Origin of the sequence: Vibrio sp. SBT000027 (assembly GCF_963894355.1) — a bacterium.
Lineage (GTDB): Bacteria > Pseudomonadota > Gammaproteobacteria > Enterobacterales > Vibrionaceae > Vibrio > Vibrio splendidus.
This window is the reverse complement of the sequence record NZ_CAWQGD010000001.1, coordinates 807,402-865,072: the sequence shown is the minus strand read 5'-3', so window position 1 is coordinate 865,072 and position 57,671 is coordinate 807,402. Positions and strand designations below refer to the sequence as shown.

Annotated in this window: 48 protein-coding genes and 1 riboswitch (1 of these 49 only partly in view); of the genes, 15 read left to right on the top strand and 33 right to left on the bottom strand. The window is 44.0% G+C overall.

Going from position 1 to position 57,671, the window contains the following annotated elements; genetic code table 11:
* The first annotated feature begins 71 nt into the window (after positions 1-71).
* Positions 72-2,366 (top strand): putative bifunctional diguanylate cyclase/phosphodiesterase, encoded by a 2,295-nt coding sequence (locus AACU28_RS03675; RefSeq protein ID WP_108093141.1) that lies wholly within the window; start codon positions 72-74, stop codon positions 2,364-2,366.
* A 90-nt stretch (positions 2,367-2,456) separates the two neighbouring features.
* On the opposite strand, the gene AACU28_RS03670 is transcribed toward AACU28_RS03675, so the two are convergent.
* Together AACU28_RS03670 and AACU28_RS03665 are read right to left on the bottom strand one after the other, a co-directional pair.
* Positions 2,457-3,827, bottom strand: coding sequence for a glycoside hydrolase family 18 protein (locus AACU28_RS03670; protein ID WP_121602368.1), 1,371 nt, complete (start codon positions 3,825-3,827; stop codon positions 2,457-2,459).
* Between the two features lie 172 nt (positions 3,828-3,999).
* Positions 4,000-5,004, bottom strand: coding sequence for a sugar-binding transcriptional regulator (locus AACU28_RS03665; protein WP_061025363.1), 1,005 nt, complete (start codon positions 5,002-5,004; stop codon positions 4,000-4,002).
* Between the two features lie 459 nt (positions 5,005-5,463).
* Here AACU28_RS03665 and tal point away from each other — a divergent pair, with 459 nt between their 5' ends.
* A complete protein-coding gene (gene tal / locus AACU28_RS03660) occupies positions 5,464-6,414 on the top strand; it encodes a transaldolase (RefSeq protein ID WP_029224345.1) in 951 nt (316 codons plus the stop codon).
* 90 nt (positions 6,415-6,504) lie between these two features.
* Positions 6,505-8,496: a transketolase gene (tkt, locus tag AACU28_RS03655; RefSeq protein WP_121602367.1), complete on the top strand. Its 1,992-nt coding sequence runs from the start codon at positions 6,505-6,507 to the stop codon at positions 8,494-8,496.
* A gap of 183 nt (positions 8,497-8,679) precedes the next feature.
* Here tkt and AACU28_RS03650 read toward each other — a convergent pair whose 3' ends face one another.
* Both AACU28_RS03650 and AACU28_RS03645 read right to left on the bottom strand, forming a co-directional pair.
* Positions 8,680-10,242, bottom strand: coding sequence for a methyl-accepting chemotaxis protein (locus AACU28_RS03650; RefSeq protein WP_121602366.1), 1,563 nt, complete (start codon positions 10,240-10,242; stop codon positions 8,680-8,682).
* A gap of 172 nt (positions 10,243-10,414) precedes the next feature.
* Positions 10,415-10,882, bottom strand: coding sequence for an Lrp/AsnC family transcriptional regulator (locus AACU28_RS03645; protein ID WP_017086398.1), 468 nt, complete (start codon positions 10,880-10,882; stop codon positions 10,415-10,417).
* A gap of 153 nt (positions 10,883-11,035) precedes the next feature.
* Between AACU28_RS03645 and AACU28_RS03640 the strand changes: the two genes are divergently transcribed.
* The 3 genes from AACU28_RS03640 (at position 11,036) to AACU28_RS03630 (ending at position 15,651) form a co-directional block, all read left to right on the top strand.
* Positions 11,036-12,001 carry a hypothetical protein gene (locus AACU28_RS03640; RefSeq protein ID WP_019350636.1) on the top strand — a complete coding sequence of 322 codons (966 nt, stop codon included), beginning with the start codon at positions 11,036-11,038 and terminating at the stop codon, positions 11,999-12,001.
* Between the two features lie 502 nt (positions 12,002-12,503).
* Positions 12,504-12,839 carry a hypothetical protein gene (locus AACU28_RS03635; RefSeq protein ID WP_029405926.1) on the top strand — a complete coding sequence of 112 codons (336 nt, stop codon included), beginning with the start codon at positions 12,504-12,506 and terminating at the stop codon, positions 12,837-12,839.
* 55 nt (positions 12,840-12,894) lie between these two features.
* Positions 12,895-15,651, top strand: coding sequence for an immune inhibitor A domain-containing protein (locus AACU28_RS03630; RefSeq protein WP_121602365.1), 2,757 nt, complete (start codon positions 12,895-12,897; stop codon positions 15,649-15,651).
* A gap of 281 nt (positions 15,652-15,932) precedes the next feature.
* On the opposite strand, the gene AACU28_RS03625 is transcribed toward AACU28_RS03630, so the two are convergent.
* On the bottom strand, positions 15,933-17,108 hold the full coding sequence (locus AACU28_RS03625; protein WP_054545657.1) for an MFS transporter: 1,176 nt from the start codon (positions 17,106-17,108) through the stop codon (positions 15,933-15,935).
* A 300-nt stretch (positions 17,109-17,408) separates the two neighbouring features.
* Here AACU28_RS03625 and AACU28_RS03620 point away from each other — a divergent pair, with 300 nt between their 5' ends.
* On the top strand, positions 17,409-18,299 hold the full coding sequence (locus AACU28_RS03620; protein WP_017082005.1) for a LysR family transcriptional regulator: 891 nt from the start codon (positions 17,409-17,411) through the stop codon (positions 18,297-18,299).
* Positions 18,300-18,439: 140 nt separating this feature from the next.
* On the opposite strand, the gene AACU28_RS03615 is transcribed toward AACU28_RS03620, so the two are convergent.
* From AACU28_RS03615 to AACU28_RS03590, 6 genes are all read right to left on the bottom strand, one after another.
* Positions 18,440-23,362 (bottom strand): ATP-binding protein, encoded by a 4,923-nt coding sequence (locus AACU28_RS03615; protein ID WP_121602364.1) that lies wholly within the window; start codon positions 23,360-23,362, stop codon positions 18,440-18,442.
* Positions 23,355-24,380, bottom strand: coding sequence for an HD-GYP domain-containing protein (locus AACU28_RS03610; protein ID WP_004731591.1), 1,026 nt, complete (start codon positions 24,378-24,380; stop codon positions 23,355-23,357). The genes AACU28_RS03615 and AACU28_RS03610 overlap by 8 nt, the downstream gene beginning before the upstream one ends.
* 297 nt (positions 24,381-24,677) lie before the next feature.
* Positions 24,678-25,442, bottom strand: coding sequence for an iron ABC transporter ATP-binding protein (locus AACU28_RS03605; protein WP_102557138.1), 765 nt, complete (start codon positions 25,440-25,442; stop codon positions 24,678-24,680).
* A gap of 12 nt (positions 25,443-25,454) precedes the next feature.
* Positions 25,455-26,405, bottom strand: coding sequence for an iron chelate uptake ABC transporter family permease subunit (locus AACU28_RS03600; RefSeq protein ID WP_121602363.1), 951 nt, complete (start codon positions 26,403-26,405; stop codon positions 25,455-25,457).
* Positions 26,398-27,351 (bottom strand): ABC transporter permease, encoded by a 954-nt coding sequence (locus AACU28_RS03595; protein ID WP_017094729.1) that lies wholly within the window; start codon positions 27,349-27,351, stop codon positions 26,398-26,400. The genes AACU28_RS03600 and AACU28_RS03595 overlap by 8 nt, the downstream gene beginning before the upstream one ends.
* Positions 27,352-27,450: 99 nt before the next feature.
* Complete coding sequence (locus tag AACU28_RS03590) at positions 27,451-28,383, bottom strand: siderophore ABC transporter substrate-binding protein (RefSeq protein WP_004731599.1); 933 nt, start codon at positions 28,381-28,383, stop codon at positions 27,451-27,453.
* Between the two features lie 950 nt (positions 28,384-29,333).
* On the opposite strand from AACU28_RS03590, the gene AACU28_RS03585 reads away from it, so the two are divergent.
* The gene (locus AACU28_RS03585) at positions 29,334-29,543 is read left to right on the top strand and encodes a hypothetical protein (protein WP_004731601.1); all 210 of its coding nucleotides are present in this window, start codon (positions 29,334-29,336) and stop codon (positions 29,541-29,543) included.
* A gap of 231 nt (positions 29,544-29,774) precedes the next feature.
* Here AACU28_RS03585 and AACU28_RS03580 read toward each other — a convergent pair whose 3' ends face one another.
* Positions 29,775-30,368: a hypothetical protein gene (locus AACU28_RS03580; RefSeq protein ID WP_121602362.1), complete on the bottom strand. Its 594-nt coding sequence runs from the start codon at positions 30,366-30,368 to the stop codon at positions 29,775-29,777.
* 266 nt (positions 30,369-30,634) lie between these two features.
* Between AACU28_RS03580 and AACU28_RS03575 the strand changes: the two genes are divergently transcribed.
* Positions 30,635-30,796: a hypothetical protein gene (locus AACU28_RS03575; RefSeq protein WP_181257344.1), complete on the top strand. Its 162-nt coding sequence runs from the start codon at positions 30,635-30,637 to the stop codon at positions 30,794-30,796.
* A gap of 258 nt (positions 30,797-31,054) precedes the next feature.
* A complete protein-coding gene (locus AACU28_RS03570; protein WP_029222428.1) occupies positions 31,055-31,594 on the top strand; it encodes a DUF3332 domain-containing protein in 540 nt (179 codons plus the stop codon).
* Positions 31,595-31,739: 145 nt separating this feature from the next.
* On the opposite strand, the gene AACU28_RS03565 is transcribed toward AACU28_RS03570, so the two are convergent.
* The 4 genes from AACU28_RS03565 to AACU28_RS03550 are packed head-to-tail and all read right to left on the bottom strand — an operon-like array spanning position 31,740 to position 35,653.
* Positions 31,740-32,399 carry a potassium channel family protein gene (locus AACU28_RS03565; RefSeq protein WP_004731606.1) on the bottom strand — a complete coding sequence of 220 codons (660 nt, stop codon included), beginning with the start codon at positions 32,397-32,399 and terminating at the stop codon, positions 31,740-31,742.
* Positions 32,400-33,500, bottom strand: coding sequence for an AI-2E family transporter (locus tag AACU28_RS03560; protein ID WP_004731609.1), 1,101 nt, complete (start codon positions 33,498-33,500; stop codon positions 32,400-32,402).
* Positions 33,501-33,522: 22 nt separating this feature from the next.
* Positions 33,523-34,542, bottom strand: coding sequence for a DUF2955 domain-containing protein (locus AACU28_RS03555; protein ID WP_102458464.1), 1,020 nt, complete (start codon positions 34,540-34,542; stop codon positions 33,523-33,525).
* The gene (locus AACU28_RS03550) at positions 34,532-35,653 is read right to left on the bottom strand and encodes an HlyD family secretion protein (protein WP_102534991.1); all 1,122 of its coding nucleotides are present in this window, start codon (positions 35,651-35,653) and stop codon (positions 34,532-34,534) included. The genes AACU28_RS03555 and AACU28_RS03550 overlap by 11 nt, the downstream gene beginning before the upstream one ends.
* Positions 35,654-35,812: 159 nt before the next feature.
* On the opposite strand from AACU28_RS03550, the gene AACU28_RS03545 reads away from it, so the two are divergent.
* Complete coding sequence (locus AACU28_RS03545) at positions 35,813-36,808, top strand: AraC family transcriptional regulator (protein ID WP_004731614.1); 996 nt, start codon at positions 35,813-35,815, stop codon at positions 36,806-36,808.
* A gap of 37 nt (positions 36,809-36,845) precedes the next feature.
* Here AACU28_RS03545 and AACU28_RS03540 read toward each other — a convergent pair whose 3' ends face one another.
* The gene (locus tag AACU28_RS03540; protein ID WP_121602361.1) at positions 36,846-37,907 is read right to left on the bottom strand and encodes a sensor domain-containing diguanylate cyclase; all 1,062 of its coding nucleotides are present in this window, start codon (positions 37,905-37,907) and stop codon (positions 36,846-36,848) included.
* Positions 37,908-38,025: 118 nt separating this feature from the next.
* Positions 38,026-39,030: a Solitary outer membrane autotransporter beta-barrel domain gene (locus AACU28_RS03535; protein ID WP_121602360.1), complete on the bottom strand. Its 1,005-nt coding sequence runs from the start codon at positions 39,028-39,030 to the stop codon at positions 38,026-38,028.
* Positions 39,031-39,373: 343 nt separating this feature from the next.
* Between AACU28_RS03535 and AACU28_RS03530 the strand changes: the two genes are divergently transcribed.
* The gene (locus AACU28_RS03530; protein ID WP_017086381.1) at positions 39,374-39,841 is read left to right on the top strand and encodes a hypothetical protein; all 468 of its coding nucleotides are present in this window, start codon (positions 39,374-39,376) and stop codon (positions 39,839-39,841) included.
* A 94-nt stretch (positions 39,842-39,935) separates the two neighbouring features.
* Here AACU28_RS03530 and AACU28_RS03525 read toward each other — a convergent pair whose 3' ends face one another.
* From AACU28_RS03525 to AACU28_RS03505, 5 genes are all read right to left on the bottom strand, one after another.
* On the bottom strand, positions 39,936-41,135 hold the full coding sequence (locus AACU28_RS03525) for a carbohydrate porin (RefSeq protein ID WP_121602776.1): 1,200 nt from the start codon (positions 41,133-41,135) through the stop codon (positions 39,936-39,938).
* A gap of 115 nt (positions 41,136-41,250) precedes the next feature.
* Positions 41,251-41,910: a DUF3299 domain-containing protein gene (locus tag AACU28_RS03520; RefSeq protein WP_121602359.1), complete on the bottom strand. Its 660-nt coding sequence runs from the start codon at positions 41,908-41,910 to the stop codon at positions 41,251-41,253.
* Positions 41,911-41,991: 81 nt separating this feature from the next.
* A complete protein-coding gene (locus AACU28_RS03515; protein WP_050619673.1) occupies positions 41,992-43,371 on the bottom strand; it encodes a metal-dependent hydrolase family protein in 1,380 nt (459 codons plus the stop codon).
* A gap of 357 nt (positions 43,372-43,728) precedes the next feature.
* Complete coding sequence (locus AACU28_RS03510; RefSeq protein ID WP_121602358.1) at positions 43,729-44,709, bottom strand: helix-turn-helix domain-containing protein; 981 nt, start codon at positions 44,707-44,709, stop codon at positions 43,729-43,731.
* Positions 44,710-44,889: 180 nt separating this feature from the next.
* Positions 44,890-45,318 carry a PACE efflux transporter gene (locus tag AACU28_RS03505; RefSeq protein WP_102458761.1) on the bottom strand — a complete coding sequence of 143 codons (429 nt, stop codon included), beginning with the start codon at positions 45,316-45,318 and terminating at the stop codon, positions 44,890-44,892.
* Positions 45,319-45,455: 137 nt separating this feature from the next.
* On the opposite strand from AACU28_RS03505, the gene AACU28_RS03500 reads away from it, so the two are divergent.
* Together AACU28_RS03500 and AACU28_RS03495 are read left to right on the top strand one after the other, a co-directional pair.
* Complete coding sequence (locus AACU28_RS03500) at positions 45,456-46,358, top strand: LysR family transcriptional regulator (RefSeq protein WP_121602357.1); 903 nt, start codon at positions 45,456-45,458, stop codon at positions 46,356-46,358.
* 419 nt (positions 46,359-46,777) lie between these two features.
* Positions 46,778-47,122, top strand: a complete 345-nt coding sequence (locus AACU28_RS03495) for a hypothetical protein (protein ID WP_009844840.1) — start codon at positions 46,778-46,780, stop codon at positions 47,120-47,122.
* Positions 47,123-47,250: 128 nt separating this feature from the next.
* On the opposite strand, the gene thiE is transcribed toward AACU28_RS03495, so the two are convergent.
* Positions 47,251-47,868: a thiamine phosphate synthase gene (gene thiE / locus AACU28_RS03490; protein WP_121602356.1), complete on the bottom strand. Its 618-nt coding sequence runs from the start codon at positions 47,866-47,868 to the stop codon at positions 47,251-47,253.
* 262 nt (positions 47,869-48,130) lie between these two features.
* Between thiE and AACU28_RS03485 the strand changes: the two genes are divergently transcribed.
* On the top strand, positions 48,131-50,074 hold the full coding sequence (locus AACU28_RS03485; RefSeq protein WP_121602355.1) for a methyl-accepting chemotaxis protein: 1,944 nt from the start codon (positions 48,131-48,133) through the stop codon (positions 50,072-50,074).
* Positions 50,075-50,209: 135 nt separating this feature from the next.
* On the opposite strand, the gene thiM is transcribed toward AACU28_RS03485, so the two are convergent.
* The 9 genes from thiM to AACU28_RS03440 form a co-directional block, all read right to left on the bottom strand.
* On the bottom strand, positions 50,210-50,995 hold the full coding sequence (gene thiM, locus AACU28_RS03480) for a hydroxyethylthiazole kinase (protein ID WP_121602354.1): 786 nt from the start codon (positions 50,993-50,995) through the stop codon (positions 50,210-50,212).
* Positions 50,996-51,023: 28 nt separating this feature from the next.
* A complete protein-coding gene (tenA, locus tag AACU28_RS03475) occupies positions 51,024-51,704 on the bottom strand; it encodes a thiaminase II (RefSeq protein ID WP_102488766.1) in 681 nt (226 codons plus the stop codon).
* 8 nt (positions 51,705-51,712) lie between these two features.
* Positions 51,713-52,669, bottom strand: a complete 957-nt coding sequence (locus tag AACU28_RS03470) for an ABC transporter substrate-binding protein (RefSeq protein WP_121602353.1) — start codon at positions 52,667-52,669, stop codon at positions 51,713-51,715.
* Between the two features lie 120 nt (positions 52,670-52,789).
* Positions 52,790-53,605, bottom strand: coding sequence for an ABC transporter permease (locus AACU28_RS03465; RefSeq protein ID WP_076677165.1), 816 nt, complete (start codon positions 53,603-53,605; stop codon positions 52,790-52,792).
* On the bottom strand, positions 53,598-54,356 hold the full coding sequence (locus AACU28_RS03460; protein WP_121602352.1) for an ABC transporter ATP-binding protein: 759 nt from the start codon (positions 54,354-54,356) through the stop codon (positions 53,598-53,600). The genes AACU28_RS03465 and AACU28_RS03460 overlap by 8 nt, the downstream gene beginning before the upstream one ends.
* On the bottom strand, positions 54,346-55,254 hold the full coding sequence (gene thiD / locus AACU28_RS03455; protein ID WP_121602351.1) for a bifunctional hydroxymethylpyrimidine kinase/phosphomethylpyrimidine kinase: 909 nt from the start codon (positions 55,252-55,254) through the stop codon (positions 54,346-54,348). The genes AACU28_RS03460 and thiD overlap by 11 nt, the downstream gene beginning before the upstream one ends.
* Before the next feature lie 97 nt (positions 55,255-55,351).
* Positions 55,352-55,463: riboswitch (TPP riboswitch) on the bottom strand.
* Positions 55,464-55,561: 98 nt separating this feature from the next.
* On the bottom strand, positions 55,562-56,479 hold the full coding sequence (locus AACU28_RS03450; RefSeq protein WP_121602350.1) for a DMT family transporter: 918 nt from the start codon (positions 56,477-56,479) through the stop codon (positions 55,562-55,564).
* Between the two features lie 85 nt (positions 56,480-56,564).
* Positions 56,565-57,293 (bottom strand): helix-turn-helix domain-containing protein, encoded by a 729-nt coding sequence (locus AACU28_RS03445; RefSeq protein WP_029224337.1) that lies wholly within the window; start codon positions 57,291-57,293, stop codon positions 56,565-56,567.
* Between the two features lie 173 nt (positions 57,294-57,466).
* Positions 57,467-57,671, bottom strand: the final stretch of a protein-coding gene (locus tag AACU28_RS03440; protein ID WP_121602349.1) for a DUF4382 domain-containing protein. The gene runs 824 nt beyond the window's last position; the window shows 205 of its 1,029 coding nt (coding positions 825-1,029); its start codon lies off the right edge, out of view; the stop codon is at positions 57,467-57,469.

Here is a 57,671-nt window from a genome sequence, read left to right as displayed (position 1 = left end):
TGAATCACGCTGACAATCCACTAGTTTGTCACTTGCTCTCTGTTTAAGTAGCAATTAACAAAAGGCATCTCATGGCTCTATTTAAGAAAAATATCTGGTCGCTGTATGTTCTGATCGTACTGCTTACCCTGATACTTTTCGCTGTGTTGGGCGTAAGCAAGTGGCAAGCAAACAGAGATGACTTCACGGAGCAACAGCACATTCAGGTAGAACTTTTTTCTAGCTCTGTTAGCTCGCTGATGACCAGCCAAGAAGCACTACTTGAAGTTGTAGGGCACCAGTTAGCCCAACAATCTGATTTTACTCGCACGGCTTCTATCCAGATTCGACCAATATTAGATAAGCTACTTGATACACACCCCGCGATAGCCGCATTTGGGTTACTTAATCCTGAAGGTGATTACCTTGCAATTAGCTCAAACCTACAGCTGTCCGATCAGCATAATTTGCTTAACGACTCATACACCAGAGATTCATTTCTCGAGGCCATGTCTAGCGAAAAAATGGTGTTGGGACGTACCTATTTCCAGGACTCACTTAACAGCCTAGTAATTCCACTAAGAAAGTCGATTTCAATCGATGGCAAGCATGTCGATGCGGTCATGACTGCGGGTTTGCGTTTGGACAGTACGATCGTATTTGAAAGCAACGCACACGCAGGTAGCTACAACACGTTAACTTTGCTTAGAACAGACAACTATCGTCAGTTCTTTTCTAGCGACATCGAATCTCTTGACGCCTATTTGGAACCTGTTGCTAACGACCTGATGAAGCGCATTACCAAAAACTTTTTAGAACAAGTAAATGTCAGCGTCAAAGAAGCAAAAACCGGTAAAGACACGTACTCTTTCAGTATCAGTGACGACACATACCACTCGCTCGTTAGCGCTAAATACATTCCAGACTACAAGCTTTGGGTGGTCGGCCGTACAGACCTATCGCACGTCGATGGCATATTCGTAAAAGAGTTTGGCATTCTTTTTGTTGCCTTTATTTTTCTTCAATTTGGCTTCTACTTTTTAGTAAAATCGATTGCCAAGAACGAACAACGTACTCGAAGCCAACTCATCTACCAAGCGAATCATGACCCGTTAACCTCTCTACCCAACCGTTTATACATGCGTAGAAACATTAGTAAATGGATTGAAGATGAGTCAGAGCCGTTCTCACTATTGTTTATCGATATCGATAACTTCAAGTGCGTCAACGATACCCACGGGCACGACTTCGGTGACAAGGTACTCAAGCAAATCGCTTTACGTTTGATGAGATTCCGCTCTCGAGTCAGCCTATTGGTGCGCGAATCCAGTGATGAGTTTTTATTCTTAACGCCTTTATCGAATGAAGTTGAAATTAAGCGACTCGCCAAGCGAATTATTGAAGTGCTGTCTCAACCTTATGAAGTCGAAAGCGCGCAGTTCTTGTTAGGTTGTAGCATCGGCGTAGCGCGTTTTCCTGAACACGGAAAAGATTTAGATAGCCTGTTACGCTCTGCCGACATTTCGATGTACAAAGCGAAGCAGCAGCAAAACTCGTACAGTATTTTTACAACGGAGATGCAAGACGCCCACCTCTACAAAATGAAAGTAGAACAAAGGCTACGTATCGCAATCGAGAAACAAACTCTGTTCATGGTCTTCCAACCACTGGTCCGTGCTAATGAAAGTATTCACGGTGTAGAAGCACTCGTTCGCTGGATTGACGACGAGCTGGGTTTCGTTCCACCAGATGTCTTTATACCTGTGGCTGAAAACACTGGCTTAATGCAAAAGCTCGGCACTTTTATTATTGAGTCCAGCATTATGCAGATCGCTCATTTGCACCGAACAACGGAACAAAAGATCGGGCTTTCGATCAACATATCTGTTCGACAGTTTTCTCACCGATCTTTCTCTGAGCATTTATTCACAACGCTGGAGAAGTATCAACTCTCTGCAAGTTGTCTAACATTAGAGATCACTGAAAGCCTGTTCATTGAAGACGTAGACATAGTAAAACCTATTTTTGAGGCCTTACACGAAAAGAATATTAAAATATCTTTAGATGACTTCGGTACAGGCTATTCATCACTAAGCATGTTGAAAGCACTCCCTATCGATGAACTAAAAATCGATAAGAGCTTTATTGAGAACATTGCTGTCGATCAGCAGTCACTCACCATGGTGCAAAACATCATCGCAATCGGTAAGAACTTCGGCATGGTGGTATTGGCAGAAGGCGTAGAATCAAACGAGCACTTCGCGATTCTAAAGGCATGTGGATGTGACTTAATGCAAGGCTACTACTTCTCTCGCCCTATTCCTTATGATGAGCTGGCTACTCACCTAAACCAACAGGTGACCGAGTACGCGGAATGTTCTATTTAAAAACGTGAGTAAATAGACGAGCAAGATAAGGTAGGTGGATAAATACCTACCTTATATTTGGGGTGTCTTTTGATGGGTTATTTATTCATTTCACTCTTTATTCATTTCATTATGCATAACATCGATCAACTGCCCGGAAGGGTCTCCTGATAATTCCCAAGTGAAAATACCACCTAGGTCAGACTTCTTCGCCCATTTTGCTTTTGCTTTAATGGAACGCTGATCTTCAAAAGATATGAATACTTTTTTATCTGGGTTCCACAAATAAGGTGCTTGAGCTTGTTCATCGTACTTGTACTCATAACCTTGTTTGCTGCTGTAGTTATTCATAAGATCCCAGAACATGAAGTAACCATTTTCACCAGTACCAAACTGCGCTCCTTGTTCAGAAACTAGATCACCTTTAGGCAGCTCTCCAGCAAAGTCTTTTGTCCCTTGCCAGCCTCGGCCATAGAATGCTGCTCCGATCACGAGCTTCTCGCTAGGAATACCTTGCTCAATCATTTGATTAATGAAGACATCAGCTCCCATTCCCCACCAACTGCGCTCTGTGGCATGTAAGTTGGTTGTGTGACCAGTCTGAGTTCCCCAACCTCCGAGGAAGTCATACGTCATCGCAAACATGTTCGTCAAATATGGGCTAGCTGCGTTCCAATCAATTTGGGCTGCCTTAGCACCCACACCAACAGCCGTTGAAAGCTCGTAATCTCTTTGAGTCGTCTTTGATAGAGCGTCCAAGTCACTTCTAATTGTTTTTACTAGAAGTGTAAATGCTTCACGCTCTAGCGCTTTTTGCTCATCCGTTAGTTTAGTCTCTGGGCTCCAAGGCGAAGTGGTTAAACCGCCGCCTCCTGGGTATTCCCAATCAAGATCAATACCATCAAAGAAGTCATATTTTTGAATCAACTCAACAGCCGTTTTTGAAAAGTGCGCAATGGCTTTAGGATCTTTCGCCATCGCATGGAAAGGTTCAGACATCGTCCATCCACCAAATGATGGCAATATTTTGATATTTTTATTGCCGGCCTTCAGTTGAGCTAACTGGGCAAAGTGACCTTTATAGGCGACATCAACATTCACGTCTCCGAAATCGACTTCTAACGCAGCTTCTTTATCCACAATGATCGCGGTATATGGTTCTTTGTCCGCACATTGCTGCTTAATTTGTTTTTGGACAGGCTCACCAGCACCGCTATGAGGACCACACATGCTTAAGAAGGCGTAAATAATATGTGAGAGCTTGTTTGCCGGTATGTCGTCAACGGTATAAGGGTTGTCTTTATTCAGATATTGCCAATCTGCAAAATACCCAGCGACGACTTTATCATCAGCATGTGCAGTAGGCGTGAGTATACAAGTAGCGGCTATTAAGCTAAGCGCACTGATAGAATTAAATTTAAAGATAGAACTTGATTGGTCACTGTTACTAGAAATGGCTTGTGTGATAAATGACAGTTTCATAATTATCTCCTTTAGTGTGGCTTAACATTAAAGAGTGATAATTCTTTCAACCGCTGAACAAATTCACTATTCGAGTCATATCTAATAGTTATCCCCTTTATTGCACTGGTTTCATTAGGGGGAATTACCATCATTGCTCAAATAGTGAATTCAACGAAGCATGAGTATCTTACTATTTACTGCCGTTTGGTTTATTCACGCTAAGTTGTTCATCTAAGTTAAGTACCGTTAAAGCATTACTTACACTAGTCGCAATCACGTCAACTACGCCAGTTCTTAACGCACCTAATAAAGCTAATGGCTTACTGTTCTCGGCAGCGATGGCGATTACATCAGCGATAGGGCGGAACTCTTCCAAGGCTAAACCAATCACACGGTCACTCATGACTGTATTTGCAGCTTTTCCGTGAACGTCGAAAAAGTCATAGCCAGCAAAGTCACCGACGACACCTTGTAGTAAACGAGACTGTACTACCTCACCCGCGGTAAACCAGCCTAAATCGACCATATAGCTGTTCTCACTCATATCACCGATACCCACTAATGCGACATCCGCTTTACGAGCTAGATCGAGTGTTTGCTTAACAGTACTGTTTTCCATGAACGCGGATTTTTGTGCTTTGTTTTCAGCATAAGCAGGCGCGTACAAGGTTTCAGAAGATCCGCCGTACTTTTTCGCTAGTTGTCTGCATATATGGTCGGCGTTAAACATACCGCCTCTTGGGTGAATGCCGCCGATACCACATACGAATTTACAATCACGTGGGGTAATTACGCCAGTATGGTGAGCAACAGACGATACGTTTCGACCTTGTCCTACTGTCACCACCATGCCGTTTTTCAGTGTACTGGTAAGATAGTTAGACACCAAACCAGCTACCTGTAACCGCTGCTTCTCTTCATTCGGTTGGTCTAGTGCAACCAATGCACGCTTAACACCAAATCGTTCGATCAAACGTTGTTCGATCTTCGCGCTGAATACTGGGTGGTATTTCACGGTGATCTCGACAATCCCTTCATCGCGGGCTTGCTTGAGCATTCGACCAACCTTTGCACGAGAGATAGAGAACTTTTTAGAAATCTCTTCTTGTGTAGCGCCTTCTTGATAGTAAGCAACGGCTACTTCAGTGAGGAGATCAGTGTTTTCTTCGGAAACATCTTGGATATTCTTACTCATATACCAGTCAACCAATATTTAACAATTATTTTACCTGCTGTACTTCCTAATATAGGAGAGCTCAGTAAGGGATACACAAGCTTACACCCTGAACATATGTAACAACAAGGAACATTTGCTCAGCATCATAACCATAGTTTCGTTGTTGATTAATTCACCTCACTTTGTTCGTTAAACGTTTGCTTGCATACCCCATGATTACTAGAGCGAAATATATTTGACTGAAGTCACCATACGGCACTATTTACCGTTGACTTTGGGGCTAGATCGGATAAATATGGCTACATCATTTACTCATCGAGCGAACAAATGTTCTGTGCAAATGTTCGTTCGGAGAAAAATTTAAATTAATGTAAGTTAGGCTCACTGGTACAACCATGAGGAACTTCATTAGTTCGCTTGCAAATGCCCACACCTCTCCCATTAAAGGGGTGTTCTGCGATACATAGGATGATCAAAATGAGCAATAAATTAGAGCAACTTCGTAAACTAACAACTGTTGTAGCTGACACTGGCGATATCGAAGCTATCAGCAAGTACACTCCGGAAGATGCAACAACTAACCCATCTCTAATTCTTAAAGCCGCTCAAATTGCTGAGTACGCACCTCTAATCGATGCTTCTATCGAATACGCTAAAGCGCAAAGCGCTGATAAAGCACAACAAGTTCAAGACACTTGTGACATGCTTAACGTGAACATCGGTAAAGAAATCCTTAACGTTGTACCTGGCCGTATCTCTACTGAAGTAGATGCTCGTCTTTCTTACGACATGGAAGGCAGCGTTGCTAAAGCTCGTCAACTTATCAAAATGTACAACGACGCTGGCATCACTAACGACCGCATCCTTATCAAGCTGGCTTCTACTTGGGAAGGCATCCGTGCTGCTGAAATCCTAGAGAAAGAAGGCATCAACTGTAACCTAACGCTTCTATTCTCTTTCGCTCAAGCTCGTGCTTGTGCTGAAGCGGGTGTATTCCTTATCTCTCCTTTCGTTGGTCGCATCATGGACTGGTACAAAGCGAAAGAAGGTCGTGATTTCGAAGCTTCAGAAGATCCAGGCGTAATCTCTGTTTCAGACATCTACAACTACTACAAAGAGCACGGTTACAAGACTGTTGTTATGGGCGCAAGCTTCCGTAACATCGGCGAGATCCTTGAACTTGCTGGCTGTGACCGTCTAACTATCGCTCCTCAACTTCTAGCTGATCTAGAAGCAGCTGAAGGCGAAGTAGTAGAGAAGCTAATCGACTCTAACGGTACTAAAGAGCGTCCTGCTGCAATGACTCACGCTGAGTTCCTATGGGATCACAACCAAGACCCAATGGCTGTAGAGAAGCTAGCTGAAGGCATCCGCAACTTCGCCGTAGACCAAGGCAAACTAGAAGACATGATCGCAGCTAAGCTGTAATCACTACCGAATAAATAAGAGGAACGAATTTCGTTCCTCTTTTACATCTACCCACGAATTTTTAATTTCGAATCAATTTTGGAAGCAATTATGAACCGCAAACATCTAGCTAACGCGATCCGTGCTCTAAGCATGGACGGCGTACAACAAGCAAACTCTGGTCACCCTGGCGCGCCTATGGGCATGGCTGACATCGCTGAAGTACTTTGGCGCTCTCACCTAAACCACAACCCGTCAAACCCAGAGTGGGCTGACCGCGACCGTTTTATCCTGTCTAACGGCCACGGCTCAATGCTGATTTACTCTCTGCTTCATCTAGCAGGTTACGAGCTTTCAATTGAAGACCTTAAGAACTTCCGTCAACTGCACTCTAAGACTCCAGGTCACCCAGAGTACGGCTACGCACCAGGTATCGAAACAACGACTGGTCCTCTAGGTCAAGGCATCACCAACGCTGTTGGTATGGCGATGGCTGAAAAAGCGCTTGCGGCACAGTTCAACAAAGAAGGCCACGACATCGTAGACCACTACACTTATGCATTCATGGGTGATGGCTGTCTGATGGAAGGTATTTCTCACGAAGCATGTTCTCTAGCGGGTACGCTAGGTCTTGGTAAGCTGGTTGCTTTCTGGGATGACAACGGCATCTCTATCGATGGCGAAGTGGAAGGTTGGTTCTCTGACGATACTCCTAAGCGTTTTGAAGCTTACGGCTGGCACGTAATCCCAGCAGTTGATGGTCACGATGCTGACGCTATCAACGCGGCTATCGAAGCAGCTAAAGCGGATCCTCGTCCGACTCTAATCTGTACTAAAACTATCATCGGTTTTGGTTCTCCAAACAAAGCAGGTACGCACGACTGTCACGGTGCACCATTAGGCGCTGATGAAATCGCAGCAACTCGTAAGCAACTAGGTTGGGAGCACGGTCCTTTTGAAATTCCGTCGGAAGTTTACTCAGAGTGGGATGCGAAAGAAGCAGGCGCAGCTAAGGAAGCAGCGTGGAACGAGAAACTTGCAGCTTATGAAGCAGCATACCCTGAGCTGGCAGCTGAATTCAAACGCCGCGTAAACGGTGATCTTCCTGCTGAATGGGAAGAGAAAGCATCGGCAATCATCGCTGATCTTCAAGCTAACCCAGCAAACATCGCATCACGTAAAGCATCTCAAAATGCACTAGAAGCGTTCGGTGCTATGCTACCTGAATTCATGGGCGGCTCTGCTGACCTTGCGCCTTCTAACCTGACTATGTGGTCTGGTTCTAAGTCTCTTGAAGCAAATGACTTCTCTGGTAACTACATCCACTACGGTGTACGTGAATTCGGTATGACGGCTATCATGAACGGTATCGCTCTGCACGGTGGTTTCGTACCATACGGCGCAACGTTCCTAATGTTCATGGAATACGCTCGTAACGCTATGCGTATGGCTGCTCTTATGAAAACTCAGAACATCCAAGTTTACACGCACGATTCTATCGGCCTAGGCGAAGATGGTCCTACTCACCAACCAGTTGAGCAGATCGCTTCTCTACGTCTGACTCCAAACATGAGCACATGGCGTCCATGTGACCAAGTTGAGTCTGCTGTTGCTTGGAAACTGGCAATCGAGCGTAAAGATGGTCCTTCTGCACTTATCTTCTCTCGTCAAAACCTTGCACAACAAGATCGTGACGCTGAGCAAGTAGCAAACATCGCTAAGGGTGGTTACATCCTGAAAGATTGCGCTGGCAAGCCAGAGCTAATCATCATTGCAACGGGTTCTGAAGTTGAGCTAGCGGTTAGCGCTGCTGCTGAACTAACCGCTGAAGGTAAAGCGGTACGCGTAGTATCTATGCCTGCAACTGATGCATTCGACAAGCAAGACGCTGAATACCGTGAGTCTGTACTTCCGTCAGACGTTACAGCACGTATCGCAGTAGAAGCTGGCATCGCTGACTTCTGGTACAAGTACGTTGGCTTCGGTGGCAAGATCATCGGCATGACAACGTTCGGCGAATCTGCACCAGCAGGCGAGCTATTCAAGATGTTCGGTTTCACTACTGAAAACGTAGTAAACACAGCGAAAGAGATTCTTGCTTAGTCTGCTAATCCGTTAGCTGATTTCTAAGCACATAATAGAAAGCCCTACTCTTTTGAGTAGGGCTTTTTTGTATCTGTTGCCTGTTAATCTGTTATCTTTTCTTTTGGCTCACAAAAAAGCTCTGCTAGCTTCGCAAGGCTCTTTCTTGTTTCTTAATTTCTCATTCGGGTTTGAATTTGGCAGCTATTTCTCTTCGAAGCGCTTCGCCAAGTGATAGAACTCATTCACTTGCTCTTTTAGCTCAGTGGAGTGGTCTTTCACGGAATGCGTTGCCACTAAGTTTTGCTCTGCAGTAGACGCGATAGACTGCATATGCAGGTTTACATCACTCGATAGCTGACGCTGTTTATGCGCGGAGCTTTCAACCGACTGCATTAAATCGTTCATCGATTGCATTAAAGTTTCGACTTCAGATAAGCGATCTGCACTCACCTTCGCAACATCGCCACACGCGTCCGTTTGCTCTCGGTTCGCCAGAATATCCTTTTGCCAGCCTTCAATCGTCGCTAGCATGGTGTCGATACTCTCTTTGATCTGAACCGTCGCCTTTGACGTACGACCCGATAGCGCACGTACTTCGTCGGCAACAACGGCAAAGCCTCGTCCTTGCTCGCCCGCTCTAGCCGCTTCAATTGCTGCATTTAGTGCCAACAAATTGGTTTGTTCGGCGATTCCACCAATCTCTTCCATTATCTTGCTTACGCTCTGCGCTTGATCGCTCAATTGGTAAGTTGTTTGAGTCGCCTTTTCAGCCTGTGAAGCTAAGCTTTCTAAATTTCGATGGGTTTGATTAATGCTCTCTTTAGCACCAGCACAGGTTTGCAAAGTTACATCAACAATCTGGTGCGCTTCTTCTGTACGAGAAGAGACCTCATTCGCGGTGACTTCAACCTCTTCAGTCGCCTCTCGCACTTGAAGAATGTCTTTTGTTTGTTGGTCTAAGGCTTCTGATACTTCAAATGACGTGGCATTCAGGTTGTCCGCCAAATCCTGTAGTGGCTTGGCTGAGTCTGTCATGCGACCTAACACGGTGCGGATTCTTGCAGACAATAGTTTTAAGTGAAAGTCGGCAACAGAGAACTGACTATTACCTGAATAGACAAGGCGACTGACACTATCGAATTTAGATTGCAGCTTTTTTAACTGCAATGGAGTATCAATAAGCTCTTGTCGGAAAAGCAATGCTAATGCGGAAACAGGAAGTAAGCTCAACAACCATTGCGATACGTGCCCTACTTCGATTAGGTTTGAAATCAAAGGGGCTGCTAAAGAACCTAGTAACACTGCGTAACGAACACTGTCACTGATCTGTAACGACCATTGACGACCCGACTTCTCAGCCTTCAATAAGCTTTGGTAAGCCTTATCCGCTACTTGTACCCATTCGTTTTTAGGCTTAACACGAACCGATTGGTAGCCACTCACCTTCCCGCCATCATAAATAGGGGTAACGTAAGCATCAACCCAGTAGTAACCACCAGATTGGGTTTTATTTTTTACGATACCGCGCCATGCTTTACCCTGCTTTAGGTTAACCCACATATCAGCAAAAGCCGCTTTCGGCATATCATTATGCCTCACGATATTGTGGTGTTGCCCTAGCAATTCTTGTTGGCTGTATTCTGCGATGCGACAAAAAGCATCATTACTGTAAGTAATCACACCTTTAAGGTCGGTAGTCGAGACAAGTTGTTCGTTTTCGCTTAGAAGCGTTTCACGAGATTGAGAAGATGAACTGACAGTCATTTGTATTAACTTTTGTTAATTATTGTTTTAGGCGAGGAATATATACAATTATTAAAGTTATGACAAAATGTGAACGTCACATTTTATGTAAATGCCTGCTATTTATACAAAAATACGCCCGACACCTCACAAAGCTCAAAGCTTCACGCCTTTTCTCTTCTCAAATTAGCGGTCATGACTCATCTAAGTTAACTGCAGTGGTAAATTTCACGGTTCTCATAGAAACAGAGGTATGGAACTTGCGAATGTTTAAGTCTTTGCGCAGTACTCGTTCAACAAAATCTTCGTAGGCTTGAATGTCTTTGACCGTCACAATCAACATGAAGTCAAAACTGCCCGATATCTGATAGCACTGCGTGACCTCTGACGCCTTAGAAATAGAATGGCGAAAGATTTGATAAATATCCCCTCGGTCTCGTTCCATTTCTACGGACACAACCAAAGTCATCTTACTGCCTGTAAGCTCTGGGTTGATAATAGACACATCACTCACAATCACGCCTTCCTCTCTCAATCGTTTCACTCGCTTTAAGCAAGCCGGAGGCGATAACCCAACCATCTCAGCCAATGTGAGGTTTGGGATTCGGTTATTCTTCTGCAGTTCAACGAGAATATTTCTATCTATACGATCAATTTCCATAATTTCTCAAAACTCTAATTTCATGACTAATAATTTCGAATACTACGACAAATAAAAAATTTGAGTCGAATATTGATGTAGATTTTGAAATAACCATCACAATAATCAAGGTAAGATCTTCTCATTCCAAACAATCGAACCATGGTCGTAACTATGAAATCAATCTATCAATTTTTTAAAGAACTCCTCAGAGAGATTTTCGATGTCACCTCGACTCTTTTCCGAATCATGATTCCAATCATCATCGTGATAAAGGTCGTTGAAGAACTTGGCGGCGTCGTGATTCTTAGCGAATGGCTAAGCCCAATAATGGAAAGCGTCGGATTACCGAAAGAAATGGGCTTGGTATGGGCAACCACCATACTCACTAACATCTATGCGGGGCTGATTATTCTTATTAATTCCGATGCTCCCTTAACGGTTGCTCAAGCCTCGGTTTTAGGCAGCATGATGCTACTAGCGCATTCATTACCGATTGAGGGTGCAATAGCTAAAAAGGCGGGTGTGAGTTGGCTGGCTACGCTATCAGTGAGGGTCGGTGGTAGCTTGGTGCTGGCATGGTTACTCAATCTCAGTTATCAATACGGGGATTTGCTCAACTACCCAGCAACCGTGCTTTGGCAGCCTGAAGTATCTGGAGACTCGAGCTATCTTGGATGGGCTATTGAGCAGCTAAAGAGCTTTGCCGTTATCTTCATCGTGATTTCAGCACTTTTACTGCTACTCAAGATTTTAAAGATTCTAGGCGTTGAAAAGCTCATGGCAATATTGTTAAGACCATTCTTGAGACTGCTAGGAATTAGCAAGGACGCAACCAACTTAACGATCATCGGAATCACGCTTGGTCTTTCGTTTGGCGGCGGCTTATTGATCAATGAAGCTAAAAAGGGACATATCTCGGCGAGGGATGTTTTCACCGCAATCATGCTGCTCAATCTACTCCACAGTTTGATTGAAGATACACTTTTGATCATGTTAATTGGGGCTGATTTTTACACCATATTTTGGGGAAGGTTAGTATTCTCAGTGCTGGTTATCGCCTTAATATCCAACGTCATTAAGCGCATGAATCCACGTACTTGTGAACGTTATTTTTATCGTGATGTCTCTCAGTCATAAGTAAATCGCCAACGAGAATAAAAGGAAAAGAGCTCAAATACGGGCTCTTTTTTACGACTTGGTGCTCCTATCACCTCCGCTATTGTTAAATTTCACGCCCTTGAAACACTGAAAATCATTCTCAACACCCCAATTATTGATATTTAGAGTGAAAATAATTTCAGTATGGGTATTTACTAATAACTCAATTATTACATGCATTTTTTTAAACATAGATAATAAAACATTTGTTTGATTAATTTTAACTCCACACCTTGTATAAAGCGTTCTGAAGCAGAATAACCATTTACCTAACGATGACATTAAATATTAAAACTATCAGCTATTAATGCGCCCAACCTTACTAAATAACTGATAATAAAATAAACAACCATCCTTATTTGATATTAACTCTTAATGTTGAAACCGGAACGAATAATGATTTGTAATGATTATTCGTTTGATTGGTTAATTTTATAAATATATTTTGTTACATAATCAAAACTGATGGCTTGATATAAGAATGTCACACAAAACAATGGCTTTAATGGTTCTAATTTTTTCCTCACTGTCACAGGCTTCCACTATTGAGAACGACGAACTATTGCTGAAGTCATTGATTGAACGAGGCGTTATCTGTCCTGGCTTAACCTATGAGGGCAATCAAGAAGCTTTGCGTATCTATCTAAACGCTAAAAAAGTAAAGAGCACTCAGTTTGATTCAAAAAATAGAAAAGAGACAACCAATACAAAAGAAATAGAAAGTATAAAAAAGATGGAAAGTACGAAACATACAACAAACACACGTCAGTTAAATAAGACACCACAAGAGTGTATTAGGCCAGACTCGGACAACTGATTCGAATAAGGCAGTTGATACTGATATCGACATGGAAATATAAAAAGGAAATATAATGAAAATGATGAGAAAAACATTGTTGGCTTCAGCAATGCTTACTCTATTTAGCGTCAGTAGTTATGCAAAAACACCTATTGATTTAGGCGTTGTTAATGAAGACAAACTTATTGAAATGCTAGTTAGACAAGGCTTAGTCGACCAAGATGCAACCGATGTGGCAAAACACGACGCACTTGACCGTTACTTAAAAAATAAGATCAATTCCGGTTTTAAAGGCGACGCTCAATTCGGTAAAAAAGCACTTGAGCAACGAGCGAAAATACTCAAAGCCATAGAGAAAGGATCTGGCGTTAAAAAGGCCAGCGTCTTTGCTTTGGAAGTCGGCACCAAGCGTACCGATAAAGTACTCGCTCTGTTGGTCGATTTCCCTGATTTGAACTGGGATAACAACAAGCTGACCGAAGAGCACACGCAAATGCTCTACGAGAGCTACAACCCTGAACATTATCAAGAGTTGTTGTTTTCAAATTCTGGCTACACAGGGCCAAATGGCGAAAACCTAATCTCGATGCGTCAGTATTACCAAAGCGAATCAGGTGATAGTTACAGCGTTGCAGGTCAAGCGGCAGGTTGGTATCGCGCCTCTAAACCTGCGTCATTCTATGGTGGTAACTCCCCGACCACCGACAACGACTTAAACGCACAGGAACTGGTTCGTGAAGCGCTTAATCAATTGGCTCAAGATCCGAGTATCAACCTAGCCGATTACGATATCGAAGATCGTTACGATTACGACGGTGACGGAAATTTTCGTGAACCCGATGGTGTGATTGATCATCTAATGGTGTTCCACGCATCTGTGGGCGAAGAAGCCGGTGGTGGCGTATTAGGCCCTGATGCTATCTGGTCTCACCGATTCAACCTTGGTCGCACACATGTGCTTGAAGGTACCTCTAGCTCGCTTCCCGACCGCTTTGGTGGCCAATACGCGGCATTTGATTACACCATTCAACCGATTGATGCCGCAGCTGGTGTCTGTGCTCACGAGTATGGCCATGATTTAGGCTTACCAGACGAGTACGACACGCAATACACAGGCAAGGGTGAACCAGTATCTTACTGGTCAATCATGTCTTCAGGCAGCTGGGCTGGCAAAATTGGTGGCACACAACCAACGGCATTCAGCTCTTGGGCAAAGCACTTCCTACAAAAATCGATTGGTGGTCGCTGGGTTAACGATGATCAAATCTCGATTGATGACCTAGAAGACAACCCACAAGTTTATACGCTGTTCCAAACCACGGATAACAGCCGTCCGAACATGATTAAGGTCGATCTTCCTGAAAAACAAATTGAAAGTCTGAAACCCTTTGAGGGAGAGTATTCATTCCACTCTCAAAAAGGCGATGAACTGAAAAATAGCATGACTCGCAAGTTGGTGATTCCAGCGGGTGATTCTGCACTTCTGTCTTTCAAAACTTGGTATGAAATTGAGAAAGACTACGACTTCGCTCGCGTGCTAATCAACGGACAAGCAATAGCTGGCAACATCACCTCAATGGATGACCCATACAATACTGGCCTCGTTCCTGCTATTGGCGGCGAATCTGGCGGATGGGTTGACGCTGAGTTCGACGTTTCACAATGGGCAGGCCAAGAAGTAGAGCTGTCTTTTGAATACATCACCGATGGTGGCTTGGCTATGGAAGGTTTCTATTTGGATAACCTCAGTGTGGTCGTGGATGGTGAAGTAACCTCAATAGACGATGGAGAAAGCAACTCCACCTTCGCCCTAAATGGCTACAAGCTAAGTAATGGGTTCCACCAAGCGCAACACTACTACCTGCTGCAATGGCGTAGCCACATGGACGTTGATGAAGGTCTAGCCAACATCAAACGCATGGGCCAACTCATCTCATTCGATCCAGGTTTGATCATTTGGTACGTAGACGAGTCACTGACTGATAACTGGGTAGGCAAACACCCAGGTGAAGGTTGGTTAGGTGTGGTCGATGCAGACCAAAATGCCATGACTTGGGAAAAATCCGGTGAAGTCGCTCAAACTCGTTACCAAGTTCGTGATGCTGCGTTTTCACTCAAAGATCATACCCCAATGCGTCTTGTGAACAGCGACGATGATGTACTTGAAGATACCAGTTTGGTTGGCAATGCTAGCTTCTCTGACGACCAAGATTACACCTCTCCACAAGCGCCTGATTCAGGACGTATCCTAACGGAGTTTGGCTTAACCGTTGATATTGTAAATCAGAGTGACAACAACGAATACGGCGTGGTTCGCTTATCGAAAGTAAGCCAACACAACGTCGCCCCTACTGCGAACTTCGAGCTCAATGTCACTGGCCTGAACGTTTCTGCACGTAACTTCAGTTCTGATCAAGACGGTGAGATCGCCAGTTATCTATGGGACTTTGGCAACGGCACAACAAGTAACGAATTGGCGCCAACTTGGTCTTACGAACAAGCCGGTGAATACACGGTGAACTTGACTGTTGTTGACGACAAAGGCGCTACCGATTCATTTAGCTCCGTAGTGAGTGTTGAATCTCCAAACGCCCTTCCAGAAGCGAGTGCAAAGTACATTCACTTGGGTCGCTGGGTAACCATGTGGTCTACAAGTTCAGACAGCGATGGTCGTATTGTTGATACCGAGTGGACACTTCCAAACGGAAAGGTGAAACGAGGTCGCACATTCACTTCAATCTTCCCTTCATACGGAAAGCACGAGGTGACACTGAAGATAATCGATGACCAAGGTGGGATTACGACTAAGACAATTTTGGTCGACCTGTAGCTCATCTTGGGTCTTAGGTCTTAGGTCTTAGGTCTTAGGTCTTAGGTCTTAAACGATAGACCATCAAAATAAGTACGCGGCTCTATCACGCGTACTTACAAGCAAGCTTAAGCACTGTTGTCTTCGACCATGAGCCAAGACAGCAGTTTTAAGGAAACGTTATTATTTAAGCCGTAAGCAAAAGCCCTACCGATTTGGTAGGGCTTTTTATTTGTCGTAGTTCGAGATACTAGGGTTCTAATCACAGTAACGAATTTACTGAACCACCATTCGATGAGCCATCACACAGGCTGCTTTTGAATACGCGATTTACGAGCACTAAATGCGAACAGCAAGATAACAGCTAACACGAATGGTAATACGTAGATATTGAGGTTCTGCCACCCTGCTGTCGATTCTAGCCAACCAGAGAGCATCGCTGTAATAGTCACACAGCCAAAGACAATAAATTCATTAAACGCTTGTGCCTTAGCTTTATTCTGCGATTGGTAGGACTGACTAAACAAACCTGTTGCCGCGATAAACATGAAGTTCCAACCCACACCAAGCACAACTAGAGCCGCTCTGAAGTGCCAAATAGATTCGCCATGAATGTTAATCGCGATACAGACGACGAACAGAATCCCGCCTGCCAAGATCATCATTCTTGAGCCAAACCTCTCGATAAGTGATCCGGTAAAAAATGCAGGTACAAACATGCCCAACACGTGCCACTCAATCACGCCAGCAGCTTTCGTAAAGTCAAAACCACAGCCAATCATTGCCAATGGCGTTGCCGTCATCAAAATGTTCATTACAGCGTAAGCAACCATGGCTGCAAAGACCGCACCAATAAAGTTCGGTGCTTTAACGATCACACCTAAAGGATCGGCTTTGGGAGCCTGACTATTAAAAGAGACTTTAGGAAACTGAATGGTTTGTAAAATGAGTAACGCAAGAATGTTCAACCCAATCAAAGAAGCAAAAGCACCAATATACAAGCCATCTGCTGACCATTGTTGAGACATGATCGCTAAGTTAGGCCCGAGTACCGCCGCCAACACTCCACCAGCCATTGATATTGAAATCGCGCGGTGGCGTGCATTTTCGTCACACACTTCGATAGCAGCAAAACGATAAAGCGTGCCAAAACCTATGCCTATCCCAAGTAAGAACGTGGCGAAACAAAACAGATAGAAATTTTGCTGAGACAGTGCGTAAGTGGCAAGGCTAGCCCCTGTAATGCCAACCACATTACCAATGCTAAATCCTCGCTTTCTCCCTAACTTACCTGAAATTAGAGACGCAGGAATAGTGGCTGCCATTAAACCCAAAAACTGCAGTGCAACCGGCAAGGTAATCATGCTCACACTGGGCGCAATCTGCTTGCCGATCAAGCCAATCACAGAGATCAGTAATATGTTACCCGTCATCAACAAGGCCTGACACAGTGAGAGCAGCCAAACATTTCTATTCATCTTCGTTCCTAAATATGAGCACAGTTGGTCAATAGACCAAATAATCAACAAAGTCGCAACACTTTGTTACTCATAGCAACTCTACAAGTCGACCAATAGACCAATAGACCAATAGACCAATAGACCAATATAAATAGTTACTACCACATTGACTTTGATTAGCGTTACTTAAGACGCTAGAGTTGAAATTATCATTACTTAAGATAATAATAATTTTCTGTTATTTATAGGCTTTGTTACTTAGAGACTTTATTACTTATAAGTCTTGTTATTTATAGGCTTTAGCATTTGAAGGTGAGTATGATTAATCCACTTTGGCTCAATACATTTAAGACTCTGGTTGAAGTTGGACATTTCACCCAAACCGCAGAAAAGTTGTACATGACACAACCAGGAGTGAGCCAGCACATCAAGAAGCTTGAACAAGCTTGCAATTGTGACCTGCTTTCTCGGGAAAATAAAAGCTTCGAGCTGACCGAACAGGGTCGGATTATGTATCGCTACGCGCTCAAGCTAGAAAAAGACCAAGAAGATTTATTCGAATCTCTGAGTTTTGACAATCCTTATGCAGGGCAATGTCATCTATCCTGTTCGGGTTCACTCTCTTTACGTCTGTATCCCAAGCTTCTTGAACTGCAGCAGCAACATCAAGACCTCAGCATCAACCTAGAAGCGGCACCGAACAAAAAGATATTGAACGACCTGATCCAAGGCACCACCGATATCGGCATTGTTAGGCACTCCCCAAACGACAGTTACTATCAAAGCCAAGTCATTGGTAAAGAAGCACTCTGCCTCATCGTTCACAGCAGTCTGGCTCACTTAGAGATAACACCACAAGTACTGCACGACATTGGCCTTATTGCGCATCCAGATTCTGCTCACTACCTGTCTTTGTATTTCGACCTGTGTGGAGACAAGGATCTCGCGAACATTAACGTTAATGAAATACCAAGATCTGGCTACATCAATCAGCTTCACCAGATCTTGCTGCCAGTATCGAAAGGGTTAGGCTTTACCGTCTTACCGGCTGGCGCAGTTGAGCACTTCCCAGAAAGAGACAAGTTGCACGTTGTGCCACCCAAAGTAGAGGTTGAGGAAATACTGTATCTGGTTCAAAAACGAAACAGAAAACTGCCGCACCGATACGATACAGTTATCGATCTGATCAAACAAAACGTGAGTGGTTAGAAGCGTTGATTAGTTGATTAGTTGATTAAATTTAAAGCCTTTAACCCAAAAGGTTAAAGGCTTTAATACTGAAGTGCTTGTTATTCAGACAGTAATCGCTATAAGACAGCAACTGTTATATGCCGACTAAGCAAAGCGGCTTATTCCAAGGTATTGAGAACCTCACACGCTCGCTCGAAGTCATAATTATCTAACGCACTTTGCACATCGTTAAGCGCAACAGAATTTGGATACTCTGCAAGTAACTCGGCCACGTATTGCGTTGCATCGTTATCATAAGCTTCCAGCAGCGAGAGCAGCTTAACCCTTTGATCTTCTTTGACCACGGCTCCCATCGCACTCGCTTCACTCATGTATTCTACTTGTGGCTTCACAATCAGGCTTTCCGTTGCTGCAATAAGCTCAACTAACCTCGCCTCACCTTCTCTGAGGGCTTGATCATCACACAAACGATTGTGAGCTTTATCTTCTAACTCCCCCATCAAATCAGCAAACCGGAGGCCGCCAATCGACGCTGCCATACTTTTCAAAGTATGCAGGTTTCTTTCCAGCGTAATCCAATCGTCTTGTGCCAAATTATCAAACGCATCAACCATCATACTTGGCGCACTGCTATGGAACTTCCCAACCAGTTTGTTTTGAAGTTCCGCATCATGATGAGTGAGCTGTTCAAATCGTTGCTGAGAAAACACACTGATCACATTAATGCTGTTAGGTTGACTTGTTAGGTCTTCGAGTTGTTCTGCCTGCCCATCTAACGACGCTACCTTCCCTTCTACCATCACCTCCGGCACGATGTATTTGATGATCAAAGAAGTCGCTTTATCGATGATAATCGGCTTGTCTAAGAAGTCCGTTACACCTGCGTCTCTTGCTCTTTGCTTCGCATCAGCAAACACATTGGCGGACATCGCGATAATAGGAACCTGCGAATCAAACTCACGGATCTGACGCGTCGCTTCAAAGCCATCCATTACGGGCATTTGAAGATCCATAAGAATCATTTCATAGTCATTATTTTTGGCTAGTACTACCGCCTCTTGTCCGTTCTCGGCCAAGTCAGCATTCAACTTCGATCGCTTTAAAAATGCCAATGCTAGGTCTTGGTTTAATTCATTGTCTTCAACCAGTAATACCTTTTGCCCTTTGAACTCGATGTGATAATCCAGCTTGAGCTCTTGTGATTTAAAGTGTGCCAGTTCTTCTGTATCTGACCTAGGCAAAGTGAGAACGAAAGAGAACTCACTGCCCTTACCCAAAACACTTTCGACTGAAATTTTACTGCCCATGGCTTGCACGAGCTTTTGACTGATATTTAGCCCTAGGCCAGTACCTCCAAACTTTCTCGTGGTAGTACTATCTGCCTGACTGAATGCTTGAAAGAGCTTGTGCCTATTTTCTTCTGAAATGCCAATCCCTGTATCGGAAACAACCACCTTCATATTCACGCTGCGATCATTGGATTCGAGATGAGTAACATTCAAAGTCACGTTCCCATGCGATGTAAATTTGATGGCGTTACCAATCAGGTTAAGAATGACTTGGAATAGTCTTAACGGGTCGCCAATCAACGGAGTATCTAGCTCTGGATCTATCGACATAGACAACTTAAGTTGCTTCTCATCCGCTTTCGATTCCATCAACTCAATGACATCTTGGAATGTCGTCACGGGATCAAATGGGATGCTATCAATGACAAGCTGTCCCGCCTCTATCTTAGAGAAGTCGAGGATGTCATTAATAATGCTTAACAGTGAATGCCCCGAACGGTGCACTTTCTCAATATAATTTCGAGCAACAGGGTTAGATATTTCGCCAATGGCCAGATAAGACAAACCAATTATTGCGTTCATTGGCGTTCTAATTTCATGGCTCATATTGGCTAAGAATTCCGATTTAGCTTGGCTAGCCAGATCGGCTCTCTGTTTCTCTTCTTCAAGTTGTTCGTTTAGGCGTTTCATTTCTGAAATATCGAACGCCCAAAATAGTGTTGCTACTTCCCCATCAAGCTCAAGCAAGTAGTAACTAACAAGAGCCACAAAACTACTTCCATCAAACTTCCTAAGCACTAATTCTCGGTTTACGACTTTACCTTTGAGGTTGAGCTCTTTGTATAGCGAATCACGATCAGACAGAGAGTTATAAATATTTTCAACATTTATAGAGTGCAACTCTGTCCGTTCCACTCCGAACAGACGCTTCGCAGTATCATTCGCATAACGAACCTGTTCCTCGACAACCACACTCGCTGCTATTGGTGAAGTGTTCAAAATGTTATAAAGCTGATGTTGTGCTTTGCGAAGCGCTTCTGTCGCGTCATTGGCAATCGCTATTTGCTTTGTGAGTTTTCTATTCCAAAATACGATGATTAAGACGATCACCAACGAAAAAAGTGAAATGGTATAAACCAACTCATAATCAACTTTCTCGATCGATTTTGGCGCAGCCCATTTAGCGGATATTTTTTGGTGATCTTCAGCGGAAATACTGCCAATTGCTTTGTTCACAATAGACAAGAGTAAGGGTTCTGACTTGATGACATGGAACGTTGGCGACAAAAAGAAATCCAATCGACCAATAATACCAATCCCTCGATAGCCAAATGAATCGATCAAGTAATTGAGGATGTCAACGGTATCAATTATAGCGTCAAGGTCACCAGAATCGACCCGTTCTAAGCCATCATTAGTTGCTGCTACAAGAGACCAGTTTATATCTGGGTAACTGTCTACGATGGCTTCTGTGTTAGCGCCTCCCTCTAAAATACCGATTTTCCAACCAGCAGCTTCTTCTAAGACGAGGCTATTCACATCTCGCCTTGAGGCAATGGCCAAACGACTAGAAAATAACTGTTTGCCCGCTTTCACGTTTTCGCCAAGTGAACGATTTTCCACCGCGGCGGAGACAAGGTGCACTTGTCTGTGATCCACAAGTCGTCGAGTCTCTTGCCAACTGCCGACATCGACATGTTTCATGCGTAAGCCTGTTTTCTGTTCAATCAGCTTAAGGTAATCATCGATCATCCCGATGTATTCCCCGGAGCCCGACACGGCCTCATAAGGCAAAGAGTTAGGATCAATACCGATTTTCAAAACTGGATTAGACTTTACCCATTGACGTTCATTTTGGTTGAGGTTCAGAAGTTCGCCAGTCAAGTTGTTTGATTGGTAAATATCTGAGATATAGCGCTGTGCTCCTTCTCCAAACGTATTAAATTGCTCAATCGCAGGAAAATAAACATAGTTTCCTTCCACTGAATCCACATCAAAATAGAACGTCATAAACCCGGCATTACTGCTACCCGTTTGTGTTTTATATCCAGCGCCTTTCGTCACCGATGACAGCTTAGACGTGTTTTTCCTATCCAATGATGGCGTTGATACATCGCCTAAAAACCAAGATTCAAGCGGTCGTTTATTATTGTCTGCGAGCGCCGTGATCACAGTGAAAGTATTATCTGCATCAAATATATCAAAAATCTTAGGTAATTCGTCAAAGCGATCATTCACGATAAAATACGCTGAGATTTGAGCAATAATATCGGCTTTCTTCAGAACCGGAGTCAAATCGTTCTTAACTTGTGTTCTAAGAATTTGTTCGAAATCGCTATCTTCATTCTTGAGATTTTTCAATGCAGCATTAAAGCGATCTCTTAATTCAGAGCCTCTAAAATCAACATAGATGGGGTAGCTCACTTTATATTCTTCATGCAGCTCAATTTCACGCATTTCAATAAACCGCGTGTTAGTCACAAACCAAGTTAACACGCGTCTTTCTACCATCAATAAGTCTACATTTTGAGCTCTCAATTGGGAGAACGCTGATTCCAAGCTATCGAGATCTTCTGTACGTTCAATACTCAATTGGCTATTCAGTACTTCTACCGAGTTTTTAATTGGTGATGTTTCATCAAATAGCAAAGCACCCAATGACAGATTCTTTGCTGACTTTAAATCCAAGTTACGCCTCTTTAATGAGACAGGGACAAAATCAACATCCATAACCTTATCACTGACGAAGTGCAACGAGGGGTCATCAGGTTGAACGCCTGAAACAAATGATATTGAGTTGTTGTTATCGATAGCTTGCCTAGCAGCACTTCGAGAAAGAGTGACAACGTCACCAAGTCGAAAACCCATATCATTCAAAGCTCTTTGCATCAGGTCATGCTCCAACCCTACTGACGTGCTATCTGGGTACATGTAAGGCGGATTCCCGAAGCCAAATACACCTTTCACTGGAGAGCGGTAAGGCGAACCATCTAACCATTTAGATAGAATTCGGTTCTTTTTACTTATATCAAACGTCTCAATTTGTTGATTCAATAAGCTAAGTAATTCAATGTCGCTAGAACGAACAACCATAGCCGCCTTTATATTTTTCCAACGATCGAGTACGTAATTAACCGCTAGATTTTCTACACCACTTTTATGAGCAAGATCCATTGTGGTCACAGGTTCAGCCAGCAGGCCATCAACAGAACCATCCTCCAAAGCTCGAATAGCATCAATGGAAGTATCGAACTCAACCGCCTCAATAGAGCTAAGCTGCACGCCAGATCGCTCCAGGTCGATACTATCTCGAACCATGGCAATTCGCCTCTTTGCCTCTTGCTCAATTTTATTGTTGAGGTGATCATCGGTAGGAAGAATGACGGCAATTTGGTACGAGATATAAGGATCAGTTTGAAGGAAACGCCCTCCTTCACTGGGATCAAACTGTTGAAACGGAAACACATCGCCTTTCCCGTCTAACAAAGCTTGCTTTGCTTCAGAGTGAGAGTCCACGCTAATGAAATTAACTTTGACTTTAAATCGCTCTTCAAGATCATTAGCCCAGTCACGAATGATGCCATCAACTTTTCCATCGTCACCGATAAATGAGTAAGGATAATGACTGGACAGCGCAATGAATGTCACTTCAAGTTTAGTATCTTGCCATCGGTTTGCTTCTTGGTCGGGTGCCGTTTCTGCATTCACGCTTGTCACAAAACTCGCCAAGGCAATGAGCAGAAATAGGGATTTAACGTAACGATTAATCAGTACAACCCAACGATCACTCATCTCTAAATTTCTCTTTAATTGCTAGAATCTCAGGTAACTTTAGAAAAAACATATCGACGATAGTCGGATCAAAATGCTTGCCTTTCTGTTCTTCAAACAAGCTCAGTGCCTCATCGACACTCCAAGCTTTCTTATAAGGACGCTCTGCTGTCAGGGCATCAAATACGTCAGCAACGGCCGCAATTCGTCCGACCAATGGAATATCTTCGCCGGCTATCTGGTTTGGGTAACCGCTGCCATCCCACTTTTCATGGTGATACTGCGCGACTTGAATGGCCATACGCATCAGTTTGGAATCGCCCTGCCTACCAAGGATTTCAACACCGAACTCGACGTGTTTCTGCATGGTAGTCCATTCATCGGCATCCAATTTGCCTGGCTTCAGTAACACGCTGTCAGGAATGCCAATCTTGCCAATATCATGCATTGGCGCGGCATCACGCAAGGTCTCGGCATCTTCGTCTGTCATGCCCAAGGCTTTGGCTAATATCTCGCAATAATGGCTCATGCGCATAACGTGCATGCCCGTCTCGTTATCTTTAAATTCAGCCGCTCTACCCAATATGTTGAGCGTTTCCAGTTTACCGAGATTGATCTCTTGGGTTTTCTCTTTCACCTGACTAAACAGCGCGCGTTGTTGGTCATAAAGAGCAATATGGGTTTTTACACGCTGAAGTGCGATTTCTGGGGTAATGGGTTTCGTTAAATAATCAACAGCACCTAAGGACAAGCCTTTTACTTCGGCTTCAGGACCAATCTTTGCGGTAACGAATATAATGGGGATATGCGCAGTATTTGGCTGGGCTTTTAATTGACGGCACACTTCGTAGCCATCGATGTCAGGCATCATGATATCAAGGAGAATAAGGTCTGGCTGTGGCACCATCTTCGCTATTTTGATACCGATAGTACCGTTAATCGCGACCTTAACTTGATAGGTATCTTTGAGGATTGCCGTTAACACATCTAAGTTACTTGGGGTGTCATCCACGACTAACACTATAGGTTTACGACTCATTGACACCTCTTATAAAAATCAAACAGTTATAAACATAGTGTAGATGGGTTTTCGTACCTCTCAACATGAAAATGACAAATGATTGTTAAAAATGAAGAGTCGATCTTCGAGTGACATCAAACTAACGGTTTGATCCTCGTCTGATGTCAAAAATACGGCAGAGATTGGCGTATAACACAAGAGGGAATATGCTTTCTTGGACATATGAACCATACGAAAAGAGCTCCTCATATGGGAGCTCTTTTCATTTCGGCAACTAGGGATTAAAGCAGGCTAGAGACCCCGTAACCTACCTACCTAACGACCAGAATAATACATACAGATTCGAACGCCATCGAACTCACGAATCTCAAATGGGATCTCGTAGATCGATTCCATCACTGATTTTTCAACCACTTCCGAAACCTTACCCGACTTAACCACTTGGCCCTTCTTCATCGCGACAATGTTATCTGAGTAACAAGAAGCAAAGTTGATGTCGTGAATCACGATCACCACCGCTTTATTAAACTCATGCGCTAGACGACGCAACGTCTGCATGATTTCGACCGAGTGTTTAATATCAAGATTGTTCAGTGGCTCATCTAAGAACACATAATCCGTATCTTGCGCCACAACCATCGCGATAAACGCCATTTGACGCTGACCGCCACTGAGCTCATCTAGGTATTTGTTTTGAATATCGGTAATACCAAGGTGCTCTAACGCCGTATCGACGATCTTATGATCTTCGTCTTTCAAGCGGCCTTGAGAGTGTGGGAAACGACCAAAACAGACTAACTCACGAATCGTAAATCGCATATTGATGTTGTTTGATTGTCTTAACACGGCAAGGTGCTTGGCTAGCTCTTTGGTATCCCACTCAGCCAGTAACTTATCGCCAATGACTACTTCACCTGCGTCACTGTCTGTTAAGCGGCTCGCCATTGAAAGCAGTGTACTTTTACCCGCACCATTTGGGCCAATGATAGAAGTCACTTCTCCTTTCGGAAACATAGCACTGGCATCATCAACCACGAGTGACTTGCCATACTTCTTAGTTAAACCTGTTAATTTAATCACTACTTACTACCTTTACTGAATTCTGGTGCGTAACAACAAGAACATAAAATACAAACCACCGACTAAGTTAATGATCACACTCACTGTGGTTTCAAACGCCATTACTTTTTCGATAAACCATTGGCCTGAAACCAAGAGCACTACCGCTAACAAACTGCTTGCGATGATAAGCACACGATGTTGATAAGATTTGAATATCTGACGAGCTAAGCTCACGGTGATTAAACCAAAGAACAACACAGGGCCAACCAAAGCAGTCGATACCGCGACCATCACTGACACAATCACCAAAGTAATCTGAGTCAGTCGTTTTGTGTTCACACCCAAGCTTGTTGCGTTATCAACACCAAGCCAAAGTACATCAAGCTTAGGCGCTAACAACCACAGGCCAAGCAAGCTCAAACCTAATGGAATAAGGCTAAGGTAAACCAGTTCGCCTTTCACGTTATTGAAGCTTGCGAACATCACATTCTGCAGCACCGCGAATTCATTGGGATCAATCAACATCGCAAGGAAGTTCGCTAAGCTCGAGAATACGCTGCCACACACGATGCCTATTAAAAGCAGTGTGAAAACGTTATTTCGCTTGCTCTTAAAGTAGAAATGGAACAAAGCAAACGAGAACAAGATCATCACAGTTACAGACATCGAAAAGTTTGCGATTGAATCAATCACCCAGAAGCTAGCACTGCCAAACACAAACAGAAGTACCGTTTGAACCAGCATATACAAGCTATCAAAGCCCAAGATGGATGGGGTTAGAATTCGATTATTAGTAATAGTTTGGAACACCAATGACGATGCAGAAATCGCCACCGCCGCCAACACAATCGACAGCAGTTTGGGTAGTCTCAGAGACAAGAAGAACTCATAGTTATCCCACGAAAGTCCCTGCCCCACAAATACTGCCGCCATACACAAAGACGCGATGGTCAGAATCGCAATTTTTACTGAATCACGCATTCGACTTGTCTCTCATGATTAGGTAGATAAAAATCAAGCCACCAAAGATGCTGATTACCATCGAGATTGGAATCTCATAAGGGAAGATGACAATTCGAGCTAACAAGTCACAAACCAATACCAAGATCACGCCCCAGTAGGCTGTCCAAGGCAGAATCTTCTTCATGTTATCGCCCATCATCAGCGACACGATATTCGGCACGATAAGGCCAAGGAATGGGATAACACCGACGATCATCACTACAGAAGAGGCACAGATAGCGACCAATGCAACACCAATGAAGACGATCTTCTGGTAATTCAAGCCGATGTTTTTCGCAAAGCTCTCGCCAATACTCGCCGCACTGAACTGACTCGCGAAGTAGTAAGCCAACACACAAGCAGGCACTGCGAGGTAAAGAATTTCATAGCTGCCTTGCAACACACTCGCAAAGTTCGCCATTGTCCATGCCGACATGGTTTGTACTAAGTCGTACTTATAAGCAATAAAGGTTGTTAGAGACGAAACAACGTTGCCATACATGATGCCAATCAAAGGCACCAATACCGCGTTCTTAAACTTCAGGTGTTGTAGAAAGCGGACCAATAGCATGGTGCCAAACACTGCAAACGCGAAGATAAAGCCTAAGTAGCTCCATTGCGCAGCATTGCCCAGAACCAGAATACCGACTATGTACCCAAGCATGGCGCAGTCAATGGTGCCCATAGTCGAAGGTGCGGCAAACTTGTTCTGCACGATCTGTTGCATGATCAAGCCAGCGACACTCAAGCCCGCACCGGCAAGCACAATCGCGAACAGTCGAGGGATTCGACTAACAACATAAATAGAGTTGGCGTGTTGGTTGCCATTGAAGAAGTCGCTAAAACTGATCTCAGCGACTCCAATCATCAATGACATAACGCATAACACAACAAGAAATACAGCAGCTGCAATGGGTTTTAACATAGAAATAATACTAAAGGTAAGGCTCTTTGAGTCCGTATGAAAAGTGAAAAAGGGCTTATAAGAACGCTCTTATAAGCCCGAATATCTGATGATTAGTAACTATTGAATCGTACGCTCAATATCACCTAACATTCGGTGAATCGCTGTCACGCCACCACCCGCCAAATACCAAGCACTTGAATCAAGGTAAACGATGTTGCCTTGCTGCGCTGCAGGTGTCGCCGCAACTAATGGGTTATCAAACAGCTGTTGTGCGCGACCTTCTGATTTGCCAATCGCTTTTTCGCGGTCAAGAACGTAAAGCACTTCAGGTTTTGCGTCAGCAATGTATTCGAACGAGATTAGGTTGCCGTGAGTCCCTTTAATTGGAGCCACTGTCGCACTCTTTGACTCCTCGAAACCAAAATCATCAAAAATTATCGAGAAGCGGCTGCCCTTATTGAACATCGCAATGTTGTTGCCGTTGTTCATCAGCATCATTGCTGACGTTTCGTCAGACGCGACTTTGTCGTTTACCGCCGTGATAGACGCTTGAGTCTCTTTGATGATCGCTTCTACTTCAGCTTGCTTACCAAAGATGTCACCTAGCGCGCGCCAGTTTTGCTGAGCATCAGCCCAGTATTTATCACCTTCAATAGAGAACATGACCGTTGGAGCGATTTGTGCCAGCTTGTCGTAAACCTTAAGCATGCGGTTTTCCGCGATAATGATGTCAGGCTTCAACATGTAGATAGCTTCAAAATCAGGTTCACTCAATGATCCTGTATTTGCTGTCGTTTCTTTGTACGAAGCCAGGTAATCGGGCAGCAAGCTATGAGGCGCACCAACTGGCTGTACACCAATTTGATCAAGCACATCCAAGCTACCAAAGCCAAGTACCACAACGCGCTGTGGTACTTCAGTAAACTGCGCCGTGCCCTTTACGTGTTCAATGGTCACGGTTTTCGCTTGAGCGGTCATCAGTAATGATGATGCAAGAACGATGGCAAGCCCGCTTAACAACTGGCGAACTGAATTGATTGTTTTCTTCATGTTTCTTCCTTTGTCATTGATACTAGCCACCACTCATGACAATGAAAGTCACATTACTCATAGGCGAGTATGGGGCGTACACAACGGCTAAATAACGATAATTTAAAGTCTGTCATTGCTTTGATAACAAACCCGTAACGCAAGTGAGAACTATTATCAATTATATTTGCGTTAAACTGGCGACACAACAACTTTATTATTCAGAAATGTAAAAGTGAGTATTCATATTTTGCGTAGTCAGGAGAGATGCTAGGGATCAGAAATAACAAAAAGACGCGAAGAGGAAAATGATCATCAATCTGAAGAATAAACTGATGGGGAAAAGTACTCGAAAGCCCTGAAATCACAACGCTAAACTCCAGAATCACAACGCTCAACCTCAGAGTTACGAATTGAAATTTACAATGTAAAGATTATATATAACAGAGGCTTAATCATCACTAAATTAGCTGAACAAATAAAACTACTAATGACAAAGAACACAAAGCGGTGCAAAGCCAAACATCGGTCAGGTATCATGGTGAATTATCGGTCCTTCGCTCATTTAACTCTCAACAAGCGACGGCAAATCATTCAAAAATATTTTTAAATTTAATTAAAAATAGAGTTGCAATTCAAAAAACTAGGCGTATAGTTCGCCACTTGGCTCTAATCTATAGAGCTGTTAATGCTAAAGTAAGTCCAAGTTCCTCAAAGACAGTTCTCGATTTCCTCGTTACACCATCTCTGCGTCAGCTTTCACCTAGATAGTCATTCAATAGCTTTTAAATTCGATCCTCACTACCGATCTATCGTCATTCGCTCTTTTGCTAGCGAAGTCAAAATAGATCGATCACTTAAATATAAATGTAATAAACACAAGGCACAGTTATGTCACGCAGAACAACACGACAAACCCATTGGTACCAACTATCACGCGACAAATCAGTCAATAAACTAAAAGGTAATAAATGCTCAAGATTAAAATAGACTTACACAAAGAAGAAATTTCATGGGTCACAGAGATTCGACAGCTCAATAGCGATATACTCCACCGCCACATATTGCCCAAGCTACAACATCACAGTTATCTCATCGATTTTGAATTTAATGAACGAGAAAGCATCGGAACTATTGTTTCAGGCAACGGAAACACCCTAGGACATTTCACACTCCTATAGCATTTCCCAAAGGCTACAAAAAGAAACACCGTTTAGTCCCAAAGATGTAAAAGATGTCACCCTCAATTCGCTCTAGCAGAACAAAATAGAGTAGAAGTAAAACAGAACAGAAACCTAGCCCTTTTTGCATTTCACACGCGGCTAACGCTAGCTAGGTTATCGTACTTCTATTGAAACCAACTTATATCAAACTCTGAATCACCAATGAGTCATTATCATTGCATTCATGGACTAATAAGTTAACGGTATCGACCTTAACTTCTGATCAAGAGTATATAAGTGTTCTGCAGCTTGCATGTGTTGAGGGTAATCACTGAATTTCTCACGATTCTCCTCATTCATCTTACATGTCTCATCCACCAGCATTAACTTCCAATACAGCTTTGTTGTATGCAGCATCGCCAATAACGGTTTGAACACCTCTTTCTCATAAGCTTGAATCAATTCTTCAATCAACTCGTCACGTTCGTCTTCGCTTGCGATTGAACCCTCGGTTGCCGACAACACTTTTTGATACTTCAGGTTTTGTTGCAGCTTACCCATGACCGTTTGGTTTTCTTCCGCTAACTCAACAAGCTTCGCCTTAATGATGTTTACCCAATTCGCTTGGCTCAGTACTGTGTCATCAACGCTGGTAAAGTTTTCTCGTATTTGTCGTTCAACGTCTTTTTGAGCTTTCTTTAAAACCGCACGCACCTTTTGAAAAGGCAACTGATACTCCTTACTCAGCTCGATAATCAGCTTATGAAAACCACCATTTGGAAGGTGTAAGTTTTCCTTAAACGTCGCCATTGCAGCTTCTTGCTGATCGGTAAGGTGAGTCATTCTGTTTCCTATTCTTTATCACTTATGGTGCTGAGCCCGCGATCATACCACTATATAACCTCGTTTTTTCGGTAACTTGATAGGTTACATCTAGGTACGTACTTAATTTCTCTCAACACGTTATCTTTTGGCTAGTTTTCACACTACTTGGCATTAAATGGTAAGTTTCTATCAATGAATATTCGTACATTAGTCGCACAGGGTATATCGCCAGACAGGAGTCATTACTTACATATGAAAGACAACCGCGAGAAATGAGAAACCATATGACCTATTCAGAATACAAAGAATCCGATCTGCATAAGTGCGTTAGCGTTGGTGCAGAAGCAACGGTATCAATCGCCAAGTTTACCGTTAAAGCCACTACCCTTTTATTTCGATTTGTCCGCTGGCTTGTCGTATCGGCCTATTCTTATGTGATGAAGTAATTCTGTATTGGAGTCGTTGTTTTCATTACGACTTATCCAAATACTCAAAGCGCGCCCTATTAGGTCGCGCTTTTTTTATGCTCCGATTTTTGTAGCCAGCTTTTCTATGTCCGTTTTTCTAGATCTAGCTTGTGATGCTTAAAGTACATAACCAATTTTCTATCGTCAGTGGCGTTAAATGGTAAAACTCTGAATCGAATAAAAACCATACTACACCTGTTCCAACAAAACAGACTTCTAACTTATACAGGTACTAAAATGAAAAAGATTGCACTTAAAATTGTAGGACTAACGGTTTTGGCTTCTGCGCTAACTGGTTGTATCGGCAGCAACGCCGTAACAGGGAAAGTGATGAAATTTAACGTTGAAGTTGTCGATAACCGCTATGCTCGTGCAGGTGTAAACTTCTTATTAGCGCCTGTGTACGGTATTACAACCGCAGCCGACTATGTCGTATTCAACTCACTTGAATTTTGGACAGGTAAAAACCCAATCAGTGGCTCACCACACGTATTTGATACAAAAACAGATACGCACTTCGAAGTGAACGACGACCTAGACCCAAGCCTGAAAGAAGCCCCTGTAGGCCCAATTTCAAACAATCGCACGATTGAAACGGGTGAGATGATTAAGATTGACGAAAACACGGTTCAAATGGACATCGTCTATACCTCTGGTGAAACGGCAACTCTGACAGGTATCAAAGAGGGGCAAAACGTTAGTTATTACATGGATGGTCAGCTTGTGTCACAAACGACCATCGCTGAATTAGAGAAGATACAAGGCACTGAAGCTTAAGGTTTGTAGCTCACACTAAGGCATAAGATTCGTAGCCCATAGGGAGTTCAATCTCAAAGCTAGGTTTGACTTTAAAAAGCGTAAAACAGAACAAGCCCGGGAATTGCCGGGCTTGTTTGTATATGATCTATTCTTTGTATCCGCTCTATTGGGATTGAGACTGTGTAAGCCGAATACTCACCAAACTCGCCACCATTATGGCCAAGTAAAAACTGCCGATAATGGATTCCATAAACACGAAGAACTGAGCAATAGGTAATGCCGGTGATATGTCACCATAGCCAACCGTAGTCAACGTGATAAAGCTAAAGTACATCGCATTAAACAAATTGGTTAGCCAGATTTGCTCTTCTAACCCATTAAAGGCGTTGGGAAATATTTCTAAAATCAACAAGTAGATGGTCGACCAAGCGAACCCCAACAACAAGTAAATACAGATTGACCCAATAATGTGATTGGGCGTCACCGTTTTGGCTTTCATCACCTGTTTCAACGCCGAGTAAATGTGTGAAAACAAGAACACAGCCAACGCTGATAGCGTCACTATCGACAGGTTATAGCCTTCCAAAAACGAAAACACACCAGACACTAGCGCCGTAATCAATAACAGCCCATACCAAGAGCGATACAAAGCTCGCTCTTTATGGATACCAACAATTGAACTCGCCAGCGTAATGATGATGAGAAATAGTATTGTTTTCTGGCCTTGCGGATAAAACTGCTGCATCACCGCGCAACCAAAAAACAACACCAACAGTGCATAGAATAAGAAGTAGAAGTTGTCGTCTTTAGAGACTGGCTTCATCTATTTTTCCTCTGCCTCTGCTGGTTTTTTCTCAGTTTCTTGTTGGTTTTTCTCTTCAAGCCCAAGCCACGCCATCATCAGCTCATAGCTTAAACTCAGTATCACAGCACCAACAAACAGACCAACAATTCCCGACATTGCCATTCCGCCCAGTGCGCCGAGTAAAATAACCAACATTGGAATGTGAGAGCCACGGCTCAGTAGTACTGGCTTCAAGATAGCGTCACTGCCGCTCACCAAAATACACCACACTAAGAACAAGCTCGCCGCCAGTGTCGATTCAACACTGAACATGTAAATAATGGCAGGTAACAAAGCAAGAATCGGCGGCAACTGAATAATAGCGACCAGTAACACCGCTAGCGCCCACAATGCCGCGGCCGGAACACCCGCGATAACCAAACCAATTGCCGACATGATAGATTGAATAACAGCAACACCAATCACACCTTGCACAACGCTGCGCACAGTCGATTTAGATAACTGCACGAGCTCTACGCCTTTGCCATCCGTTAAACGAACCACTAAGTGAGTCACACCGGTTTGACATTTGTCGGCGTTACTCATGAACGCACCTGCAATGATGGTTGAGATAATAAATTGGACAAAACCACCGCCCAATGAGCCTAAGATCGATGCCATTTTAGAAGCAAATACCTTAAGTTCGTCTGCATACGTGATAAACACGCCCTCTATATTCGAAGAAGCATGGACCAAGGCGGCATAGACTCTTTCGCCAACTAATGGGATATCTTGCAAGGACTCTTTGGGTTTCGGCAGAGACAAGGTTCCGTCCTGTAGCCCTGTCATTAGGTCCGAAGCGCTAGTGTAAATACCGGAAGAGAGCGCAACTAAAGGAATGAGCAGTAACAGTACTCCGATAAAGCTCAGTAACGCGCTGGCTTTTCCTTTCGACATTCCCGTCTTATTTGAAATTGCGACAGCAACTGGATAGAGCGCAGTCGCAATGATCGCCCCCCAAATAACCAATAGAATGAATGGGCGCAAAATCGAGAAACACCAATACACGAGCATGGCAATTGCTGCGATCTTGATGGCAGCGTCTATCGCCTGTTTTGAAAAATCATCGGTTAACTTCATGAGACGTCCTTGTAAGACATAATTAAGGCTGATTTTGTAAGAACTTCCAATTCCGAGTTTCTAGGAATAAAGAAGCCAAAATCATATATATACCAATTAACACTAATTGGAATATGCGTATAAGAGTGTTGCTATCGATGTCGCCTGAGCTCATCAAAGTGCTACCGACAAGTACTAACAACGTACTAAATGCAGTGGCGAAAATCGGCGCTTTTTCGGGAACCGTGTAGATCTTCTTGGCGATCACAATAGCGACCAAGCCTATGAATAAAGAGTAGAAGATAATATTAGGAACAATCGAAAGGATTGAAAAAGCCGCTATCGCGAGCAATCCCCCGATACCGTTACTTATCACTAGAAAAGCACTCAACTTTATCGACTTCTCTGACGTAATCATCAACGATAACAGCGCAATGAACATCATTGTCAATAAAGCTTCAGATATTTGAAAGATAAAGAAAAAACATACCACTGGATAGGAGATAATCATCGCTCTAAAGGCTGCATACCAACGCTGTTTCTTTTCGAGTGGCGCAGCAGCGAAGCCTGAGAACTCCGATTTAGGCTCAGGGAAAAATACATGCACTAACGCAAAGATCATCACTGAAACCACCCCAGAAGTTGCTAAGCCAGATGCCAGCATTACCGAAACGCCAGGGTTATCAATCGCCATGAATGGCAGCATCAAGACAGCAATCAACAATATGGTGGCGAAAAGGTTCCATTTAGGGTCGACAAACAAGTAGTAACCCCACAGCATCATTAACCCCACCAAAATCAGCAATGGAATTGGGTAATGGGTAATTCCTCGCGACAGCAATAAACCTAACCCCATCGTCACCACAACGGCCAAGAGCAATTCGTAGACCGTTTCCTTATGGAGGTTTGGTTTATCAATTAGGAACTTAGCAGTGAACACTGGCGCCACAAACGCAAGTGGCCAGTTTATCCACGCCGCCAAGAAAACAGCCAACGTGACCCCGACAGTAAATCGCAGGATACGTTGCTGTGTTTGTTGGTCAGGAATCGGCTTATCGGACATAAGACAATACGCTAATCAGACGAATCCATACCTTGCCTATCGCGTTGAACACAAAGTTGTCACCGCTATATACAATCACATCCGCTTGGCCACCCACTCGGAGCATGCCTGTCACTTCTTCATTATCAAATTCAATGGTGATAGGAAGCATCTGTGTTTGGCGCAACCAACCCGTTTGTTGGCTAGCTTGCGCAAGCTTACCTGCTTGATCATTTTGCCCCCAATCAACACCCCAATCGATGCTACTTACGCGCCCTTTTACCACTTTGCCCGGTGCGAAATCCAATGCCACTTCAACTTCATCACCGACCGTTACATTACCTAGGCTGTTCTCTCGATAATAAGCTTCGATCCAAATATCTTCGGTTGAAACAAAGGTCATGATTGCTTGCCCTGCCGATGCATAAAACCCTTCAGACAGGCTAAAGTTAGAAACACCACCTTGTGTCGGCGCGGTAATCACGGTGCGCTCTAGGTTCAATTGAGCTTGTTCAAGTGCCAGCAACGCCGCTTTCACTTGGCTATTTTCTTGTCCCTCTTTACCCATTTGTTGCTTCGCACCTTCAAGATCAGCCTCTGCATTCACAACCGCTGCTCGAGAGGTCGCTAATGCTGCTCGCGCTTTATCTGCATCTGATTTAGAAACCACACCTTTGTCTGCCATCTCTAAAACACGCTTGGCTTGCAGTTTGGTGTTTTGTCTTTCAACAATCGCTGAAGTGAGTTTCGCTTGAGCTGAAGCAATGCTCGCGGTTTGAGCACCGACATTTTGGCCTGCAATCTCTAAATTTTGCTCGGCTTGTTGTACTGCAATTTTGTAATCAGACTCATCTAAAATGGCTAACTTGTCGCCTTGATTAACCAGTTGGTTAGGTTGAACCAGTATATCGAGTACTTTACCCGACACCTCTGGCTTGATTGGAACGATATAACCTTTTACACGAGCATTATCAGTAATAGGGATGATTCGGTCTGAAATGACACTGAAGATCAACATGAATGCAACGAACAACAATAGGTAGTTTGTGACCTTTCTTACTTTGTCTTTTCCATTTTCTTGCTGGCCAACATCTTCATTGGCTTCTTGCTTATTCCCTTTGGTTTCTGACATGGGACTCCCTTCTAGATAACTAACATCAACAAAATTAATACTTTAAAAATAAACCCAGCGATGGAAAACTCAAGTAAATAGGGTTAGATTTAGTAAACAAAACGTTGCAAATGATATGCACGTCTAATAATGCAACAATATATACAGGATTGTATTCCAATGACCTCTAGTCACTACCAAGTCCCGGTAATTCAAACGAACTACGCTAAAATTCTGGTTCAGGTTTTTTCTGACTATGGTCTTGATTTACATCTGTTGCTTAAAGATTCCGGTTTACCACCCGACCTTATCGAATCAGAAAGTGATTTTGTGCCATCGGAATCCATTAAGCGTTTAATTTATCTTACATCGGCACAACTCGGCGTATCTCGGTTCACCGATATTCTTGGACTCGCATTTCGACGTCGAATCATCCCAAATGTCTTGCATCAATTTACCGAATTCGAAACCATTGGTGATGCACTAAAACAGATCAATTCAATCTTTGCCTATGATTCACCAGGCAGCAAAGTCGAGTTTATTCAAGAACACGGTCAGAGCTGGTTTTGTCGAACCGCCCCCGAAGACAATTCCCCTATGTTTCAATGGGGGGAAGCTTTTGCGATTACATATATCATTGAATTAATAACCATTTTATCCCAATCCCCATGGTTACCTAATAAGGTGCGTCTGCAAGGGCATGACATCGATGTCGTCAAAACACTGGTGCCAAGTAGCTGCCAACTGTTTGTTGATCAATCGTCGACGGCTGTACTTATTCCTGAAGAAATCTTACAACTCCCAATTCGCCTAACCTCTAAAGAACTCAGTGCTAAACCGACACTTATTGAGTGGCACACCAGCTTTACCGATAGCGTTTATGAGCTTCTAAAGCCGTACATGAAAGAACAAGATCTCTCTCTTGAAGAAGCCGCTGAGCTACTCAACTTTTCGGTGCGAACGTTCCAACGTAAACTCAAGAACGAAAACACCACTTATCGAAAAATCAAAGAGAACCTGATGTTTTCGGTAGCTTGCGAACTGATGGAAGAGGGTCACACGCTGACCTACATCTCTAGCCAGCTCGGTTACACCAACATCTCGCATTTTTCTCGTGCGTTTAAGCGTGTGTCTGGTCTTACTCCGAAGATTTACCAACGCTCAATCTCGGCTTAGATACCACTCTCACCGATTAGCTAAGTGTGACCAACTCTTAGCCAAGGGCAATAGGTATCGCGCAGCCTGGGCTAGAGCTACACACTCTATTTCGTCCGTTACCTTTAGCGCGGTAAAGTGCCTTATCTGCACTGCGATAGGTCGCTTCGGCTTGCGCCTGTATTTCAGACACACCACTGCTTACGGTCAGGTTCAATGTTGTCCCTTTGGCAATCACTTCTTTCAATCGATACATCGCCTCAAACGCTTCTGCTAAATTGGTTTCAGGCATCAAGATAGCGAACTCCTCGCCGCCTACTCGCGCGACGATGTCGGTGTCTCGACTGTTATTTCGCAACAATTCAGCGACCTCTTTCAGCGCTGAATCACCTTGGTCATGACCATGATTATCATTGATGGCCTTGAAATGATCTAAATCGATTAACGCCAAACAAGAGTGCGTGTAACCATAACGCTCCGCTAAGTTTGAATAATGGTTAAGATCTTTATCAAAACGGCGGCGGTTCCAGCACCCTGTGAGAGAATCTGTGTCCACCAACATTCTTAATCGACGTTCTAATACTTTGCGTCGACTAATATCGGTAAAGGTCACCACATATTTATTATTGTGCGACAGTATTTCAACTAACTTTTCGACAACCACATTCACAGTAAAATGTTCACCAAGTCGACTGACTCCACTCAACTCACCCTTCCATCTCTGGTTTTCCTTGAGTGAGCGAGTAATGGTCGATATTAAACTGCTGTTATTCATAAAACAGAGATCAGAAATCGGGCGAGACTCGACTTGATTAAAGGCATAACCTGAAACTCTAGAGAATTGTTGATTAACTTGTATTACCCTCAATTGACTATCGAGGACAATAAAACCAGCGACGCCATCAATGATCGCTTCCGACAAGCTATTATTGCTTTGAGCCATTTCATGTTGATATAGGCGTGCAGTAATGAGGGTGCTGAGAAAAAACAACGCGCATACAGAAAAAGCCATGGCTGCCGAAGAAGCCATACTCAATAACCACAAGCTAACTGCCATATTAAGGGCAAGTGTAGACACCACGTATAGCGGCATTTTTCGGTCAAAACTTAACTTATTCATAGTCTGCTCTAGTGATGGGCGAATGACTATGATGGCTAAGTTTTCACTAAGATATTTACCATTTTACGACACATACAAATTCAAATTATATGAGTACCATTAAGATCAACAACTTATGCTAATTATTGAGTAAGAATAGCAAGCTACCGCCACTGAGTGAGCTGCCATAATTGAAGTTAATTCCAATCCCGAAGTTGTCAAAAAAGTAAGAATCGTAAGGCACATCAAATACTAATCCGGCCCCGAATTCATAGTAATAGTGCGTATCTAAAGGAGCAGTCAAATCACCCGCGACATCGATTCTTGTTAAGTTATAGTGGATTTGAGGGTTATTAAGCGACCAAGCATCGAGCGCTACATTTTGCCTAAACTCTAGTTCATTAATGAATCGCATCCCTTCTGGGTTACCGATATCGCCATCGTTCGCTTCGCCCCAGCCTGTTCCATAAAAGTAACGAACTCTTGAAGACACATTCCAACTGCCCCACTCCTTTGGTTGCAAGTATTGAAGTTTGACTGAAGGTTCTGCAACAAGCGCCCATGCTGATGTATTCAACGCGTAGCCGTCTAGCTGAGATTGAAATGCTTGAGAGTAGCTGTTGTTGTATTCGTATTTATTGCGGTAATAGAGCAAGTGAGTGCCTAATCCATAGGCGATAGACCAATGTTGGTTTAAATGGTTTTGCCCTCCGAAAAAGCCATACAGGCCCAATACCGAGTCTTCATTTGGATTAACACGACGGTCAGGAGTCACATCTGATGAGATCTCAATATCCTGTTCAGAAAGCGCATAAGACCCTCGCACAGACCAAATAAGGTCAAAGTCAGGGTCATCCGTTTTAATCACGGAAGAGTAAGGGATGGAGCCCACACTCACTTGGCTTCGAGTATCGATGGTTTTATCTGAGCCAAAACCACTGTCGTTTAAATTGATAAACGAATTAGGATCAAAATCCACAAAGCCAATTGAAATGGCATCGCTGTCAGTCAGCGCAATTGACACAGAAAATATCTTCTCTAAGCGGTTCTGAATCAATTCATTGGATGCATAGGCTGAGGAAGAACTGAGGCCCATTATGAGCAGAATAATAGAACGGGGATAGTACGATAGGGGTGAAAGCATTAAGTTGACTCCATTCAAACTTATGCTTTAAGTGTAATTGGTAACTTAACTAATTCAATCAGAGAGTTAACGGTGTGGTTGATACTGCTCTCAGTTCCAACTGCAAGAGCGTTGCTAAATCGATGGCTCCCCAAAGTTCTTCTACGTCTTGGATTCTAAAATGAATAATCATATGCGCCTCTGCCTAAATTGGAGTCTTATCTTGGATCATTCTTAAAACCCTTACTTACCATAATGCGCCAAACTGACTTTAAGACCTGTTTCGCATATAAAACAATAAGCGGTTGAAAATTATAGGGTTAACTCCTAAGTTTTTTATAACCCTTTACTCAGGAAGAAGTAGATGAGCAATATAGAAAAAGTATATGGATTTAATACGCCCCAACGACTCTTTGTCGGTTACACGCTCGCCGTACTCGTTGATTTAACGGTTCTTAATTTTTTTGATGAATACTGGGACTTCGTCAATATCGAGTCTTTCACTATCTCATTTGCAGCTGCGATTCTGCTACAACTCCTGCTCAAACTGTCTATTGGCTTAGAACATAGGCTCGCAGATTACTTCAAGTCTAAACCCGGCACTGCGCCTAAGATTTATCGTGGTTTATCCAGTTACGTCATCTTAGTAGGTTCTAAGTTTGTAATGTTGGAAGCCATCAATATCTTGTTTGGCGACAAGGTAGACTTTACAGGCCCATGGAATGGTGTCGTAGCGTTCTTCGCTGTGGTATTCACGATTTTGGTCGCAGAGATTATTGTTTCAAAGATCTACTTCGCACTCGATGACACGCCCAAAGCCGAAAAAGCATAGCCGCTTTTGATACAGACCTAAGACAAAAAAGTGAGCCAAACAGGTTCACTTTTACATCTATTCTTTACGTTTCAGCGATTAACAAACAGAGAAGTTAGATAAAGACTCTCGCTCTAACACCAAACACCCAAGCGCTACTTTCATTGGAGAACGCAGGATCTTTAATGTATTGAATATCAGGTGTCACTTGGATGAAATCGTTGAGTTGCATGTTGTAGTAAATTTCAGCCGTCCATTGCTCTGTATTACCACTTATTGCTTTCGCATCAGATGCAAAAGAATCACCATTCACTTCTGCCCAATTAAGTGCCACGCCTAAATTGTTGGTTGGTTTTCCTAATCCAAAGTAACCCATACCAACAGAAATCGATTTATCGTAAAGGGCAACATCCCCTTCTGAGAAACCACCTCGCACAAACGGCATAACTTGATCAGTCATGAACTGACTCCATGAGAAGTTAACGCCCGAGCCACCTTCCGCAGCAAGGCTATTACTGTGGCGAGTATCGTCACCAAAGTCCCAGAACGTCACATGGAAGTTATCGGTATAAATCAGTTCTTGTGAAGCCGTCCAACCTAATTCAAGTGTTGTAAAGTAAGACGCATCACTACCAAAAGCGCTATCAAAGCCATCAAAAATATCATCTGACTGACCATTTGCATCAGCGATACCACCGACCACATAAAAGTTTTCGCCTAGCATATGACCAACAGAAAGGGCCAATACACCGTCATCAGGTAAGCCCATCGCACCTGAGCCTGTCGAGAATGCCAAGTTAGTAAAGCCAGACCACGGGCTTGCTAGAGCGTAAACATCCGCATAGTTCGTTACATCCTGCCAACCGACGACAATGGTGCCTTTGCCATCATTGATTTTTTGCTTCCAGTTTAAGTCCGTAACACGAAACCCTTGGTCACTGTATGCAGGGCCAATTGCACCAACATAGCCAAGCGGGCCGAATGAATAGTCTTTTGGCGCAGTATCACCATAGGCATGCCTATGTTCCACCTTCCAAACCAGGCTACCTGAGTTCTGTGTGTCCTTACCTAATAGATGCCATGAACCGTATAATCGTGCCACACCCGACGATGCATCAACGCTATCGCCGCCAACCCCATCCCCAGAGGTCAGCCCCAAAGCAAAGTAATCTGCACCAAATGTAAAACCATCTTCAGCTAATGACTCCCTCCAAGATTTCTTGTGTGCTTTCTGCTCTGCAATTGTATTTTCAACAGAATCTGGGCCTTCAAAGTTAGCGCCGTAAACAACGCCGCTCATTGGGCCCGCCGCCATCACAATAGCCATACTTATTTTAGAGAATCTTGAGTTCATCATGTCACCAGTGCTTTTTAAGTTAGTTTTATTTTATTCATTACTCACATTGAAAATTGTCATTTGATGACAACCATTAATTTTCTTTTTCATAATAGTCTTCGATCATCGAAGCTTTCATTTCATAACCCATGGTGAGGTTACTTTTACCATCTACGAGGAAGACCTCTTCAGTCACTTTGTTCGAGCTAAAGTCACCTTCTACCCACACTGGATACTGAACGTTCTGTACCTGAAAGCCTTCAGGGAAAGACACGCGCACAATCTGGTTTGCAGGTGGTGGTGGCATATGGATACACGCACCCGCCACAGGCACTAACAGAAACTCTGTTGCTGTCATTCCCTCAGAGAACTCCAGTGGAACGATGAAACCGGGAACTCGTACTTTCTTGCCATCAAACTCTGTCGTAATAGCTTCGGCGTTTGCTTTCATGGTTTGCATATATTCGTCACGCAGAGCGATCATTTCGTCTGCGTCTACACCCTGCTCTTTTAGCGTTTGTTTAAAAAATAAAACCTGTTGTTGAGCTTGCTCTTCCTCTGATGCACTCATTGCTATCACACCTTGTAATAGACGCATTTGCTGATCGGTGAGATCCGGCATTTCTACTTTCATTTCGTGAGACTCTGAGTTCAGATCTTGCCACTCAAGATTCATCGCAGTTTCAGCAAAAGTAGGAAAAGCAACGGTCGTCAGTGATACCACTGACAGGATAAGAGAAAGCACTTTTTTCATAAGGAATACCTTGAAGAGAGGTGACCTACCCAAATAGGTCACCCATTAAAGCTTAATTTCTAACTGAGTTGTCGAACTGAACTACAGCGTGTTTTTGTAGACTTTGCCGTCTTTCATGATGACTTTAATGGTGTCGATTTCAGGGCTGCGCGGCTCTGCATCAAACCATTTTTCGTTTGCCCCAATCACTGACAAGTCTTCAAGTGGGTTGCCTTCAACAATAATGATATCGGCGTATGCGCCCGCTTCAATCACGCCTAACTTACCCTCTGGGTATGGGTCCATCACGCCAGATAACTTAACGATCTCACCGTTTACCGATGTCATCCCTTTCAAAGTGAAGAAGTTGCCTAACTCTTTACCTGCAAGGAAGATCGTGTGGTCGGTTTGTTTGATACAAGAAACCACGTCACCGACACAATCTGTGTGGAAACCCCATTTCGGTTGGTACTTGTTTACATTCGAGATGTAGTCTTTGAATGCTTTGGTTGCCGACTCCGCTTTACGCTTAGAGGCAGGGTTCGAGTTGATCGCTTCGATCTGCGTCAGGTAAGGTGAAAACGCGGTCATGTTAGTTGTGATATAGGCGTCTTTATCTTCCATCTTGTCGGCAATATCGCCATCGAACATGAAACCGTGCTCGATCGTTTTAACACCCGCATCCAAGTTACGCATGATCGCTTTTTTGCTGTAAGCGTGAGACATCACGTAAGAGCCATACGCATCAGCAATTTCAACGGCGGCTTCAATTTCTTCCGCAGACATCGCATTCAGCTGCCAAGGGTCAAATGATGATGCAACACCACCTGATGACATGATCTTAATTTGCGTATTGCCTTGCTTGAAGTTTTGGCGAGCAGCCGCTTTGATTTCGGTAATACCGTCGGCATTAAAGCTCACGCTATTTCGCGCCATACTGGTCGATGATCCAAAGAAGTGTTGGTTAGCCGTGGTTAGGTTACTGAAATCGGCGTGTGAACCAGTCGGGCCTATAAACGCGCCAGATGTGTAAAGTCGTGGCCCCGGCAACATGCCAGAATCGATTGTTTTACGTAAGCCAGTATTCAAGCCACCAGCATCACGCCACGTGGTGAAACCTGATTGAAACGCGGCGTTCGCGTTCACTGTTGCTCGAGCAGCCAGTTCTTCAATCGTACGGTTGTTTTCGTGGTCACTTAGATTACCGCCATTCAGCAACAAGTGACCATGGCCTTCGATTAAACCCGGCATTAGCGTTTTGCCTTCGCCGTCAATCACTACAGCATCACCAGCCTCTATCGGGCTCGCAGAGATTTGTTTGATAAGATTATCTTCGACTAATACATGATGGTCTTCGTACAATTTGTTTTCAGTACCATTGAATACATCGACGTTAGTAAATAGCGTTGATGCGGCATTTGCAGAAAGAGCAAATGAACACGAAAGAGCAACAACAGAGAGCTTTAAGCCTGCATTTTTCATTTATACACCTTGATTCCGTTTATGAGTGGAGTCCACTTCCCATAACGATTCCGTAACTACTAATGAGTGTCATGAGGTTTCAAAGGTGTTTTTGTCAGCCGCGATAATCACAAAAATCTAATCAAAATTCCGGGAAAAAATCGAGGCAAAAACAACTCATCAACATTCAATAACTTAGTAGTGATACTGCCAGTGTTCAAGGTTGATAAATGGCCATTTGGTGACAATAAATAATTATGCGTTCAGGCTCCGGTTTCTGCTTAATAGCTGGAGTTTTTACTTATTGGCTAGAGTTTCGCTGCGGAGCTATTATTGCCGAAGCTCTTACTGGTAGCTTGGTACTGTTGCTTACCGACGTTAGCTGTGCTCTTTTCGGTACTGTCTTGGCGTCATGTTCATCTGTCGTTTGAAGGCACGGGTAAAGTGGGAAGAATCGGAATAGCCCATTTTCGCACCTACTTGCGTGACCGATAAATCGGACTGCTTAAGCAATTCTAAAACCTGCTCAAGAACCATCTCTTCAATCAAGGTTTTGTAGACCACCCCTTCACTTTCCAACCGGCGCTGGATCGTTCTGACATGAATATTCAGAATCTCAGAAGCTAAGCTAATTGGGAGTTTCCCCATCGTGAGATAAGGTTTAATAACAAGCTTAAAAGCGCTCAGGAATGAGCTAGGTAAAGGCTTAGTGAGATCTGATACTTGAGCAATTTTGGGTAAAACAATCGGTGCAAGCATGATCTCTTCTGGAATTTCAAAGGCAGTGACCGGTCTATGCGTATAAAACTGAGCACTGCCCATTTGTGGTAGAGATTGAAAGCATTCGAGATCGCCATTCTGAATTCCAACCTCAGACGGCTTCCAACGACCTTGCGTTAATACTGAAAGTAGCTCGTTGATGAAAATAACGGAGAACAGCTCAGCGAACTTAAACCAAGGCGCGTTAGTAAACGGCTTCTCGCGAACCAACCACCACTTGCCTCCGGATTGCTTGGTATAGACATTCGCACCATTGGATACGAGCTTCAACTGCTCACCAAATTGGTCTAGCGCGTTTTTCAATGAATCCTGCTGGTTTAGCTTAGCCACAAACCTTGGTACATAGGTTTGCTTGCAAAAACTCCACATAAACAGCGAAAACTCTTCTCTAGACGCAGATTCCCCCATAATCTTGACCACGTTTTTAACCGTTGTCTCAGGGAGGTAATCGTAATGGTCATTACTGGTGAGAATATCATTAGGGATTTGGGCACTGCGAAGTAAGGTGTAGATTTCACCATCAATATGTTTGAACAGTTCCGCGAACAATTCGACTTCTTTCTTATCGACAACTGTCATTATCTGAGGGGTATTTGGCATCCTTTCCCTTATCTATTCGTTCACGAACTCAAATTATCACCTTTTTTAAGATAGCAGAACAAACGCCGCGTTACCTAGACCTACTAACCGGATGTCTCCGTCAAAATAACGAATAAACAAACGGTTAGTAGCCAAACTCGTGTTTACTGACTTGGTAGATTACTGAACGGCTAAGCCCGCTCTGCGTACCCAGAATGCTCGTATATGATCATAAATCAGATTAAACACAAACGCGTAAATGGTAATAAAAATGGTCACGCCGATATCCATTAAAAATGCCTGCCAAATCCCCACATCAAGTAAGTAAGCCATCACTGGGATCGTCGCCACCAGCAAGCCTGCCTCAAATAGCACAACATGAAAAACACGTAACTTGAGTGAACGCTTTGATTTTTCACCCGTGAAGTAGCGATCAAAAATGCGGTTGAAACAGTAGTTCCAAATCATCGCGATGGTCGCAACAACTATCATGGTTCCTGATAAGGCATTCACATCATGATCGGTAAATATCGCTAAGCCTATAATTGATAGTGTGACGGCCAATACTTCAAATAACACAGAGTGAAACACTCTTTCTAACGTACTCATACATTCCTCTAAATAATCTATTACGTGTTGGATTGGTCGAGATTATGTCACCTGAAATAATAAGAGAAAGTTAACAGCCATCACGAATAGTGATAGCCTAGGAGTTATTACCCCTTTGGTATTGAGCGAGAGATAACATGTACAGTTTTGAGCAATTAAAAGTCTTCGTCACTGTGTGTGAAAGTGGCTCTTTCTCTGCCGCCGCTCGCAAACTGAAACGCGCTCAGTCTGGAGTCAGCCAGTCGATCGCCAACCTAGAAATTGCCATCGACCAAGAGCTATTTAACCGAGAGAAAAACATCCCCGTTTTGACCAACACAGGTAAAGCGTTATTACCTGTCGTTAAGTCGATTCTCGACCAACAAAAGTACTTCGACCAAAAAGTAGAATCGCTCACACAAGAAGATGAGCACGAACTGATCATTGCGGTTGATGAAAGCATCATAGATAAGAATTTCATTAAGATAATCAGCTCACTGGCCGATCAGTTCCCAATCACGCACTTCGATATTATTACGGCCTCAACCTTCGATGTGGAAGACCTCGTAAGACGCGGCAAAGCGCAGATTGGCATCATCTATGCGGATGGTGAACTTAAAGTGGATATGGACTTCTTCTTACTGGGCCAAGCCCGCTTTCTTACAGTTAGCTCCGCCACTCACGAACTCAGCCAAATGTCGGTAGTACAAGACTCAGATCTAAAGCGTTACCGCCAATGTGTGCATCGCAGTTCAAAGCAGCGCGAACTGTGGTTCACCTACGGTATTAGCTCGATGCTTTGGTATGCCAACAACCACAAAACGATCATCGATCTCGTTGAACAGAACGTTGGCTGGGCAAATGTGCCTGAAATGATGGTGATGGAAGGCATTCAGAAAGGCGATCTCGTAGCACTGCCAGTGGCACACGAGCATGGTGGTTGGATTACTCCAGTGGGTTGCTTAGTGTCTCGCAGCCATATCAATGGCCCAGTGTTAACAAGTTTACTTGAAAAACTAAAAGGCCACTCATTAGAGAACAATCAATGGCAAGCTAACTAATCTCCCCCAATTCTTGAGTTCAGCCTATTTTAGCAACTGAATCCTAAGTCAATGACGGTGGTGTTTTCTCCAGCACTACCTCATTTCCGCTTGTCGTGCCGATAAATATCTTTGTCGTCTGGATAAAACACCTTAGTTGATGTCCAAAAGTGACCTAACTACACTGCGATCCCAACCGGGTGTGTCTTTTCAAACGAATTTAGACAGACCCAAATCGCTCTTTAACACCACTGACCCAACTTCAAATCTCCTAGATAAGCGCTCAGCCTTGCAGTTGCTTATGCCGGTTTCAAATAGATCACTTTTTGAATATTAATTCGCACCCAGTTTATGAGCGCTCTTTGAGTGCTTTTTTATATCTAAATGAACCTGTTGGAAAATTTGTCGTGAACGTTTTAAGAAATATTTGCCCTGAGAAAATGGGTAAAGAGCGTAACAAACGAGAGTATGATTTACGCGTACTTAATTGTGTCAGTGAAAGCGAATATGAATCGCGTATGGCAGTTTGGAATAGCTTAACTTTAGTTGCTACTCCGTCTGTTTCAGAAACAAAAGGTTTCATCGATGAGGCTTTCAACAAACTTCAGCAAGACTTGAAAGAAGCGAGCCGCGAGTTATCGATAAACTACACAGACTTCATTGCAATGGCGCATGAAGAGCTCAACTATATTAAGGTGTTTGTTGCTGATAAGACCGCACAATACGGTTGGTATGCCGCGATCGTTCTTATGATCATCGGTACTGTTGCTTTATGCGCTCAGTAAACCAAACTGTGTATTAAATAAATTGTCTTAAAAGCTCAAGCGATAGGCCAATTTAGCCTTTCTATTAGCCTGTTCTTTAACTAGAAAACAAATGGTTAACCTCATTTGTTTTCTAGTCTATAACCCCTTCACTCTCCCATCAGAGACAACAGATCCCGCGTCGCTTGTTTTGGATCTTCAGCGTGACATATCGCAGACACCAAAGCCAACCCATGAATACCTGTCTTGACCAACTGCGGAATGTTCGACTCGTTAATTCCACCGATACCCACAATCGGCAACTTCGTTGTTTCCAAAGCCATTTGAATGCCTTCATAACCCCAATGTTTCTTTAGATTCGTCTTGGTCGGTGTGGCAAAAAGCGCACTGAGGCCAATGTAATCGATCGGCAAGCTATCGGCATCTTGTAGCTGCTGCTCAGTTTCAATCGATAGCCCAAGAATCTTATCCGGACCAATCAACTGACGTGCTAACTCTGCAGGCATATCCGATTGCCCTAAGTGCAAACCATCGGCGTCGACAGCCAATGCAACGTCTACCCGGTCATTGATGATCAGCGGTACACCAGAACCTGCCAAAATCGACTTTACGGCTTGTGCTCGTTCAATGAAGGCTCTTACATCCCCATGTTTCTCTCTCACTTGAACCATAGTGACGCCACCCGCGACCGCTTGTTCAACCACAAACTTAAGCGTTTCTAAATCTTGTTGGTCATCCGTTACTAAATAGAGCTTATAAGGGTTCATATCGTACCTTTGGAGTCGATGTCTAAAATTGGCGTTGTACTATTTTACCGACAAATCGCATCATGTGCATGGAAGTTAATACTAAATTAGCTCAATTACACACGCGCCATCGAATACGCAACTCGTTGAAAGTATGCCGAAAAACCTGAATATTTTAACTAAAGCGTTACTTATTACACAAAGTATTCACTTCAAGCATGCCCAGAACGCTGTTTTATGAAATACTCCAAGGTGAAGGAATCAGGTAAATATAGGGATAGTTATGCGCCACCTTTCTATAGCGCTCAAGATCAAGCTGGGTTATGCCATCTGCTTGCTCTTTTTCGTCATTTCAGGCTTTGTGAGTTACAAAGGTATCCAAACCTTGTCGAACGGCTTTAGCCAATACAGTGAACTCAGCCAAAAAGCGACATTATCAAGCAACATTCAAGTGCACTTTCTTCAGATGCGTTTAGCCTCTGAACGTTACTTAGAGTCATTGGATGAACAGTACGAAACGAATTATCAATCAAGCAAACTTGCGATTGATGAACTGCTCAACAACTTAATCCAATCCACCACCAAAACCGATAGCCTAGCTAGCCTGCAATTAGTGCAAGACAGTGTGGCGGCGTTTGATGTGGCTTATGGTTCAATGAAACAGAGTGAGCTTCTCATTGACCAACTGGTCAACGTTGAGATGGTCCAACGAGAAACCAACGCACTGAAAGCGGCTCAGAGTTTGTTGTATGAGTCTTACAATAACAATGATCCAAACGCGAGCTTATACGCGGGCATGTTGATGGAGAATTTCCTCGCAGCCAAGATCACCGTACTCAGTTATTCAAACAACAATGACCTTAAAACCTATGAAGCGGGTAAAGATATCTTTGAATACGCGCTACCAGGTATTGAAGGCGACATTGAATCTCTCAAATCATCGCCTTATCAAAGTGAGCTGATTGAAGACTTCTCGAATCAGCGCGAAGCGTATGCAAAAGGCTTTGAGCAAGTTCATCAACAAATGATCGAGAACACGCAAAGAACTGCGACTCTTGCCTCTATTGGTGACAGCTTAGCAATTGCGGTCGCGGATGCTCAAAGTATTCTAGAGCAACAAAAGCAAGCACTCACGCCGGTACTGCAAGCCAGTGAAAAACGTTCAGTTCAAATCATCTTCTTGCTAACGGGTGTGGCTTTGGTGATTGGCATGACGAGCGCTGTGTTGGTGACTCGCTCTATTACCAAAGGCATCGCACAGGTTAAACAGATCACCAATGAGCTTTCTCAGGGCAACCTGAATGTTGAAGTGAACATTGAGAGCAAAAATGAGATTGGCGAACTGCTGACTAATATGGAGATCACCATTGAATCTCTGCGCGATATTGTTGGCCAAGTGAACCGCTCTAGTGTGCGTATTGGTGAGATGTCGGAGTCGCTGAATCAAGTGACCAATAACAGCTCGACCAACGCGACACAGTTGAACAATGAGATGATCAATATCTCTTCTGCCGTTGATCAATTGGCTTCCAGTACATCAGAAATTGCTGCAAGCGCTAACCACGCGTCTCAAGTTGCAAACCAAGCAACCGAGAATGTGGCGATGGGACTCAAAGAAGTAGACAAAACACTGCATGAGATTGGCAGTGCCGATGAAAGCATGCAGGTCAGTAGCCAGAAAGTGACGGACCTACATAAAGAGTCGATGAACATTGGTGCCATTCTTGAAGTAATTAAAGGCGTTTCTGAGCAAACTAACCTGTTGGCATTGAATGCGGCTATTGAAGCTGCACGTGCGGGTGAGCAAGGTCGCGGATTTGCCGTGGTAGCCGATGAAGTGAGAACTCTAGCTAAGCGTACTCAAGATTCAGCTAGCCAAATTGATGAGCTCATCACCTCGTTACAACGTGGCGCTAAAGATGCGTTAGAGTCGATAAAAGAGAGCCACAGCACGGTTTCAGATGCTTCCACTCAGGCACAACAAGCCTCTCAGAACCTGCATGTGATTAACCAACACATCCAAGATTTGAATCAAGCCAACAGCCAGATCGCAGTATCTGTTGACGAACAGGATTGCTTGACCAAGTCGTTGGGTGAAAACGCGCAAGGTGCCAATACCATCGCGCAGAGCAACCAAGAATCAGTCAGCAGTATTTCTGGCGCAGCGAGCGACTTAACTGAGGTTGCTCACCACCTAGAAAGCCAAGTAAATCGATTTAGAACCTAGCTGACTTTAAGCCTCTGTTATTTCGAGCCTCGTTTATTGAAAATATGGCGAACACGGTTTATATAATAAGAAAGCCCCCAGCACATTCGTGTTGGGGGCTTTTTAGTGAGCTAAATACTTATAGCCAGATTGAGGCTACTGAATCTTTAAACGTTGAATCAGTGTTTCTTCATCTAGTTGATACAGCTCATCGAGTAAGTTCATCTGCAAACTACCCGGGCCACGTGAATTCTCAGCAGCAATTTCGCCTACCACGCCCAATACCGCCGCAGCAGCCAAGCCACTGTCATCCCCGACTGCAGCGAAAGCACCCGTTAATGCAGTAAGAGTACAACCCATGCCAGTCACATACGGCATCATTGGGTGCCCGTTGTTTAACATCACAACACTGTCTTTGGTGACAACGTAATCTGTCTCACCAGAAATAACCACATTCGCACCGTATTCAGCCACTAAGCATTGCGCTGCGCCTAATGCAGCATCACTGCTATCTAGCGCATCAACGCCTTTGCTCTGTGCTTGCTCACCCGCGAGAGCAATGATCTCAGATGCGTTACCACGAATGATTAACTTATCCGCTAAACGTGCAATTTCACGAGAGGTCTCAGTACGCAGCGTACTTGCGCCACAACCCACAGGATCAAGAACCACAACCTTGCAGTTTGCATTCGCTTGTTCAACGGCGAAGCGCATTCTTGGCGTCCACACACTGTCGAGCGTACCGATGTTAATCACAAGCGCGCCAGAGAAAGACATCATCTCTGCCAACTCTTGCTGTGAGTGCGCCATGATAGGCGAAGCGCCAATCGCCAATAACGCATTGGCCGTGTTGTTCATCACGACGTAGTTGGTGATGTTCACAACCAGTGGCTTTTGCGCTCGTAATGCGCGCAACGATTGGATGATTTGTTCAGTTAGCATGGATAAATCCTTATTCATAAAAGTCGCTTTAAGCCGCGGTTGAGTCATTAAGTGCATTCAGACCTTGCTGCCAAAAAGCCACTTCCATACGCGTTGCGGTTTTAAAGATATGAACGATGTTCTGGCCGCGCTCGCTGTTGATATCAATTTCAGCAAGCAGTTGATTGAAGTATTCTGCGCCCGTTGCTACGCCCGACTGGAACTCTTCTCCGCCGTAAAGCTGTAACCAGCTTGCGTATGGGTTGCCTTTTAATACAGTATCGCTGCTTTCTAGAAGCGCTTTACCGATCACTGCGTAACCAATTGAACACGGAGCCAGTGCCGCATAAAGATCGACAAGATCACCCGTCATACCCGCGTCTAGAACGTAGCGCGTGTAAGCAACAGTGCCGAAATCTTCAGGCTCGTTTTCCAAATCAGATTCGGTTAAACCCCACTGACCACAGTAAGTCACATGGTGAGAGATTTCAGAATCGAGCAGGGCATGAACACTTGGCAGTGCACGACGCATATCAGCCAGTGTTTTCGCCTTGTAGATCGCCAATGCATAAGCGCGGGCATACTGCTTCAAGAACAGAAAATCTTGTTTCAGATAATGCAGAAAACAGGGCTGAGCTAGCGTGCCGTTTGCCAGCGTTTTAACAAAATCATGTTCGGTGTAGTCTTGCCAATCTTGTTGACAGGCTTGGATTAAGTCTTGGTATTTCATGAGATTCCTTAATCAAAAGTCGGTACGTAATCAGCGGCTTTTGGTAGTGATTTGATAATGCCTTTGTCGAACATGAACTGCGCGTAATCATCGTAACGCTTTAGGTCAACTGCAGAAGGGCGAAGTGCAAAACGAGTCAGCGTGTCATTCCATGCGCGTTGGTTAAGCTCGTTATTCAACGTATCTGGTGAGTACGCAACAAACTCGCCCCATGACTCTTGTGGGTGGTTCACAATGTAAGTTGTTGCTTGTTCCAATGCTTTGTTAAACGCTTTGATCGCTTCATCGTCGTGCTGCTTTGCGTTCGCCACAAAGATAAGCTCATCGTAAGCAGGAACACCGTGCTCTTCTGGGAAGAATGCCTTCGCTTTAAAGCCTTCAAGGGCTAGCTGGTTAGTTTCGAAATTACGTAAGCCACCCCAGATTGCATCTACCTTGCCCGATGCTAATGAAGACGACAGTGCCCAACCAACATTGATGGTTTGTACGTCTGAAAACGCAACATTTTCTTGAGCTAGCATGGTGCCGATGGTCGCTTCTTCGTTTCCTGCAATCGCAATACCGATCTTCTTACCCTTCAGATCCGCTAGCGAATCGTTCTTGCCGTTATCCAATACCATTAGCGTGTTCAGTGGCGTCGCGATAAGGGTTGATGCACGAACTAAAGGAAGACCCGCTGCCACATCCATGGTTAAACTTGGTTGGTAAGTGACCGCTAAATCAACCTTACCTGCTGCGACAAGTTTCGCTGGCGTGCTTGGGTCTGCTGGTTCTTGGATTTCAACCTCTAAGCCTTGGTCAGCAAAGTAACCACGCTCTTGAGCAATCACAATCGGGCCGTGGTTCGGGTTTACAAACCAATCCAACATCAATGTCAGTTTCTTTTGTTCAGAGTCCGCTAGAGCATGACCTGAAACTAACGAAGCAAGCAGTGCCACTGCACCTATCAATTTTGTATTTTTCACGGTTAACCTTTCCTTTTGAATATTATTATTGTGTTTATAGAGCTAATTTTTAACGAAGTTTTGTTGAGGTAAATAGCGTTGAGCGAAGCCTTATTAAACAAAGTGTTATTGAGCAAGCCATTACTGGTTCTCCCAAGGGATAGCTTTTTTGAGTAACTTGTCTGTGATGAAGTAGAGCGAGATAGACAGCACCGCCAAGATGAACAAGGCCGCAAACATCTCATCAATGATCATTCGCGCGTTGGCCTGTAGCATTAGGTAACCCAGCCCTTCACTCGAACCAACCCACTCCCCGACGACTGCGCCAATTGGGGCAATAACCACCGCCACACGAATGCCAGACGCTAATGTTGGCAGCGCAGCAGGCAGTTGGATATAACGCAGCAATTGCCATTTCGATGCGCCCATCGTTTTGGCAAGATCGAGATAGCCTGTCGGAGTATTTCGCAGGCCGTCGTAGCAACATGTGGTCACAGGGAAGAATATAATGATCGCCGCCATCACCACTTTTGAGGCGATGCCATAGCCAAGCCACAACATCAATACTGGCGCAATCGCAAACACAGGGATCGCTTGGCTAGCAATTAAGATAGGCAACAACCAACGTTTCAGCGGTTCGAACATCAACATCTGTAGGGCGAAAAACAGCCCCATGGATAAACCGAGCAATAGACCAAGTAAGATCTCCTGCGCAGTCACCCAAGTGTGTTTGAGTAACACATCGTAGCGTTCAATTAGCTTGATGAAGACTTCTGCAGGCGCTGGCAGAATGAAACTCGGCATCTCGAAGACAACCACAACTAGCTGCCACAAACCGAGAATCACAGCACTGCTGATAAGCAAACGCATAACGGGATTCATCTGGCGAGGACGTTCAGTGCTAGCCTGTATGTCGGTTGAACGAGCCACAGCTTCGCTTCGCGTTAGATCATTCATAGTCACGCTCCAACTGATCTAAGATCGCTTGTTGTAACTCAGCACATTCACCATCTAACACTCTTGGTGTGGCCGTGTTGGGCACAGATAAAGACTGAGCGTTCGCAGGGGTGCCTTTCAACACATACAAATTGTCCGCCAAACGCACCGCTTCTTGTGGATCATGGGTGATCAACACAACGGTTTTACCTTTTAGCAGTTCACACGCTAAACTTTGCAGCTTGTGTCTTGTTACCGCATCCAGCGCAGAGAACGGCTCATCCATCAGCACAACAGGTTTGTCTTGCATTAAGGTTCGAGCCAAAGCAACACGCTGGCGCATGCCACCAGACAATTGATCCGGCATAGTAGACGCGTAATCAGCCAAACCAACCGCAGCTAACAACTCGAGTGCTTGATTGGTTTGCAGGGCTTTATCAGAAGCTGGATTTTGAAAACGATGACTCAGGCAAACATTGTCGATGACCGATAGCCACGGCAATAACAAATCCTGCTGCGCCATGTAAGCGATGCGATCGGTTAAAGGCAATTCATCGGACGTTGCCAATGTGCCCTGCCACTCCACCTTGTCGTCCAACAAGCCCGCCAGATAACGCAATACCGTGGTTTTCCCGCAGCCACTTCGACCCAGCAAGACTGTCCACTTACCTGCGTTTAAGCTAAGCGACAACCCAGATAAGGTCGCGTGCTCACTGTCGTTATAACGTAAGGAAGCATTGCTGAGTTGAACACCAACCGTATTAACGGACATTACCGTGTCCAGCGAAGAAGTGATTTACCGGGCCATGACATTGACCAACTTGCAACTCATCAGCATGAGCAATCGCGCGAGAAATGTATTGTTTACCTAGGTCAACAGCCTCTGACAGCGTATTGCCTTGCGCTAAGAAAGAAGCAATAGCAGAAGAAAGCGTACAACCCGTACCGTGGGTGTTTTTGGTAGGAAAACGCTTAGCGCTAATCAAGGCAGACGTCGTTGGCAGAATCAGTAGGTCGTTACTGTTCTCATCCTTCTCTAGGTGGCCACCTTTCAAGAGAACGGCTTTAGCACCTAGTGCGCGTAAATCTTCAATCATGCCCTGCATTTCAGCTTCGCTTTCAGGTACTGGCTTGCCTGTTAACGCCGCGCCTTCTGGCAAGTTAGGAGTAATGATGTCTGCCAGCGGAATCAGTTCTTGCTTTAGCGTCGTAATAGCAGAGTTTTCTAACAGCAGATCACCACTTGTCGCGACCATTACAGGGTCAATCACTAAGTGTTTAGGTTGGTATTGTTTGATTTTGTCCGCGACGACTTTGATGATTTGCGAATCGGCCAACATACCGACTTTCACAGCCACGATATTCAGATCAGTAAAAACCGCATCTAACTGACTGGCAACATGATCGAGTGGGATAGGAAAAATGGCGGAAACGCCTTGAGTGTTCTGGGAAGTGATCGCGGTAATTACCGAACAAGCAAAACTACCTGTAGCAGACATGGCTTTAATATCCGCTTGAATACCGGCACCGCCACCACTGTCAGAACCCGCGATGGTTAAAACAATCGGAGTATTCGTGCGAATCGTGTCTTCAGCAGAGTGCTGCTGTGTTGAGGATTTTGGAGTTGAGGTTTTTGGCGTTAAATCTTTTGAAATAGAACTGTGTGTCATTGTCGCTCCTACTATCTTACAAGACGTAGGAGAACGAACACCGATCGAAGGAGAAGTCGCAATAGATTCATGAACAGTCTTCATGAGTGCAGACGTAGATCGAGTGCTTATAGTTCCCTACGCCAGTGTTAACTGAATCAGGTTCAACGGGTCTCGACTAACGATCTCAGCAAACACCAAATAAGGTATATGCCCCCCGACTATTGATAGCGATAGTAACAGCACTCTCACAACTGAGATACTGATTTTATTCAATTATAAGAATTACGCATGAATAAGTTCCAATTAGGCTCAACAAAACAAATACTTATAACGTTCCTTTAGATGGCTTCGACTGTATCAACAAGCACAGCACAATCAGAAACATACCTAACCAACCTATAAAAGGAATCAGCTCACCGACAACGCAGACGGCAAGCACCGCTGCAACTACTGGTTCAAACAGAGTCAGCAGATTGGCGCTACTCGCGGTCACGTGGCGTAAACCAAAACTGAACGCGATATAGCCCAAGCATTGTGGAATTAACGTCAGATAACTGATGACTAATACGTTAATCTGCGAGGAAAACAGGTTCTCCCCCGTAAACCAGAGCGTTGGTAGCAACAGCATCGCACCAAGGCCAAAAATACTGCCCATCGCCGCTTGTGACTTAATCCCTTTATCGATCAGTGCTTTTGTCGCCCAAGAATAAATGGCGTAACACAACCCAGCGACCAGACCTAAAGCAATACCTAACAGCTTGAGATCATCACCGGATTCATTCGTCGATGAAGATTCTGAAAACACCAACAACCCAATACCCACCACACCAATCACAAAGCTAGTGAGCCAACGTTTGTTGATATTATTCTTTTTGCTAATCAGACACTCTAACAGTGCCGAAAAGAAAGGTGCGGTTGCAATCGAAACCACGGTACCAATCGCCACGCCTGATAATTTCATTGAAGAATAGAAAGCTAAAGGATAGACCGCCAAAGCCAAAGCGCTCACTGCCAACAGCTTCTTGTTCTGCAAAAGTTTATCGAAGGCGAGGAGGATTTTTCGATACGCCAAGCCCGCTTGCATTAGGCCACCGACGCCCATAGAGAAAGCACCAATTGCTAATGGACTTAGATCGGGAGCAAAGCTTGCAGCGGTGCCTGTCGTGCCCCATAAAATAGAAGCAAACAAGATGGCTAAAGTGCCCGTTTGGAATTCGTTAACGCGATTGATGGCAAGATTCATTTCTATTACCCAATTTTCAGTTCTGAAATAGATAATAGTGAAGATTGATAAAAGTTAGTTTGCCGAAAGGACGCTATTGTTGTTTCTAAAGACTGTCTTTCATTGAGCCTAGAAACGCCCTTGGAGACATTCCAAAGTGCTGAGAGAAGCGACGACTGAAAGCAGAAACATCACTATAACCCACATTTTCGGCTATCAACTGAACCGGTAAATCGGTGTGGGTTAGCAAGGCTTGGGCTTTCTCCATGCGATATCGAGTGATGTATTTAAGCGCACTGATCCCCAGGCACTCTTTGAAGCGTTTTTTGAATTGAGTAGGGCTCAAACAGGCCGTTTTTGCAAGTTGTGAAATGGATAACGGCTGGGTGTAGTTATCCGCAATCAACCTTTGTACCGCACGGATTCTTGGGTCGATGCTCTTGCTTACTTGTTGTTGCTCTAACAGCAGTGAAAACACATCCACGATTGATGACTCAATGCCACTATCGACCTGATATTCCAACTGCTTCTCAACAAACAATAAGAAGCTCATCAAAGGTGGTGTGATCGTGAAAACCGAGAGCTCATGCTCCAACAAGTGCTGCGGCAACTCCGCCATATCCGCGACAATAAATCGCGCGGCTTCATCCGCCTTAAACGCATGCGCTGTGGTTACCGGAATCACCACACATTCTCCCACGGCCACTTTGCCGACATACCCCACCATTTCGATATTGATACTGCCTTGGATTGGCAATACCAATTGATGATGGTCATCATGGGCATGGGTATTAAATTGCTTGGTGTAAGATCGAATGCTTAAGCTAGATTTCATGAGCAACGCCGGAGTACATTTCGCTAAGTTCAAGTAAGAGATACAAAGTTACATCATCACTTCCCTAGAGTCACACTCAATGCGCATCAAATTCATGCTAGCTAAGTGACATGATCAAAAACGGCCTCCAAATGAGAGGCCGTTTTGATTAAAAAGCGTCATTCACATAAAGGTTAGAATGACACTTGGCTGTCTTGACCAACAGTGACTTGCACACCATTTTCAGCTTCGTATATTGCGAACCCAGCGGCTAGTGGCGCTGCATTGTCTTCATCACTGTCATGCTGTGCAGTACAGGTATAACCTAATGAATAAGTACCTGGATCAATAAAGCCCAGTGAGAATTCAAAATTAGTTTGGTCTTCACCAAGCACAACC

What these genes read in the sequence shown, in the direction of transcription:
- AACU28_RS03600 (WP_121602363.1), bottom strand. Translation starts at nt 26,405, where the DNA reads ATGCGTGATTCAGTAAAAATTGCGATTCTGACCATCGCGTCTTTGTGT.
- AACU28_RS03515 (WP_050619673.1), bottom strand. Translation starts at nt 43,371, where the DNA reads ATGAAAAATGCAGGCTTAAAGCTCTCTGTTGTTGCTCTTTCGTGTTCA.
- thiE (WP_121602356.1), bottom strand. Translation starts at nt 47,868, where the DNA reads ATGAACCCTTATAAGCTCTATTTAGTAACGGATGACCAACAAGATTTA.
- AACU28_RS03570 (WP_029222428.1), top strand. Translation starts at nt 31,055, where the DNA reads ATGAAAAAGATTGCACTTAAAATTGTAGGACTAACGGTTTTGGCTTCT.
- AACU28_RS03595 (WP_017094729.1), bottom strand. Translation starts at nt 27,351, where the DNA reads ATGTTAAAACCCATTGCAGCTGCTGTATTTCTTGTTGTGTTATGCGTT.
- AACU28_RS03610 (WP_004731591.1), bottom strand. Translation starts at nt 24,380, where the DNA reads ATGAGTCGTAAACCTATAGTGTTAGTCGTGGATGACACCCCAAGTAAC.
- AACU28_RS03590 (WP_004731599.1), bottom strand. Translation starts at nt 28,383, where the DNA reads ATGAAGAAAACAATCAATTCAGTTCGCCAGTTGTTAAGCGGGCTTGCC.
- AACU28_RS03665 (WP_061025363.1), bottom strand. Translation starts at nt 5,004, where the DNA reads ATGAGTAAGAATATCCAAGATGTTTCCGAAGAAAACACTGATCTCCTC.
- AACU28_RS03645 (WP_017086398.1), bottom strand. Translation starts at nt 10,882, where the DNA reads ATGGAAATTGATCGTATAGATAGAAATATTCTCGTTGAACTGCAGAAG.
- AACU28_RS03545 (WP_004731614.1), top strand. Translation starts at nt 35,813, where the DNA reads ATGACCTCTAGTCACTACCAAGTCCCGGTAATTCAAACGAACTACGCT.
- AACU28_RS03505 (WP_102458761.1), bottom strand. Translation starts at nt 45,318, where the DNA reads ATGAGTACGTTAGAAAGAGTGTTTCACTCTGTGTTATTTGAAGTATTG.
- tal (WP_029224345.1), top strand. Translation starts at nt 5,464, where the DNA reads ATGAGCAATAAATTAGAGCAACTTCGTAAACTAACAACTGTTGTAGCT.
- AACU28_RS03635 (WP_029405926.1), top strand. Translation starts at nt 12,504, where the DNA reads ATGTCACACAAAACAATGGCTTTAATGGTTCTAATTTTTTCCTCACTG.
- AACU28_RS03575 (WP_181257344.1), top strand. Translation starts at nt 30,635, where the DNA reads ATGACCTATTCAGAATACAAAGAATCCGATCTGCATAAGTGCGTTAGC.
- AACU28_RS03615 (WP_121602364.1), bottom strand. Translation starts at nt 23,362, where the DNA reads ATGAGTGATCGTTGGGTTGTACTGATTAATCGTTACGTTAAATCCCTA.
- AACU28_RS03550 (WP_102534991.1), bottom strand. Translation starts at nt 35,653, where the DNA reads ATGTCAGAAACCAAAGGGAATAAGCAAGAAGCCAATGAAGATGTTGGC.
- AACU28_RS03530 (WP_017086381.1), top strand. Translation starts at nt 39,374, where the DNA reads ATGAGCAATATAGAAAAAGTATATGGATTTAATACGCCCCAACGACTC.
- AACU28_RS03510 (WP_121602358.1), bottom strand. Translation starts at nt 44,709, where the DNA reads ATGACAGTTGTCGATAAGAAAGAAGTCGAATTGTTCGCGGAACTGTTC.
- AACU28_RS03525 (WP_121602776.1), bottom strand. Translation starts at nt 41,135, where the DNA reads ATGGCGGCGGGCCCAATGAGCGGCGTTGTTTACGGCGCTAACTTTGAA.
- AACU28_RS03650 (WP_121602366.1), bottom strand. Translation starts at nt 10,242, where the DNA reads ATGACTGTCAGTTCATCTTCTCAATCTCGTGAAACGCTTCTAAGCGAA.
- AACU28_RS03580 (WP_121602362.1), bottom strand. Translation starts at nt 30,368, where the DNA reads ATGACTCACCTTACCGATCAGCAAGAAGCTGCAATGGCGACGTTTAAG.
- AACU28_RS03670 (WP_121602368.1), bottom strand. Translation starts at nt 3,827, where the DNA reads ATGAAACTGTCATTTATCACACAAGCCATTTCTAGTAACAGTGACCAA.
- AACU28_RS03450 (WP_121602350.1), bottom strand. Translation starts at nt 56,479, where the DNA reads ATGAATCTTGCCATCAATCGCGTTAACGAATTCCAAACGGGCACTTTA.
- AACU28_RS03465 (WP_076677165.1), bottom strand. Translation starts at nt 53,605, where the DNA reads ATGAATGATCTAACGCGAAGCGAAGCTGTGGCTCGTTCAACCGACATA.
- AACU28_RS03620 (WP_017082005.1), top strand. Translation starts at nt 17,409, where the DNA reads ATGATTAATCCACTTTGGCTCAATACATTTAAGACTCTGGTTGAAGTT.
- AACU28_RS03565 (WP_004731606.1), bottom strand. Translation starts at nt 32,399, where the DNA reads ATGAAGCCAGTCTCTAAAGACGACAACTTCTACTTCTTATTCTATGCA.
- AACU28_RS03585 (WP_004731601.1), top strand. Translation starts at nt 29,334, where the DNA reads ATGCTCAAGATTAAAATAGACTTACACAAAGAAGAAATTTCATGGGTC.
- tkt (WP_121602367.1), top strand. Translation starts at nt 6,505, where the DNA reads ATGAACCGCAAACATCTAGCTAACGCGATCCGTGCTCTAAGCATGGAC.
- AACU28_RS03540 (WP_121602361.1), bottom strand. Translation starts at nt 37,907, where the DNA reads ATGAATAAGTTAAGTTTTGACCGAAAAATGCCGCTATACGTGGTGTCT.
- AACU28_RS03625 (WP_054545657.1), bottom strand. Translation starts at nt 17,108, where the DNA reads ATGAATAGAAATGTTTGGCTGCTCTCACTGTGTCAGGCCTTGTTGATG.
- AACU28_RS03555 (WP_102458464.1), bottom strand. Translation starts at nt 34,542, where the DNA reads ATGTCCGATAAGCCGATTCCTGACCAACAAACACAGCAACGTATCCTG.
- AACU28_RS03560 (WP_004731609.1), bottom strand. Translation starts at nt 33,500, where the DNA reads ATGAAGTTAACCGATGATTTTTCAAAACAGGCGATAGACGCTGCCATC.
- AACU28_RS03520 (WP_121602359.1), bottom strand. Translation starts at nt 41,910, where the DNA reads ATGAAAAAAGTGCTTTCTCTTATCCTGTCAGTGGTATCACTGACGACC.
- thiD (WP_121602351.1), bottom strand. Translation starts at nt 55,254, where the DNA reads ATGACACACAGTTCTATTTCAAAAGATTTAACGCCAAAAACCTCAACT.
- AACU28_RS03640 (WP_019350636.1), top strand. Translation starts at nt 11,036, where the DNA reads ATGAAATCAATCTATCAATTTTTTAAAGAACTCCTCAGAGAGATTTTC.
- AACU28_RS03495 (WP_009844840.1), top strand. Translation starts at nt 46,778, where the DNA reads ATGGGTAAAGAGCGTAACAAACGAGAGTATGATTTACGCGTACTTAAT.
- tenA (WP_102488766.1), bottom strand. Translation starts at nt 51,704, where the DNA reads ATGAAATACCAAGACTTAATCCAAGCCTGTCAACAAGATTGGCAAGAC.
- AACU28_RS03460 (WP_121602352.1), bottom strand. Translation starts at nt 54,356, where the DNA reads ATGTCCGTTAATACGGTTGGTGTTCAACTCAGCAATGCTTCCTTACGT.
- AACU28_RS03535 (WP_121602360.1), bottom strand. Translation starts at nt 39,030, where the DNA reads ATGCTTTCACCCCTATCGTACTATCCCCGTTCTATTATTCTGCTCATA.
- thiM (WP_121602354.1), bottom strand. Translation starts at nt 50,995, where the DNA reads ATGCTAACTGAACAAATCATCCAATCGTTGCGCGCATTACGAGCGCAA.
- AACU28_RS03630 (WP_121602365.1), top strand. Translation starts at nt 12,895, where the DNA reads ATGAAAATGATGAGAAAAACATTGTTGGCTTCAGCAATGCTTACTCTA.
- AACU28_RS03445 (WP_029224337.1), bottom strand. Translation starts at nt 57,293, where the DNA reads ATGAAATCTAGCTTAAGCATTCGATCTTACACCAAGCAATTTAATACC.
- AACU28_RS03485 (WP_121602355.1), top strand. Translation starts at nt 48,131, where the DNA reads ATGCGCCACCTTTCTATAGCGCTCAAGATCAAGCTGGGTTATGCCATC.
- AACU28_RS03500 (WP_121602357.1), top strand. Translation starts at nt 45,456, where the DNA reads ATGTACAGTTTTGAGCAATTAAAAGTCTTCGTCACTGTGTGTGAAAGT.
- AACU28_RS03675 (WP_108093141.1), top strand. Translation starts at nt 72, where the DNA reads ATGGCTCTATTTAAGAAAAATATCTGGTCGCTGTATGTTCTGATCGTA.